General features: G+C 52.9%; 47 protein-coding genes. 19 read left to right on the forward strand and 28 right to left on the reverse strand.

Annotated features, from left to right (window positions below; all coding sequences use genetic code 11):
• Positions 1 to 368 precede the first annotated feature (368 nt).
• From RUE5091_RS18385 to RUE5091_RS18410, 6 genes are all read right to left on the reverse strand, one after another.
• Positions 369 to 1,382, reverse strand: coding sequence for a DUF2652 domain-containing protein (locus RUE5091_RS18385; protein ID WP_165590796.1), 1,014 nt, complete (start codon positions 1,380 to 1,382; stop codon positions 369 to 371).
• 418 nt (positions 1,383 to 1,800) lie between these two features.
• Complete coding sequence (locus RUE5091_RS18390) at positions 1,801 to 3,312, reverse strand: class I adenylate-forming enzyme family protein (protein WP_058283419.1); 1,512 nt, start codon at positions 3,310 to 3,312, stop codon at positions 1,801 to 1,803.
• Positions 3,309 to 4,730, reverse strand: coding sequence for an acylating sulfoacetaldehyde dehydrogenase (sauS, locus tag RUE5091_RS18395; RefSeq protein WP_058283420.1), 1,422 nt, complete (start codon positions 4,728 to 4,730; stop codon positions 3,309 to 3,311). The genes RUE5091_RS18390 and sauS overlap by 4 nt, the downstream gene beginning before the upstream one ends.
• Before the next feature lie 59 nt (positions 4,731 to 4,789).
• Positions 4,790 to 5,749 carry a Bug family tripartite tricarboxylate transporter substrate binding protein gene (locus RUE5091_RS18400; protein ID WP_058283421.1) on the reverse strand — a complete coding sequence of 320 codons (960 nt, stop codon included), beginning with the start codon at positions 5,747 to 5,749 and terminating at the stop codon, positions 4,790 to 4,792.
• Positions 5,750 to 5,791: 42 nt separating this feature from the next.
• A complete protein-coding gene (locus RUE5091_RS18405) occupies positions 5,792 to 6,247 on the reverse strand; it encodes a tripartite tricarboxylate transporter TctB family protein (RefSeq protein WP_058283422.1) in 456 nt (151 codons plus the stop codon).
• Complete coding sequence (locus RUE5091_RS18410; RefSeq protein ID WP_058283423.1) at positions 6,244 to 7,755, reverse strand: tripartite tricarboxylate transporter permease; 1,512 nt, start codon at positions 7,753 to 7,755, stop codon at positions 6,244 to 6,246. Before RUE5091_RS18410 ends, RUE5091_RS18405 begins: the two co-directional genes overlap by 4 nt.
• Before the next feature lie 113 nt (positions 7,756 to 7,868).
• Here RUE5091_RS18410 and RUE5091_RS18415 point away from each other — a divergent pair, with 113 nt between their 5' ends.
• Positions 7,869 to 8,900 (forward strand): LacI family DNA-binding transcriptional regulator, encoded by a 1,032-nt coding sequence (locus tag RUE5091_RS18415; RefSeq protein WP_058283424.1) that lies wholly within the window; start codon positions 7,869 to 7,871, stop codon positions 8,898 to 8,900.
• A gap of 392 nt (positions 8,901 to 9,292) precedes the next feature.
• On the forward strand, positions 9,293 to 11,515 hold the full coding sequence (locus RUE5091_RS18420) for a tetratricopeptide repeat protein (protein ID WP_131726335.1): 2,223 nt from the start codon (positions 9,293 to 9,295) through the stop codon (positions 11,513 to 11,515).
• A gap of 843 nt (positions 11,516 to 12,358) precedes the next feature.
• Here the strand turns inward: RUE5091_RS18420 and RUE5091_RS18430 are convergent.
• Positions 12,359 to 13,891, reverse strand: coding sequence for a phospholipase D family protein (locus tag RUE5091_RS18430; protein WP_058283427.1), 1,533 nt, complete (start codon positions 13,889 to 13,891; stop codon positions 12,359 to 12,361).
• A 594-nt stretch (positions 13,892 to 14,485) separates the two neighbouring features.
• Between RUE5091_RS18430 and RUE5091_RS18435 the strand changes: the two genes are divergently transcribed.
• Entirely contained in the window at positions 14,486 to 16,261 is a 1,776-nt protein-coding gene (locus tag RUE5091_RS18435) for an amidohydrolase (RefSeq protein WP_131726336.1), read from the forward strand.
• A 534-nt stretch (positions 16,262 to 16,795) separates the two neighbouring features.
• Here RUE5091_RS18435 and gntH (RUE5091_RS18445) read toward each other — a convergent pair.
• Both gntH (RUE5091_RS18445) and RUE5091_RS18450 read right to left on the reverse strand, forming a co-directional pair.
• Complete coding sequence (gene gntH, locus RUE5091_RS18445) at positions 16,796 to 17,923, reverse strand: guanitoxin biosynthesis MBL fold metallo-hydrolase GntH (protein WP_131726337.1); 1,128 nt, start codon at positions 17,921 to 17,923, stop codon at positions 16,796 to 16,798.
• 217 nt (positions 17,924 to 18,140) lie between these two features.
• Positions 18,141 to 18,710: a TetR/AcrR family transcriptional regulator gene (locus RUE5091_RS18450; protein ID WP_165590797.1), complete on the reverse strand. Its 570-nt coding sequence runs from the start codon at positions 18,708 to 18,710 to the stop codon at positions 18,141 to 18,143.
• Positions 18,711 to 18,824: 114 nt separating this feature from the next.
• Here RUE5091_RS18450 and gntH (RUE5091_RS18455) point away from each other — a divergent pair, with 114 nt between their 5' ends.
• The 3 genes from gntH (RUE5091_RS18455) (at position 18,825) to RUE5091_RS18465 (ending at position 23,176) form a co-directional block, all read left to right on the forward strand.
• Positions 18,825 to 20,021 carry a guanitoxin biosynthesis MBL fold metallo-hydrolase GntH gene (gene gntH, locus RUE5091_RS18455; protein ID WP_058283432.1) on the forward strand — a complete coding sequence of 399 codons (1,197 nt, stop codon included), beginning with the start codon at positions 18,825 to 18,827 and terminating at the stop codon, positions 20,019 to 20,021.
• 223 nt (positions 20,022 to 20,244) lie between these two features.
• On the forward strand, positions 20,245 to 21,900 hold the full coding sequence (locus RUE5091_RS18460) for a hypothetical protein (protein WP_058283433.1): 1,656 nt from the start codon (positions 20,245 to 20,247) through the stop codon (positions 21,898 to 21,900).
• On the forward strand, positions 21,893 to 23,176 hold the full coding sequence (locus RUE5091_RS18465; protein ID WP_058283434.1) for a HupE/UreJ family protein: 1,284 nt from the start codon (positions 21,893 to 21,895) through the stop codon (positions 23,174 to 23,176). Before RUE5091_RS18460 ends, RUE5091_RS18465 begins: the two co-directional genes overlap by 8 nt.
• A gap of 358 nt (positions 23,177 to 23,534) precedes the next feature.
• Here RUE5091_RS18465 and RUE5091_RS18470 read toward each other — a convergent pair whose 3' ends face one another.
• From RUE5091_RS18470 to RUE5091_RS18485, 5 genes are all read right to left on the reverse strand, one after another.
• Positions 23,535 to 24,806, reverse strand: coding sequence for an adenylate/guanylate cyclase domain-containing protein (locus RUE5091_RS18470; RefSeq protein ID WP_058283435.1), 1,272 nt, complete (start codon positions 24,804 to 24,806; stop codon positions 23,535 to 23,537).
• Positions 24,807 to 25,215: 409 nt separating this feature from the next.
• Positions 25,216 to 25,584 (reverse strand): hypothetical protein, encoded by a 369-nt coding sequence (locus tag RUE5091_RS18475; protein WP_058283436.1) that lies wholly within the window; start codon positions 25,582 to 25,584, stop codon positions 25,216 to 25,218.
• A gap of 691 nt (positions 25,585 to 26,275) precedes the next feature.
• Positions 26,276 to 26,890: an AraC family transcriptional regulator gene (locus tag RUE5091_RS18480; protein ID WP_207383747.1), complete on the reverse strand. Its 615-nt coding sequence runs from the start codon at positions 26,888 to 26,890 to the stop codon at positions 26,276 to 26,278.
• 5 nt (positions 26,891 to 26,895) lie between these two features.
• Complete coding sequence (locus RUE5091_RS23445; RefSeq protein ID WP_207383748.1) at positions 26,896 to 27,207, reverse strand: hypothetical protein; 312 nt, start codon at positions 27,205 to 27,207, stop codon at positions 26,896 to 26,898.
• Positions 27,204 to 27,917: an ATP-binding protein gene (locus tag RUE5091_RS18485; RefSeq protein WP_058283438.1), complete on the reverse strand. Its 714-nt coding sequence runs from the start codon at positions 27,915 to 27,917 to the stop codon at positions 27,204 to 27,206. The genes RUE5091_RS23445 and RUE5091_RS18485 overlap by 4 nt, the downstream gene beginning before the upstream one ends.
• A gap of 784 nt (positions 27,918 to 28,701) precedes the next feature.
• Between RUE5091_RS18485 and RUE5091_RS18490 the strand changes: the two genes are divergently transcribed.
• On the forward strand, positions 28,702 to 28,896 hold the full coding sequence (locus RUE5091_RS18490; protein ID WP_207383749.1) for a TlpA family protein disulfide reductase: 195 nt from the start codon (positions 28,702 to 28,704) through the stop codon (positions 28,894 to 28,896).
• A gap of 271 nt (positions 28,897 to 29,167) precedes the next feature.
• On the opposite strand, the gene RUE5091_RS18495 is transcribed toward RUE5091_RS18490, so the two are convergent.
• From RUE5091_RS18495 to RUE5091_RS18505, 3 genes are all read right to left on the reverse strand, one after another.
• Positions 29,168 to 29,575 carry a universal stress protein gene (locus tag RUE5091_RS18495; protein WP_058283439.1) on the reverse strand — a complete coding sequence of 136 codons (408 nt, stop codon included), beginning with the start codon at positions 29,573 to 29,575 and terminating at the stop codon, positions 29,168 to 29,170.
• A gap of 60 nt (positions 29,576 to 29,635) precedes the next feature.
• Positions 29,636 to 30,085: a phasin family protein gene (locus RUE5091_RS18500; RefSeq protein WP_058283440.1), complete on the reverse strand. Its 450-nt coding sequence runs from the start codon at positions 30,083 to 30,085 to the stop codon at positions 29,636 to 29,638.
• Between the two features lie 131 nt (positions 30,086 to 30,216).
• Positions 30,217 to 30,687 (reverse strand): c-type cytochrome, encoded by a 471-nt coding sequence (locus RUE5091_RS18505; protein ID WP_082643718.1) that lies wholly within the window; start codon positions 30,685 to 30,687, stop codon positions 30,217 to 30,219.
• Positions 30,688 to 30,950: 263 nt separating this feature from the next.
• On the opposite strand from RUE5091_RS18505, the gene RUE5091_RS18510 reads away from it, so the two are divergent.
• Both RUE5091_RS18510 and RUE5091_RS18515 read left to right on the forward strand, forming a co-directional pair.
• Positions 30,951 to 32,171 (forward strand): APC family permease, encoded by a 1,221-nt coding sequence (locus tag RUE5091_RS18510; RefSeq protein WP_082643719.1) that lies wholly within the window; start codon positions 30,951 to 30,953, stop codon positions 32,169 to 32,171.
• Between the two features lie 48 nt (positions 32,172 to 32,219).
• A complete protein-coding gene (locus RUE5091_RS18515; RefSeq protein ID WP_058283442.1) occupies positions 32,220 to 33,836 on the forward strand; it encodes an MFS transporter in 1,617 nt (538 codons plus the stop codon).
• A 9-nt stretch (positions 33,837 to 33,845) separates the two neighbouring features.
• Here RUE5091_RS18515 and RUE5091_RS18520 read toward each other — a convergent pair whose 3' ends face one another.
• The 8 genes from RUE5091_RS18520 to RUE5091_RS18560 form a co-directional block, all read right to left on the reverse strand.
• Positions 33,846 to 35,420 carry a trypsin-like peptidase domain-containing protein gene (locus tag RUE5091_RS18520; protein ID WP_058283443.1) on the reverse strand — a complete coding sequence of 525 codons (1,575 nt, stop codon included), beginning with the start codon at positions 35,418 to 35,420 and terminating at the stop codon, positions 33,846 to 33,848.
• A 150-nt stretch (positions 35,421 to 35,570) separates the two neighbouring features.
• A complete protein-coding gene (locus tag RUE5091_RS18525) occupies positions 35,571 to 36,071 on the reverse strand; it encodes an Hsp20/alpha crystallin family protein (RefSeq protein ID WP_082643720.1) in 501 nt (166 codons plus the stop codon).
• A 196-nt stretch (positions 36,072 to 36,267) separates the two neighbouring features.
• Positions 36,268 to 37,386: an ABC transporter permease gene (locus RUE5091_RS18535; RefSeq protein ID WP_058283446.1), complete on the reverse strand. Its 1,119-nt coding sequence runs from the start codon at positions 37,384 to 37,386 to the stop codon at positions 36,268 to 36,270.
• Positions 37,387 to 40,083: a ribosome-associated ATPase/putative transporter RbbA gene (gene rbbA, locus RUE5091_RS18540; protein ID WP_058283447.1), complete on the reverse strand. Its 2,697-nt coding sequence runs from the start codon at positions 40,081 to 40,083 to the stop codon at positions 37,387 to 37,389.
• Positions 40,080 to 41,075, reverse strand: a complete 996-nt coding sequence (locus RUE5091_RS18545; protein ID WP_058283448.1) for an HlyD family secretion protein — start codon at positions 41,073 to 41,075, stop codon at positions 40,080 to 40,082. Before RUE5091_RS18545 ends, rbbA begins: the two co-directional genes overlap by 4 nt.
• 347 nt (positions 41,076 to 41,422) lie before the next feature.
• Positions 41,423 to 41,962, reverse strand: coding sequence for a nuclear transport factor 2 family protein (locus RUE5091_RS18550; protein WP_165590798.1), 540 nt, complete (start codon positions 41,960 to 41,962; stop codon positions 41,423 to 41,425).
• 296 nt (positions 41,963 to 42,258) lie between these two features.
• Positions 42,259 to 43,044, reverse strand: coding sequence for a formate/nitrite transporter family protein (locus RUE5091_RS18555; RefSeq protein WP_058283450.1), 786 nt, complete (start codon positions 43,042 to 43,044; stop codon positions 42,259 to 42,261).
• Between the two features lie 349 nt (positions 43,045 to 43,393).
• The gene (locus RUE5091_RS18560; protein ID WP_058283451.1) at positions 43,394 to 43,840 is read right to left on the reverse strand and encodes a universal stress protein; all 447 of its coding nucleotides are present in this window, start codon (positions 43,838 to 43,840) and stop codon (positions 43,394 to 43,396) included.
• Positions 43,841 to 44,109: 269 nt separating this feature from the next.
• Between RUE5091_RS18560 and RUE5091_RS18565 the strand changes: the two genes are divergently transcribed.
• Positions 44,110 to 44,595, forward strand: a complete 486-nt coding sequence (locus tag RUE5091_RS18565) for a hypothetical protein (protein ID WP_082643722.1) — start codon at positions 44,110 to 44,112, stop codon at positions 44,593 to 44,595.
• Between the two features lie 133 nt (positions 44,596 to 44,728).
• The gene (locus tag RUE5091_RS18570) at positions 44,729 to 45,253 is read left to right on the forward strand and encodes a flavodoxin domain-containing protein (RefSeq protein WP_058283452.1); all 525 of its coding nucleotides are present in this window, start codon (positions 44,729 to 44,731) and stop codon (positions 45,251 to 45,253) included.
• A 597-nt stretch (positions 45,254 to 45,850) separates the two neighbouring features.
• Here RUE5091_RS18570 and RUE5091_RS18580 read toward each other — a convergent pair.
• Positions 45,851 to 46,207, reverse strand: coding sequence for a hypothetical protein (locus tag RUE5091_RS18580; protein ID WP_058283454.1), 357 nt, complete (start codon positions 46,205 to 46,207; stop codon positions 45,851 to 45,853).
• 314 nt (positions 46,208 to 46,521) lie between these two features.
• Between RUE5091_RS18580 and RUE5091_RS18585 the strand changes: the two genes are divergently transcribed.
• Both RUE5091_RS18585 and RUE5091_RS18590 read left to right on the forward strand, forming a co-directional pair.
• Positions 46,522 to 46,761 (forward strand): hypothetical protein, encoded by a 240-nt coding sequence (locus tag RUE5091_RS18585; protein WP_058283455.1) that lies wholly within the window; start codon positions 46,522 to 46,524, stop codon positions 46,759 to 46,761.
• Positions 46,762 to 46,778: 17 nt separating this feature from the next.
• On the forward strand, positions 46,779 to 47,273 hold the full coding sequence (locus RUE5091_RS18590; RefSeq protein ID WP_243470814.1) for a GNAT family N-acetyltransferase: 495 nt from the start codon (positions 46,779 to 46,781) through the stop codon (positions 47,271 to 47,273).
• Between the two features lie 219 nt (positions 47,274 to 47,492).
• Here RUE5091_RS18590 and RUE5091_RS18595 read toward each other — a convergent pair whose 3' ends face one another.
• Both RUE5091_RS18595 and RUE5091_RS18605 read right to left on the reverse strand, forming a co-directional pair.
• On the reverse strand, positions 47,493 to 49,118 hold the full coding sequence (locus RUE5091_RS18595; protein ID WP_165590799.1) for an adenylate/guanylate cyclase domain-containing protein: 1,626 nt from the start codon (positions 49,116 to 49,118) through the stop codon (positions 47,493 to 47,495).
• 900 nt (positions 49,119 to 50,018) lie between these two features.
• Positions 50,019 to 51,059 (reverse strand): GlxA family transcriptional regulator, encoded by a 1,041-nt coding sequence (locus RUE5091_RS18605; RefSeq protein ID WP_058283458.1) that lies wholly within the window; start codon positions 51,057 to 51,059, stop codon positions 50,019 to 50,021.
• Between the two features lie 144 nt (positions 51,060 to 51,203).
• Here RUE5091_RS18605 and RUE5091_RS18610 point away from each other — a divergent pair, with 144 nt between their 5' ends.
• The 6 genes from RUE5091_RS18610 to RUE5091_RS18630 all read left to right on the forward strand — a co-directional run bounded on the left by RUE5091_RS18610 (position 51,204) and on the right by RUE5091_RS18630 (position 57,484).
• Positions 51,204 to 52,598, forward strand: coding sequence for an FAD-binding oxidoreductase (locus tag RUE5091_RS18610; RefSeq protein ID WP_058283459.1), 1,395 nt, complete (start codon positions 51,204 to 51,206; stop codon positions 52,596 to 52,598).
• A 31-nt stretch (positions 52,599 to 52,629) separates the two neighbouring features.
• Positions 52,630 to 52,854 carry a hypothetical protein gene (locus RUE5091_RS23625; RefSeq protein WP_243470815.1) on the forward strand — a complete coding sequence of 75 codons (225 nt, stop codon included), beginning with the start codon at positions 52,630 to 52,632 and terminating at the stop codon, positions 52,852 to 52,854.
• A 53-nt stretch (positions 52,855 to 52,907) separates the two neighbouring features.
• Complete coding sequence (locus tag RUE5091_RS18615) at positions 52,908 to 53,573, forward strand: homocysteine S-methyltransferase family protein (protein WP_370732480.1); 666 nt, start codon at positions 52,908 to 52,910, stop codon at positions 53,571 to 53,573.
• A 331-nt stretch (positions 53,574 to 53,904) separates the two neighbouring features.
• Positions 53,905 to 54,528: a TetR/AcrR family transcriptional regulator gene (locus RUE5091_RS18620; protein WP_165590800.1), complete on the forward strand. Its 624-nt coding sequence runs from the start codon at positions 53,905 to 53,907 to the stop codon at positions 54,526 to 54,528.
• On the forward strand, positions 54,518 to 56,617 hold the full coding sequence (locus tag RUE5091_RS18625) for an alpha/beta fold hydrolase (protein ID WP_058283461.1): 2,100 nt from the start codon (positions 54,518 to 54,520) through the stop codon (positions 56,615 to 56,617). Before RUE5091_RS18620 ends, RUE5091_RS18625 begins: the two co-directional genes overlap by 11 nt.
• 12 nt (positions 56,618 to 56,629) lie before the next feature.
• Positions 56,630 to 57,484 (forward strand): class I SAM-dependent methyltransferase, encoded by an 855-nt coding sequence (locus tag RUE5091_RS18630; RefSeq protein ID WP_058283462.1) that lies wholly within the window; start codon positions 56,630 to 56,632, stop codon positions 57,482 to 57,484.
• Positions 57,485 to 57,671 lie beyond the last annotated feature (187 nt).

A 57,671-nucleotide genomic window follows, 5' to 3' on the forward strand; every position in this document is an offset into this window, starting at 1 on the left:
AGACCGCGAATATCACCAGAAAACACTTGCAATGCAGGAGCCACCCACAGAGGTCGTTCGACCTTGATCACCGTCGCTGCGGTGCGGCCTATCAAAGGAGACATTCGCTGCGCGAGCGATACTGGAAAACGGACGGAAGTCCGAAGAGAGCAACGATGCCACCGTTCAACATGATTGCGTCAGCGACCGCTTTGGCTAACGTTGGCGGTGATAAAACCTCGCTTATTCCGTAGCCAATTGTCGAAAATTATGACAGCAACACGCCCCTGATCGTCGAGCGGCTGACAACCCTGAGCGAGGGATTTTCACAACGACCGGCTGCCTCACAATGGTGGTTCCGACTAATAGTCGCCCAAGTATCATTCTCATTACTTTTGTTTCTCTTGTTGGAGCTCCGACGCCATTTCGTCCAGAATACCGAAAGCCACCGGATAAAAATTCTCGAACAGATCGATTACCGCAGATTCCTCTGCGGGATGATGTTTGCCGTTAGCGTCAGTCAATTGCCCCATCCGAAACACGACCTCGGTGCCTTTTTCAATTGGGACCAACTCATAGGTTTCCAGGTTTGTAAGGCCCTCGATAGAAGAATTGTGGAGGATATCGGTCACGTATTCGAATGGATGCCAGTCGACGATCAGCATCTGAAAGTGAGCCGCTTCATGAATGCAGTGCAGGCGCACGCCTGCAGACGTTCGCGACGCGTCCCCTTCCCGATAGGCGTCCCTCAACATCATCCAGCGCATCTTGAGCCGGGGATCCGTAAGCATTTCCCAGGCAATGACCGGCGGTGCTTTCAGTATATGCCGGGTTGTGAACACGGCATCCTCATCGGCAACGCGGACGGGCCCGGCGATCTCTCGGTATCTTTGCCAGGCGGCTGCAAGATCATAGACCCGCATGGGTACGTCACCAAAGTGCTCGAACTGAGCGCTATATTGCATGAGATCAGACTCGATGCCCATTTCCTGGAACGCGTCTTCCGAGAAAAGGGCGTAGCTGCGGATACCAGTATCTTCCTTCACATCGGTCTTCGCCATGCGATGCACCAATATGACGTCAGCACCGGAAATATCTTTCATCGGGCCAATCGAAAGTTCTTCGAATTTCCCGTGATGCGCAAGGATCTTCAGATCGAGATCGGCAACGTTGCGACATGCATTGCAGGGGCAAGTCGTATTCTGCACAATATTACGACGGCGTTCAGCAAATCCACGATAAAGGCTTTCGCATATGTTGAGGAAAGTTTCACCTGAAGGGAACGGTCCACTCGAATAAGCGAGAACGGCGTCACCTTCGAGACCCCGCAACTTCATTGGGTCCTTCAGTTCTATTACAATTGCTTCAAGCAAAGACCGGATGATTGGGTTGGCGTGTTCCAACTCTGACCGGGTTAGGTATCCCGTATAACCCGTAATATCCGCGATTAGCAGGTAACCTGTCTGAATAGACATCCGAGCATCCCCATTTGCATTTCGTCCCTTCACTGTAGCTTCCGCCACGATACCGGACAAGCGGGCCCGCCCCCGTCCGACATATCAGATAGACACTGCTGAGGCTGCAACGCCTGCTGTTTGGTATCGGACGCAGTCCAGAGAGCACCACAAGCGCATTTCCATCGCTCCCTTCCGCATGGAATACCTGACATCAAAGCAAACTTAGCCTTGGGAAGCTGACAGACTACAAAGTTATTCCGATTGCCGGAACCTGTTGAATGCGGCCTAAAGCGGACGGTGGACTTCCCAGCCGATCCCGCAGTGCGCGGACATTGTGCTGTCAAACAAACAGTGAAACGAACACTTACATCTTCGTTTCGCTGGCCTTCGCGTTAACGATCTCGAGTATTCTGTTTCTTTGAATTTTCCCCGATGGCCCTTTTGGAAGGTCAGGCAAGATATGAACTTCATCGGGTGATTTGAAACGACCCAATTGAGTTTCGCAAAGTTTCGACAGGCCCAGCGACGTCACCTTAGAACCTTCACGAATTTTGACCGCTGCCTCAACGGTTTCGCCGTAGCTTTTGCAAGGACGTGCAAACGCTGCGGCTTCAACAACATCGGGATGAGAGTATAGCGCTTCGTCGATCTCGCGCGGCGCAATGTTTTCGCCACCCTTGATGATCAGTTCCTTAAGCCGGCCGGTGACAAAAACGTAACCATCCTTGTCCATTCGGGCGAGATCACCAGTTCGTAACCATCCATCAGAGCTAAAGGTGCCTTTGGTTGCGTCGGGGTCGTTGAGGTATTCCAACATCACATTTGGTCCGCGAATGACCAATTCACCTTCCATTCCGTGTGGAACAGGTCGCAGGTCAGCATCAACGATTGCCGCCTCGTTTCCGTATGGGATGCCGGGAGAGCCGATCTTGCGAACGGCTGGAGGCAATGGGTTGGACAGAATTTGCGCAGCTGTTTCCGTGAGACCCATAGTTTCCACGATGGGGATTTCGAAACGGTCTTCAAAGGCCCGCTGCACGTCCGGCGCCAACGCTGAAGATGCAGAACGACCGAAACGCACTCGTTGGCGAGTAAGTGTATCTGGCTTAGTATCCGAATGCAGCAAGTGAGAAATGATGGTTGGTACAACCGAAAACCAGGTCGCCTCGACCTTACCAAAATTGTCCCAAAACCGGCTGGCCGAAAATCGTTCGCACATAGCCAATGACCCGCCTGAGACAAGTGTTCCCATGACTGTCACGCACAGCCCGTTGATATGGTAGATCGGCAAAACGCAAAACCCGCGATCGGTCTCGGACAAATCATGAGCGACCATAGTTGTCCAGCCGCCTGCCAGCAGGCTGGAATGTGTGTGAACCACGCCCTTTGGACGCCCAGTCGTTCCCGAGGTATACATCAACAGCGCATGGCTATCGGACGAGATGCTGTGCAGGTTACAGCCAGTATCGACAGCATCAGCAACTTGTAACGGGGTGATCCTGGCAGGATCGGCTGTCCGCTCGAACAATTCTGTTTGATCTGGATGCACAAAACCATAGCGCGCACCGCTGTGCTCCAAGGCGTAGGCTACGGCGCTATCGCCAGCGACAAGGTTAATCATAGTCGCCCGGAACCCGCCGTAGAGAACGCCGAAAAGAACCTCCAATGCTTCACGGCAATTGGGATATAGGATCGCAACACTCTCGCCTTTTTCCAAACCCAATTCGGTTAACATGACCGCAATACGGCGGGCTGTTACGCGCAATTCGCCCCAGCTCAGATCCGGTGCCCCATCCGGGAAAACAAAACCGGTTCCTCCCTGGCTTGCCCTGTAGTCTAACCAGTCGCGAACAGTTCCCTTGGGCGGTTCCATCATTGTCCGACCTCCGACCAGTAGACCCCGAAGATCTCTTCCAGTTCGGGTTCGCGCGGCGGTGTTTCACGTACGATTTTAGTGGTCTGGACGAAATGTCGCCAATGCAGATTGGTATCGATGGAATTCCTCCCCCAACTGCCGCAACCCATAGAAAGCGAAAAGGGCATTCCATTATTAAAGCTGCCGCCAGTGGCAAAGGTGTGCGCCTGGTTTACGATAACCCGGCAAGTGGGCAGATCACGCCCTAACCCAACCGCGCGCGTGTCATCATCAGTATGGATACCAACCGAATGTCCAGCACCTTGATATGCCAAAATGCGAGCGGCAAGTGCCTTGGCCGCCTCGAAATCTTCGGCACGGTAAAGCGCCAATACCCGGCTGAGTTTTTCCCCAGATAAAGGATAATCCGGACCTATCTCATCAGTTTCGACCGCCAGAAACTTGGTCCCTTCGGGAACTTTACCCGCCATCCCTAAGGCTTCGAGCATTTTGTCGGCGTCCTGGGCTATGACTGAACGGTTGAGATGCCCATCAGGCCAAAGTCGCGCCACGATGACACTTGCCTCAGAGGACGGCACCAAGGCGCCGCCCTCGGCTGCCATCGCGGTGACAAACGCGTCATAGACCGCGTCCACAACGACCAGCGCGTTTTCAGAAGAACATGACGTCGCGTTGTCAAAACATTTTGAAGCCGTGATTTTGGCTGCCGCTGCCTGCAAATCAGCAGTCTCGTCCACAATCACTGTCACATTGCCAGCGCCAACCGCCACGGCCGGCGTACCACAGGATTGCGCGCGGTGAACATTGTTCTGGCTGCCAGTACAGATCACCCGATCAACAGTTTCCATCAACCGTTGCGTTTTGGCCTTGGATCCGGGCGCGGGGATCATCTGAACCAAGTTGCGGTCCAGCCCCAGCTTGTCGAATTCTGAGTGGATGTAGTCGATCAACATTTCGCAGGAGGCCACGCCTTTGGGTGAGGGTGCCACCACGATAGAGTTGCCGCCTTTGAGCGCGTTGATGATATTGTTCGCGGGTGTCGCGGCAGGGTTGGTCGACGGCACAACCGCACCGATCACGCCGATAGGACGCGCAATTTCGGTAATGCCTGCTGTCGGATCGTCATTGATGACCCCGTGGGTTTTCACGTCAGCGATATCGCGCAGCAGGCCGAGTGTCTTCCGGTGGTTCTTAGTGATCTTGTCCGGCACGTTGCCCAGACCAGTGGTTTCAACCGCTGTTTCTGCCAGAGCCTTATTGCGCGCGGGCTCCATGATGGCCCATCCCGCTGCCAGTGCCGCTTTGTCGTATAGCGCCTGACTTCCACCAGCTTCGAAAGCTCGCTGCGCCTTGCGCGCCTGCGCTACGATACGATCTACTTCAGCTATTTCGGGTGAAATCCCGTCCTGAGCATTCATCTTGGTCCTCAATATGTTGTTCGGGGCGGACCCACTCCGCCCCGCTGTGTCCGTCCGGTTTAGAGACCGGCCAGCAACTCGTTCAGTGTCTGCTGGCGCTGAGCCCACATCTCGATCACTTCGTCCCGTGTCATGATGTGCATGGGGGAACCGCCGGCCTCCATTTTCTTGGCGACGCGGGAATTGGCGAACATCTCGGGCACCGTTGCGGAGAGTTTTTCGATAATCTCAGGCGATGTGCCTTTGGGCACCATCACGCCCCGAAAATTGACCGATGAATTATCGACATCCAGCCCCTGTTCCATCATCGTCGGCACGTCGGGCAGGAATGCGTTACGCTCTAGATCGGCGACGCCCAGTATTTTGACGTTGCCCGCTTCTTGGGCTCGGAACGCATCGGACAGGTTGTTGATACCGCCTAAAACTTCACCGGCGATCACGGCTTTCATGGCTGCAGCCCCACCGCCTTTGGTCGGGATGTACGCCATCTTGGTTCCGGCGGCTTTGTCGATCTGCAATGCTGCAATGTGATGGCCGACAAAAAGACCCGCGCCGGAAACGGTCAGCTTGCCTGGGTTTTCCTTGGCAAAGGCGACAACGTCCTCCATCGAGTTAAATTCGCTGTCCGCTCCAACAACAAATACAGCCGGGTCGGCACCCCAATTCGCTATGGGCTCAAAGCTGTCGGTCGAATACTCCACCCCACCTTTGATCGACTGAGCAATGAAATGCGGTACATTATAAGCTGCCAGCGTGTAGCCATCCGGGTCAGCCTGGGTCGCAAACCAGTTCCAGCCCACACGACCTCCTGCTCCGGGTTTGTTGATAATGGCGATGGGCATTCCCAGCGCGTCCTCGTTTCCAGAGGTCATGGTGACGATCCGTGCCTGAAAGTCGGTCGCGCCGCCTGCGCCGTAACTGACCATCATCATGATTGGCCGTTCGGGGTATTCCTCGGCCGCTGCTGCGCCTGCTAAACTCATCAGGCCCAACGCAGCCCCTGCAATCATTCGTCTCATTTGCATTTCCTCCCTAATTTGGTTCACCCGCAGTCTTTGCGGTCAGAACAGAATTTCTCTTGGTGTGTAGACATTCAGAAGCATGGCGAAGAGCCCGTACATCACTGCCAAAAAGACCGCTGTGATGACGCCGCGCTTGACCCAGGTTTTGGCTTCGGTATGCGGGTCTGGATCGTAGATCGACAGCAGAACGAAAAATGCGATGGCCGTCGCGGTGTAAAATCCCAGCGACTTGGCCGCCCAGAACACGTAGATCAGTGTAATGATCAGCCCAGGCAGCATGTTCAGGAACATCGCACGTGTCACGCCGTTACCGACCTTGGACAAGCCCATTACCGCTTTGCCAAACGTCCACCCAGCCAAACCCACGAACACAGTTGCAATAAGTCGCGGGAACAGGAATGCCTCGGCCGGTTGCTGGGTATAGCTGACCCAGGCCACCCAAAGACCTACTGCAAAAACCAGGCCCGACCCGAATATGTGTTGCGAGCGGTTCATGCCTGCGCCTCCTCTTTGGTGGTGTAGCGGCGACTGCGCAATTCCATCCAGACCGAGTATGCGATTGAGGCCAGCACCACTGCGATCAGGAAAAGGTTCAACCCGCCGGTCAGGAAATACGACGCCTTGCCTACGCTAGCATCAGCGATCATACCGCCTTGAATAAAATTAGCCTCGGCGATTGGACCAAGTATCAGACCCAACACCAGCGGTGCAGCTGAAAACCCAAAACGTTCGAGAAAGAACATGCCGATGCCGAGGCAAGCCATGACGTAGACGTCGCCCATCGAACCCTGCACCGAATAGGCGCCGAAGACCGACAACGACAGAACAATGGCTGCCATAACCGATTGCGGCACCTGTGCTACACGGGCGGCAAGACCGGCCACATAGAGGCCGAAGATGCACATCAAAACCTGCCCGATCAGCATCGAGTTAATGAAAGTCCAAGCCACGTCGGGATGGTTGTCGAACAGATCCGAGCCCGGGAATATCCCGTGGATCAGCAACCCGCCAAGCAATACGGCGGCTGTTGGGCTGCCGGGGATCGACAGGGTCAGCAGCGGTACCAGAGACGGGCCAACCATCGCATTATTGGCAGATTCCGCAGCGATCACGCCTTCGGAATGGCCTGTGCCGAACTTGTCTTTCTCGGACGAGAATTTCTTGGTTTGGTCATAAGCGACGAGCCCCGCGATTTGCCCTCCGACACCGGGGATCAGGCCGATGATCGAACCGGTCAGCGTACCGATGCTCAAAGCGCGGGTGCGGCTGAAAAGCTCGCGGAAGGCTTCTAGGATTGAGTGCCGTTGTACCTCAATGACTTCGGCACCGGTGTTGTGGCGGCCCTTGGCGAACATCGTCAGCACCTGCGGAATCGCAAACAGGCCAATTAGCGCGGCAATGATATTGATACCGCCACCCAAAGCAGGGTGGAAGATAAAGCGTTGCGCCCCCATGATGTCGTCAAATCCGATGGTAGCCAGCCACAACCCGATACAGCCCGAAAGCAGACCTTTGACCACCGAGGCGGAATCCAACGTCCCGATCACCGTCACACCTAGGATGGCCAACCAGAACAGGTGTGAAGGACCAAATGCCAACGCCCATTGGGCTAGTACAGGGGTTAGGAAGATCAACAGTAGCACGCCAAAGATGCCACCCACGGCTGAAGCCAGAAACGACAACTGCAGCGCCCGGGCACCCTGTCCCTGCTTGGCCATGGTATGCCCGTCCAATGTTGTTGCGATGTTTGCCGGCGCACCCGGGATCTTGAGCAAAATTGCACTTACGGCACCACCTGCGACAGTCGACGTATAGGCCGCACCCAGCAAGATCAGCCCCTGCGCGGCCTCAAGTTGAAAGGTGAAGGGGATCAGTAGTGCGACCGCCATCGTGGGTGACAAACCCGGCGTCGCACCCAAGATCAGGCCACCGATCGTGCCACCCAACAGCAGCATAAACGACAGCGGCGTGAATACGTCTCCGAAGTAATAAATGAATTCCATTCAGGGCCTCCCAACCCGTCGGTTCATGTTTTTACTTTTGTTGACAAATCAGGTTAGGCGATGAAAATAGTATTGCAAATGTTTTCATAAATTCGACTAAATGCAGGAATATTATGTCTAATTTTCAAAAGGGTAAGGTGGATATTGTGGCGGTTGCAAAGGCCGCAAAAGTGTCACCGTCCACAGTATCGCGCACCTTCAATCACCCAAATTTGGTCAGCCCCGCGACTCGGAAAAAGATCAATCGAGCCGTGCAGAGATTGGGATACATCCGAAACCGAGCGGCACAGACGATGCATGGAAAACGATCCGGTACCATTGGTCTGGTGGTGCCCACGATCAATCACGCGATTTTTGCCGAAGTCATTCAGGCCTTCTCGGACTCAATCGACAAAGCCGGATTCAGCCTGTTGCTGGCGTCGCATGGATATGACCTCGATCGGGAATACGCGATGGTCCGCAAGTTTCTGGAGCATCGTGTCGACGGAGTAGCGCTGGTCGGATTGGAACATTCCGACGCCACCGCACGACTGATCGAACAGCAGAAAATACCCGCGCTCGCTATCTGGAATTATTCGGAAGATTCCATCCTTCCGTGTGTCGGGGCCGATAATCGGCTGGCCGGGCGTCTTGCGACAGAACATCTACTGGCTTTGGGGCACCGTGACATTGGGCTGATCTTTCCCCAAACCAATGGTAATGACCGCGCGCAACATCGGATATCTGCCGTGCATGCTGCGCTTAACGAAATGGGTATTTCCGTTCCGAGTGAGCATGAGTCCGAAGCCCCATATAGTGTTTCGCAAGCCAAGCAAGCAGCCCTGACCCTCTTGGCGAAGCACTCTCGCCCAACGGCTCTGCTTTGCGGAAATGACGTCATTGCGCAAGGCGCATTGTTTGCGGCCCAGAGCCTGGGGTTGAAAGTTCCAGATGATCTTTCGATCATCGGCATCGGAGATTTCAAAGGATCAGCGGATGTTGAGCCGGGGCTCACAACCATTCGCATTCCGGCAGAAACCATCGGCAAACTCGCTGGCGAGCGGTTTACCGACTACATTACGTCAGACGATCCTAAGCCCTTTAGAATATGCTGCGAGGTGGAGCGAATTGTTAGAGGCACAACAAGCCCGTCGACAGTTCATTAGTCAGCTAAGCCAAGCCAATTTCCCTGCGAAAATCAAATCATTGGACGTTTGGCGAAACGCACAGATCAATGGCTTTAGTAATTAAGATTTGTTGGTTTCAAACTATTTTGAGCGTCCGCTTTTTGTAGTCGAGCGCAATCGTGTTGCTATTGCAGCGAATGACTGCTTTCCGCCCAAACCGGACGATGGCGCCTGAGTTTTGCAGTTCCTGAAATCCAGACAAGTTGACCAAAAATCAATTCAACTGAGATGTTCAATGAACTTGCCACAGCCGCACACGAAAGATGCATCAGCGTTTATTCATGTTGGACGGATTTTTGTCCTAACTTATCGGGATAGGACAGCGGACCAAAATGCCATTACACTAAGTTTGCAACGGGCTGGAGGTGTCTTTGTCAAATGAGGTTAGAAGACTTTCCGCAATAGTGGCTTTCGACATGGTTGGCTACAGCCGACTAATGGAGTTGGACGAGTCCGGAACCCGCGCGCGGCAAAGAACTGTCCTGGATAAGATCATTAACCCAAAGGTAATCGAGTTTGACGGTCGGGTAGTGAAGACCATGGGAGACGGAGCACTGATTGAGTTTGCCAGTGCCGTAAACGCGGTTTCATGGGCGGCTTCGGTACAACGCGCGATGATCATTCATGAATGTGATCAGGATGCGGATAAACGAATCTCTTATCGTATTGGGATCAATCTCGGTGACGTTCTCGTCGAGGGAGACGACATTTTTGGGGAAGGGGTGAACGTCGCTTCCCGCCTGGAAGGATTGGCTGAGCCCAAGGGGATTATGATCTCGGATACGGTATTCAAAAGCGTGAAGGGCAAACTGGATCTTGGATTTGCCGACGCCGGGCTCAACAAGGTCAAAAACCTTTCGGAGCCAATACAAGCATTCAAAGTGCTTCTTGACCCAGGTGATGCCGGCAAAATTCTTGCCGATACAAACCCGATCTCAGGCCGGATCGGAAAACCTATGGTTGCCGCAACGGTTGTTCTTTTGGTGGGTTTGAGTGTCCTCATCGGTTCAATCTGGACTCCGAGCTTCGGTGATCCCGACGATGGAATATTGATCGTCCCGTTTACGGCCGAAACAAGCTCTGACAGGATCTCAGCGGATGTCGTGACAGAATTGTTTCTTCGATCATACGGCAGGCTCAGGCAGTTACCCTCTGCTTCGTACAGTACATCGATGGGGTACAAAGGTATCGCCGTCACGTTAGCGGACCTAAAACGGGACATAGATGTCAGGTATGTTCTCGATGGGTCAGTTAGAACACTCGAAAACGAAATCGAAATCCGTGCGCGTCTCAGAGATGCAACAGAAAGCGGCGACGGCGTCATCTGGCAGCAAGTTGCAGTAGGGGAAAATGACCAGCTGTTCGACCTTGTCAGCGACCTGAAATTCAAAGCAGCTGGCGCGCTGAAGCTCAAACTCAACCCGGTCGAGCGCCGTTTTTTTGAAGAGACACCCACAACTGACCAAAACGCATTTCTTGCCTATGCAAACGCCGATAGGTTGCTGCATAGCAAGGATTTCACGGATATCGGTAAAGCCCTTCCGTTATACGAGGAAGCAATCTCGCTAGATCCAAACTTTGTTGAGGCTAAACTTGGATATGCAGAAGCTAACTTTCAAATCTGGGAAGGAAGCTACAACACAATACGTTTCACGCTGGACGCTCTGGATGAAGCAAAGACTATTGTCCGAGATGTGCTCAGCGCCGATCCCTCAAATTCAGTCGCTATTGGATTGCAAGTCAGATTGCTATTGCAACAACTCCAAAGGGACCGCGCTTTGTCTATGGCGAGAGCCGCAGTATTCAACAGCCCAAGCGAACCAGGCCTTAGGCTTGTGCACGGGCTCACTTTGAATGCGGTTGGCGATTACGAACAGGCCATTGAGGCGTTCAATCAGTACGAGGCGCTGTCTGCGCGCCTCAGTTCGGGCGACAAAGGGGATCTGGCTTGGAATCTGCTCCGGGCGGGCAACACCCAGAAGGCGCTTTCGTTGTTGCTTAGCATTCCGGAGAACGAACTGCGCGAACAGCATTTTAGATTTCTGGCGGAAGCTTTTTTCCGCGAAGGCGATAGCGAAAAGGCTCGTGAATATATCCAGCGCTTTCTGACCAATAACGTATGGCTGAATGTGATGTGGATGAAGCCATGGTTCGAAATTTATGATGATCCTAATGTATTCATTATCTATTCCGAAGCAATGTTGGCGTCTGGATTGCCTAAATGGCCTTACAATTTCGACAAGGGGCGCGAAGGGGACCGCATCGGGCACGATGAGCTACTTGAATTGTACTCCGAGCAGTTCGAAGAACAGTTCACGACAGGCCCATTTGGAGCGCCATATTCAGAAGAACGAAGAGCTGACGGAACGGTCGAAATGGAATTTGGTTGGATGAATGGTATCCCTCTCAATGGGACTTGGAGTATCAAAGACGATACTATTTGTCAGAGGCTTCCTTCGGTCCATCAGGGGAGAGAACAATGCCATTTCCTATATCGTGACGCGGAAAGGTCGACCGAGACCAATCGGCATGTGTCAGCAGTCTTGTCCTTCGGTGTGATCGAATCAGAATTCGTACGTCTCAAAGAGTATTGATTGCAACGCATTGCATACTTCTATGAATTCTGCGGATGCCAGATTGGCGTTTTAGAAGGCGACATAATCACTTCTTTTAAAGACTACCTGTGAGAACTAATCGAATTTTGCAAAGTCTGCTTCCTGTGCGTTGCTGCCAATAGTGATGCTCAGTGTTGTAAGCGCGGCGAACGGCAGCTTTGTGGCCAGACTGTTACTTTTTCAGTTCGACAGAATGATACATTCGCAAATTGCGGTGTGCTTTCTTTCCCACCACTTTCCCAATTTTTTGGGCCCGCGGCATTTGGACAAGCCAAACGCCCTGGCCGTCAGGGTGAGGGCGCGGCCCTCTCCCGCGTTCGCCACGTGGCAGATCAGCAGGAACAGGCAGCTTCGCTGTCTGATCTGCAAATCAGCCCTGATTTTCCAAAAGGGAGGCCAGGTCAAACAAAGTCATTGCGGGAGTATCAAAATGGGGATTCTGGATCAGTTTAAGACGCAAAGGTCAAATTCAACTGATGGCCAACATCGGGGGGGTGCCTTCCGATGTCGAACGTTCACCCGTTTCTGGTCCAACTGTGACGGTTGGGTAAGGTTCGTGTGACGTTCAACAGGATACCAATGGCGGACCGAGGAGCAACTCCATATTTTCTGTAACTATCTGTGAAATTTTTATAAAAATATCCGCTTCAAGATGCATACCACTAAATATACCACACTGAGTATAAGAACTGGCGTTTCAAAGCCTCAAGTTCGAGTATGACGGAACGACCGGTAAAACGTAAATAACAGACATTTTCGCCCCAAGGCTGCCGTTTTGTAGACCTGAGTTCTCTAGTAGCGCGAGCTATCTGTTAGAAAAACCTAAAGCTGGGACCCAATTGGTAAAATACTTAGAAAACCAGCAACTAAGTGATCCCAAGCCGATCCTGTCGGCTCGAATTGGTACTCAAGAACGTTGCCATCATCGCCTCTTGTCGTCCATTTAAGCTGGCCGGCTTTCTCGAGCGTCACGTTATATGTGTATGCGGGTAACGCGTCGTCCAAGGCACCCATGGTCTGTGTTGCCAAAACTGGCGAGTCAATCAGAATTCCCATCTCGGTGTTGATGTTGACAGATCGCGGGTCCCAGTTGAAGGACCCCACGAACAGGTATCGGTCATCAACTGAAAATGCCTTGGAATGTAGACCTGACCTCGACTGCGCCCAATTGATACCGCGGCGTTGGACTTTATAGGCGTCCGGTCGCAGCTCATAGAGTTCTACTCCACCGCGTAGAAGTGCACGGCGTTTCTTGGCGTAGTGCGCGTAGACGGGTGCGACGTCGTTAGATGCAAGTGAATTCGTTACAACTTTTACGTCGACGCCACGGCTTTCCAACTCGGTCAGCCATTTCACACCGTTGTTGCGCGGCACGAAATAGGCGGAGACGATGTTCACCTCACTGCTGGCATTCTCAAAGTACGGAAGCAATTGAGATGCCAGAACGGGGCTTGAGTTCTCGAGACCGGCGGCTTTCGACGGAGGATCAGCGTAAAGCTTCGCAGGCAGCCAATCCAGTGACAGGGCTCCATCTGCGAAGTTCTCTTGCGCTGACTTTCTGAGAGCCGCGCCATACTGCGTTTGCTTTGCTTCCTCGACCAGTTCGTTCAACCTGACTCGCGCGTCACCAAGGTCAAATTCCTGAGGTTCTCCAACGACTACCCGAGCTGGAACGGCGAATTCGCTGTTCCAGTATGAGTCGAAGCTTTGCGACACCTCGCGTACAACGGGGCCTGCGGCCAGGACATCCAGATCAGCGTAGTTAATTTCTTCCTGCGCGAGAAAGTACTCGTCGCCGATGTTTCTCCCGCCCACAATCGTGAACACATTGTCTGCGGTCATGGATTTGTTGTGCATTCGGCGATTGATACGCTTGAAATCTGTTAAACCTGCGATCAGAAGGCTTTGTTCCCGCCAGAACGGATTGAACAGCCGGATCTCAATATTTTTGTGATTGTCCAATGCGGCCGTCATCGCGTCATAGCTGGACGTATCCATGTCATCAAGCAACAATCGGACACGAACACCCCGATCTGCTGCCTGCAAAAGACTGGCAGCGAATAGGTGGCCCGTTGGGTCGTCGTGCAGAAGGTAGTATTGCGCGTCTATCGTTCGCTCGGCCGCAGCAGCAAGTAATAGCCTTGATACAAGAGCTTCTTCGCCGTCACTGATCAGCTTGACACCCGACCGACCGTCTTTGGGGTCCCCAAGGCGATTGGCGGCCTGACCCAGACCTGTGCCCGAATTTACCGGCAGCGCAGCTGATACAGTCTTTTCATATGTGCGAGTTTTGGGAGCGCAAGCGACAAGGGTCACCGTGCACAAAATACAGACCACTAGCTGCCATCGCGTCATCAGCTTCCTCCATCCCCGTATCCTAGATGACTACGCCGAGACGGGTGATTGCAAGTTTGTTCTGTGAAGCATTTGTGCAAGGTTCGACCGGGCTAGAAGCAACCGTCAATGTAGCCGTCTGTCAGGGTGCATCGCTTCGAAAAGTCGGAATTGCAAAGTTCGTTCTTGAATGTCTGCATTGGGCTGCGATCAGCCGAATGCAACTGTAGCATGCCTTAAACTTCACGTGGCTGGACTGGGCTTGAGCCGTCTTTCGCCGCGCTCCGCCTGATTGACCGCTATGCGGACTTTTCTGCCATTAAACACTATCTGTTTAATTTCTGCTCTCAGCTCGAAGCAGAAGCAGAAAAACGCGGTCAGATTGAGGAAAGCAGACCTTCGACGACCCAGAACCGAAGGACCTACTTGCAGACAAAGCAAGTTAAAATTCCAAAGATGATTTGAAGTTTCTTAAATTGCTAGTGGTATCAAGATACTCAACGTTGTGCATCAGATGGGCGCACGTATATTGCTTGGAAGCTTGCTTGAAGGACCCGTTCAGCCAATCCTTGAGTTGGCGAGGAACTGTGCTTGTACAATGAATGGATCGACCCCATGACCTTTTCTGTTGGCTTCCTTACAGCGTCCGTTGCATCAATCGCTCTTGCGGCGACGGCAGTACAGGCGCAAACCGCCGACACCGTATACACCGATGCGCAGGTCTATACGGTAAACCCTGATCAAGAATGGGCTGAGGCGTTTGCCATTGAGGATGGACGCTTCATTGCTGTCGGTTCAGCAGAAGAAGTTGCTGCACTGGCCGGGAACGAGACCGAAACGATCGACCTTTCGGGTGCGATGGTATTGCCCGGCCTGTATGACATCCATGTTCATTTGCGAAATTGGTATGTCGCCGCGGCATTGTCTGACGAGACGATCCAACTCCCCGGCGATGCCGGCCCGGAAGCCGCAGCGGAGTTAATTCGCGATTTTGTGGCCGCGCGACCAGATCTCGAATATCTTTTTGGAGCTGGATTGGCCAACGAGCTGTTTGATGGAGAACCGACCACTGCCTGGCTTGATGAGGCAGTCTCTAACATTCCCGTCTACATTATCACCGCAACAGGGCACGAGGCAGTGCTGAATACACCCGCGATGATCAATAGCGGTATTGATGCCGATACGCCGGACCCACGGAACGGGATCATCGTGCGGGACCCTGAAACCGGAGAGGCAACAGGCTATATGAAAGAGGCCGCGATGGGTCTTTATGCGATGCCATTTCTACGTGGTCTGGAACTCGAAACCCACGTGGACGGCGCAAGGGACGTGTTGCACTTGCTTGCCTCAATGGGGGTGACATCCGCCAGGAACATGCATAGCGAATTGATTAATGTGCAGGCACTACATCAACTTGCCACATCCGAAGGTCTTCCGATCAGGGTTAGTGTAGCTTGGACCTACGATTCCCCGACGCGGGCATATCAATCTGTGGAAGATCAACGCGCTGCAATTGATAGGTTTCAAGATTTTATCGCGCCACGGCTCGACCCAACCTTTATTAAGGTCAATATCGATGGCATCCCGACTGAGACCGGTGCGATGCTGGAACCTTTCCTGACGAACGACCCGGAAGTGGATCAGTCCCAGCCAGACGCGGGTTCACAGTATGATCCTCTTACTTCTGGTCAGGGCGACTATGGGCTGATCTTCTTCACCGAAGAGGAACTTGTGGCCGACATTATCCGGTTTGAAGAACAAGGTATGAAAGGCATGGTTTTCCACACTGTGGGTGACCGGGGTGCTCGGCTTGTTCTGGACGCAATGGAGACCGCACGGGATCAACTGGGTGAGTTGAAAGGCCGCTATCAGCTTGCCCACTCGTTTTTCATATCCGAAGAGGACATGCCTAGACTGGTGGAACTGGATCTGACACCGGAATTCTCTCCAGTACTATGGTTTTCGAACCCTCACAACGACGTCGTAAACCGCGTGGTTGGCCCGGAACGCGCGCAGAGGGTTTTCCCAATGCGCTCTGTGGCTGATGCCGGAGGACGGGTCGTTATCGCTTCTGATGGTCCGCTGTTCATGCAAACCCCATTGGCATCGATAGAGGCGGCCGTGACCCGTATCGATCCTGTGGCCGACACGAGTCCACCCGATCCTGCGGTGGGCCAAGCCATCACGCTAAAGGAGGCCATTTTGGCCCGAACAATCAACTCTGCATATCTGGATTTTGCGGACGCGGAGCTTGGATCGATCGAGAAAGGCAAGCTTGCCGATTTCATTGTGCTTGACCGTAACCTCTTTGAAATCCCGATAGCGGAGTTAAGTGAGGTGCAGATATTAAAGACGTTCGTCGAGGGTGAAGTGGTTTTTGAAGCCAAGTAAAGTTTTTGAGCAGTGTTATCGCGGCTCGCCAGCGCCAAGGCTCAATTCGGCGGAAACGAGCGCCTGCACAAATGTCCGTTTCAGAGCAGGCCTTCAACTATGCTGAGCCTGCTTTCCGCGCATTCCTGTCATTGGTACGCCTTGCAGCATTGGTAACTATGGGCTCAATGTTGCCGTTCTCTGCGACGCGCATGATTGACCGATGGCAGCCCCAAACCGGACATTCATTACTGAGCTTTGGAAGTCCTTGGAGCATACAAATCCGCCTTTTACCCACGAAGCTTTCTCTCACACAGAAAACCTTTGCGCTTGCGCTTGCGATCATTCGGCGGGCGGCAGATTTTCCCAGGCCGGTCGTTTAATCCAGCGGACTTCGGCTAAATCCAAGCCAGTCTTCCGCCGCGATCTGGCCCTACAATCCAAGAGCAGATAACGCGGACCCTTGCCGAATGATCGGCAAAAGGTTCTTCACCACAAGTATGTGGGCTTTGCCGATTTCTCAAACCCAGTTTGGCAAGAATTGCTTCTCGCAGGTTACTCCTGGCCAAGGTCGAGTCGGCCTGCGTTGAGCCAATCTGACAATTCTGTTCGTTCACTTGGGTCAGGTGGCCCGGCGGGTGTCGGGGGGGCAACTGGCAACGGATTGCCTGACCCTATAACTTCTCGAACGGTTACTGACTCCACCGAAATGTTCCAGACGAGCATATCTTGAGCCAAGGTAAGCGGCCCATCATAGGTCATTCGAATTGCCGCAATTGTATCAGGGGCGATGTCGAAATCGGCAAATGTATGATAGGCAATCGCGTGCCGAGGCTCGATAGCCGAAAATAGCTTGCCGCACGCATCCGGTGGTGTGTGAACTACCGTTGCAACCAAACGAGCACGTTCGGGATCGTAGTTCTTTATGTCGATAAATTGTTGTACCGTTAGGTAACATTCATGGATGACGAGATCAGCCTCTTTGGCGTTTTCTACGAACCACTTGTTTGGGTTGGTGTCACCCGAATAGACAAACTTAAGCCCGTTCCATTCCACGCTGTATGACACGGAACCGTCAATGCCGTGTATCGCGGGCCAGGAGCGTATGACCACACCATTGTTATCATAAACCACCTGCGTCTTCGAATAGTCGAACTCAGTTACCTTTAGATGGCCTCCCGCGGAGGGCATGTTTCCGCGACGTCCAGCCACGTCCCACGCTAGCATTTTTTGAAGCCCATCCATTGCCGCCGCGGTTCCATACTCTGGTTCCAGTCCACTTGGCCCCCAGACCTGTAATGGCACAGTCCGGTTGGAAACCCATCCGCCGACAAAAAGCGCATCCAGGTCTCCGATATGATCTACATGCAGGTGACTGATGAACACTTTGTCGAGATACGTGTACGGAATCTCCAAGGCTGCCAAATTGGCTAACGAACCAGTCCCGACATCGAATAGAAATTTATCGCCGTTCCCAAGTTCGACCAACCATGATGCAGACGCCTGGGAGTGTCGAAAATTGGGCGTTCCCGTACCCAACGAGACAACGCGCATCTCCGCTTCACCAAGTGGTTCAGTATTCGGATAATAGAACTTTCGCGCCTCCATCGCACTGTCAGAAGCCGCAGTTGAGCATATCGAAGCAAATGCCAAGCCTAGAGTTGATATCAGATTCAATCGCACACTTAATCCCCCCAAAATCCCCCCAAAAATTTTTGATTTCGATAAGGATACTACGAAATACCATCAGCCCGAAATCGATAGCCATTGGACACGGAGCGGACCCGCAGGAGACCAGCGTGTGACACCAATGTGTACAAAATCAACGCTTCAATCAGCTCGGAGGCAAAAGCTGCAAAATTGATCGAAAATGGCGCTGTTCAACCCAATCGGTGGGAAGCTATTTGTCCACCAAAACTCGCCAGTGCCGGTCAATTACACTCGGCCAGTTTTCTTGCTGTTTCAGATCGTTCGTTGTCTCACCCATCAGGGTTATGACCATCATCCGGCCTCGAATCTCAGCATCAGGGGGTGCAAAACCGAGCTCTTGGAACAGCCATGTAGAAAATTCAAATCGTCGTTTAATAGCACGCTTATAGCATTGTGCGGCATCGGCGTCGGATTTTGCCCAGACCGCGATAGCTCCATCCGGCCTGGAAGCGTCTTCGCGGATAACCTGATGCATCAATACCCTTATCCGCTCTTCCGGCGGTCCCTGGAACTGAAGTGCGTCTTCGATGATATGACCAGTTAGAGCGTCTTCCCAAAATAGCAGAACCGAGTCGAGAAGATCCTTTAAGTTCCGAAAATGCCAGTAGAAACTTCCACTGGTCAGGCCAAGCCTGCGGGCAATTGCAACAACTTTCACACCTTCGATTCCCCGCTCCCTCAGAACGTCCAGTGTCGCAAGCAGCCAATCTTCCCGTGACGCCTTTTCCCGTTTTTCAATTATCCTTGGCTCAGCTTCCATAGGCACCTCTATTGACATAGAGCAGTCTATGGACCTACCGTAGAGATGTCTACGGAGAATGGGGAGCTCACGAATTTGTGTGCTGAATGACTATTTCAGTATGGAGGGGGAACTATGATTAGCTTGCTCAATTTCGCAACGGCCTTGTTTTTTGCTATGGGGATTGCGGTAGCTGGAACCGCCACAGCGCAGAATATGTTGCCCACGGGTCGAACGGCTGCCCCCATTGAAGATAGTGTTTATCCAGCATCCTATTTCCCCAATACTGAAATACTTGGCGAAGATGAGATGCGGATAACCGCGTTAGGGACAGGTATGCCAAACCAGACAAAGGCCGCCGTTTCAATTTCGTTTTATGTGGAATTGGGCAACGGTGATGTCTTTCTGTTTGACGTCGGCACCGGATCAACAGGTAACTTGTTCTCACTGCGCCCGGATTTTTCGAAGATCGACAAAGTTTTCTTCAGTCACCTGCATGTTGATCATGTCGGGGACTTTATGGGGCTGCACGTTGGTGGATGGTTATCAGGTCGTTATACACCGCTTCACATCTATGGCCCCTCGGGATCAGAAGATGAACTTGGGACAAAAGCCTACGTTGAAGGTATGTCAAAAGCCTATGCGTGGGACCTTGCTACGCGAACGGGTGCGTTGCCGGATGAGGGCGCCAAGCTCGAAGTCACCGAGTTCGACTACATGCAGGAAAACGAGATCGTTTATCAAGACAACGGTGTCACCATTCGTTCCTGGCCTGCGATCCATAGTCTCGACGGTTCCGTCAGCTATTCCCTTGAGTGGAATGGGCTGAAATACGTTTTCGGCGGAGATACCTACCCGAACAAGTGGTATGTCGAATATGCCAAAGGAGCCGATCTTGCTTCCCACGAGGCTTTCCTGCCACCTGATGCGCTGGCACCGTATTTTGGCTGGGACATGACGCAAGCGACATATGTCGCCACGCGCGTCCATTCCGAGCCAGCGGCATTCGGAAAGGTCATGTCTGCCGTCGAACCGCGTATGGCTTTGGGGTATCATTCCGTGCTTTCACCAGAAAACTACCAGGCGATTCTGGAGGGTGTGCGGGCGACTTACGATGGGCCACTCACGCTGGCACGTGATCTTCAGGTGATCAACGTAACCAAAGACCAGATCGTCGTACGCGAGGCGAGCGTGGATGACTATGCGTTGCCGCCCGCAGTAAGCGACGAATACATCAATGCACAGCGTTCAAAGGAAAAAGAACCGTCGGACAAGGTCCAAGCAGGTAAATGGGACGGTTACACGCCACCACCTATGCCGGATCAAAACTGACGTAATGACACGTTTTTGTGCGGCTCGATAATGAGCTGCACAAGACGGAAATGACACAGTTTCTGTACTTAGTTTGACGCCGCGAAGGACGCTGGCTAATTTGTTGATCCAAATCCGATGCCTTCTGACGTTGTTCGCCGCTTTAGTGATAGGCAGCTCTGCTATAGGTGACGTCATTCCGTATAGCGGGGCGGAGGTCGCCAGAAATATCGCAGTCTTTCGGGTGGAAAACGACGGTGTTCGACTTGAGCTTGAAGTCTACCCCGAGGATTTTGAAGCTTTTGCGTCGTTTTTGCCTAACGAGGTATTGCAGGATCTCCACGCGACAGTTGCTACACATCAAGCTGCGTTTGGCAGCGAATCCGAAAGCATTTTGGTAAGCCGCACCGACAGATCACCTTTGTCGTTCAAATTTGTGACTGCCGAGAACCGTGAGAGAATTGACCGCGCATCCCCCTTGACCGGAAGAACCGATCCCATTACCGGGCGCATAATTCCTGCTCCTCCTGAAGATCCGCAAGTTATCTACATCGAAGCTTTCTTCGGTTTTGACGGCGCGCGCCCCGAGACCCTGATCTTTCGCCCTCCGACACCCAAGGAGGATAAGCCCGCCACATCAATCGGCTTCATGGTTTTTGATCGCGCCGTCCCTGTCACCAAATTCAGTTACTTCGATAGTGACGCACGACTTGAGATTGACTGGTCCGACCCCTGGTTCACCGCGTTTACCAATGTGAATCTCAATCGGTCAGCCCAAAGCGGCACAACGTCTTTTCTGTACGTCGCGCCACGCGAGGTTCGCCACGAGATTCTTATCCGGCTGCGGGAACTTGCGCCCTGGATAGACATGGACCTTGGCACGGGTTCCAAACTGAACCCATCTCAGCAGGAAACAATACTCGACGCTGCGCTGAACGCGTTTAAAAACCGTAATCCGGTCATTATCGCGGGGGAGCCGGTTCAGCCCACCTCTGTCAGGGGCGCATTTCTGACGCTGGGCGAAACAGGAGTTCAAGTCGTTAAGAGCTCTGCGACGCTTCTGACCGACACAGCATTTGCAGGTTTGATATTGTCCTACCCAATTTCGACACTGCCCGCAGAGGCGACTGTCACATGGGATATGTTCGATCAATCCATTCAGCATGTGCCTGTGACGTTGACAGATGTTGCCGGTCCTTTCCTGGATTGGGCTACCCCTGAAGATCCAGAGGTAAGCTGGATCAACCATTTGAAACGCTACGTCGACCCTGAAGTTACGCAGGTACAGGCGACGGGAGTTTTCTTTCTGCCGATTTGGACGGTACTGGCTGTCGCTGTTGCGCTTGGTGCAGGCGTGGGCGCGCTCTTGTCGCCCCTAAAAAGCCGACGGATCGGGTTCGTCCTGCTGGCGGCTGGCAGTTTAGTTGCAGGGGTTGCCTTTCGGCACGAAATGCAAATTCCGTTTCAAAACCCAATAGCGGGCCCATCCAGAGAAAAGATGGCTTCTGAAACTTTTTCCCTACTTTTGGCGAACTCGTATGTGGCCGCGCTTGAGGTCTCACCAGAAGCACGTCGCAAAGCGCTAGAGCCAATTGTCAGGAACACGGCCCTCACAGACGTCGCTGCTGAACTCGAAACAAACCTTGCCATTCGTGTGCCTGGCGGAAGTCGCGCGCAGATCGCCGAAGTGACCGATGTCGCAATCGTGGAAGGCGACATTAAGATAACCGGTGCTTTCGAAGGGGTTGCCAAGTGGATTGTAGACGCCCGAGCAGGTCACTGGGGCCATGATCATCGTCGTCGGGTGGAGTATCGGGCAAGGGTCGAGTTCCGTCCCGAAAGAGGCGTTTGGAAGCTTACGGGTATCACTGTAATGGAGGCGCGCGCACCGGATGTCTAACCGACTGAACAAGGTGTTGTTGATTTGGATAACGACCTGTTTGATCTTGGCTGCGGTCGCCAGCCAGGCGCATTTTCTGCTGAACCTCAATGTTCGTATTTTTCACGTAGAACACACAAGCGACGGTCTACGCATCTATTTGCGAACGCCCATGCCTTATCTAGTGGCGGACAAAATCGGCAAAAAGGGTGAGGACGGCCTTCCTGAAGCGGCTCCTTTCACGACAAATGCGCTTGAGAATGGTCAGGTGGTTCATTTTGTCGACTCCTCACAAATCGCTGAAAACCCGCTTGGCCTTGGGCGCATCGCGGAAACCGGTACAATCATCGAAATCACGGGTACGCGCGTTCTGGGCGACGTTGAATCCGTGACCATTCACAAAGTAGGTGAGGAGCCGGGTTTTGCGACGCTGAGCGAAGCCCAGCAATCTGTGTCAGCGGGAACGACCATACAGGATGACCCGCCAGTTTATGTTGGTGACGTTATTGTGGATGTCACGCTCTGGTATGAATTGGGAAATGCGCCGATCTCCTATGCCATCTCCAGCTCTTTGGACCCAGGCCTGCCCGATCAGGAAATGACCGCCAATCTCATTCTGGACTATGGATCAAGCGATCCGCTAGTCTTTCGAACCCGAGGCCTGATGGAAGAACCGGTGCAGGTTTCCAGGTCCCGGTTCTCGGGGATCGTAACTTTCGTTTGGGAAGGCCTGCGACACATCCTGGAAGGCATCGACCACGTGCTATTTGTTGTCTGCCTGGTGATAGGTGCCCCCGGTTTAAGCGCACTGCTGTGGCGAGTCACCGGCTTTACGGTAGGCCATAGCGTAACTCTGTCCCTTGGGTTTTTCGGGTATGTGCCGTCAGGAGCCTGGTTTGTGCCATTTGTCGAAACCGGGATTGCCTTGTCCATCGTCTACGCGGCCCTTCTTGCCGTTAGGCGGGACAAGTTGGAAAGGAACTCTAATATAAAGGTCTTTGTCGTAACGGTATTTATAGGTCTTCTTCATGGCTTGGGCTTCAGTTTCGTTCTACATGAAATACTTCAGGTGACGTCGCCTAACATCTGGCAGAGCCTACTGGCGTTTAATGTTGGTGTTGAAGTTGGTCAGCTCGCTATTGTTCTTGTGATCTGGCCATTGCTGCACTTCTTCGAGAAACTAGGTCCGACACCTGAAATGTCGTTGAGAGTTTCGATAGCAATCGTATGTGCTGCTATCGCAAGTTGGTGGACTTTCGAACGCGGAATAGATTTTCTATCATTGATTACGATTTAGAAAGGAATACTGCTTCCAACTCTATGACAGCGTCCGGTTAGTCTCTTTGCCGATGCTGCCGCGATTTCGGGCAGGGTTGGTTTCGGAAAGCGAACGGCGCATAGGTAACGTACTGTACTATCTACCTTCGTATGACGAAGCAGAAGCTGAACCGCAGAAGGGTTAGGGCCGCACGCCGGACTTTGCAAAGTCTGCTTTCTGCGCATTGTTGTCATTCGGGCATCGCGCAGCATCGGTCAGAGTGGGCTCGATGCAGTCGTTCGCATAATTTCCCTCAAAGTCTGCTCTGCGGACAAAGCAGTCGTTCATTTTCTATTGCAGAAAACCGAGATGACAAACTTCAGATCAAATCAATCGTTCATTTGGATCGATTGATTGAGCTACTTTTATCGACCGGTGGTGCGAACTCTGGGAGTGTAAATACCTTTGTTGATTGTGACATACCTGCCAACTGGTGTCGCCCCAAGGGCTCAAGCCGCGTTGCAACATCCGCTGCGAATTCCGAAGACATTACCAAAGGTGTTTTTAGAGACTTACACAAACCTTCTAGCCGATTGACTTGGTTTACCGCCGGGCCAATAGTGGTGAAATCCAGCCGACGCTCCGTGCCGACGTTTCCATACATTACGGAACCCCGATGTAAGGCAATTCCAAATTCAATTTTGCCACCGTGCTCTTTCCAAGTGACGTTCTTTTCCCTCGCGCGAGCTAAGCATTCCAACACTGAAGACAATGCGGCCCGGCTCATGTCGACTGCCGGTCTCGACTTTTCGTCCACTGGGAAGATTGCCATAACCGCATCGCCGATAAATTTAAGGATTTCACCACCGTGATCTTCTACTGCACCAGCCGTACAATCAAAATAGTCGTTAATTAACGCCAGATATCGTTTCATTGGCATGTTTTCAGCCATTCGACTGGAATTTCTAAGGTCGCAATAAAACAATATGCAGTCGATTGCCCCCCCGTCGCCGCGCTCGATTACGCCATCCAAGACACGGTTTCCAGAGTAGCTTCCCAAGTAGGCATCCATGAGACCTTGCGCAAGAATGCGCGATTGCGCGTTTTTGATAACCAACGCAAGGGCAGGCATGAGTGCTCGGATATATGTGATTTCAGAGTCGCTAAATCCGCCGATACGTCGTGTAGTCATCGACATCATAACGCCCTCCATTCCCGGCGGAAAATCCGACCAGCGGCTGGTGTCGTCGCGATGATAACTTTCAAATTGAACCAGATAATCCGTCGCACCATCTGAACGAAGGTCATCCAGGATCGGAAAACTGGCCTCGACCGGCCCATCCTCCAATTTGTAACGCTTAAAAGAACCTCCGTTGTGCGCCAAATCAAAAAACGGTGTATTGCGGAATCTAGGTGTTGCAAGCTGATCTCTGGGCGTCAGTTCGGCCTTGGCTTGGTCGTCCCGGACCGTCCAAAGCACATTCAAGGCGCCGAAAATTGGGTGCAGGACCATGCCTCCGACGTTGATCCGAGCTACAGGGACACCGGCGGAAACCAATCGATTGCCAAAGCCTTGCACCACATCCTCGGCCTTAGTATCGTTGAGACCGCATCCCATCAGCCAAGCGGCAACACTATCTAATAGTGGGGATCTGTTGAACTCAATCATACCGAGACACTTTCTTGTCTAAAAAAGCGTATTTAAGCAGCTAGGCTCTGAGACCTTAGACCGATTGAACACAATGAGCGCAGAGAGCCTTGTGCCGAGCATTCAGTCCTTTTGTATCACAGCACTGATATTCTCTCCTAGCTTGGTGCGCTAAACAACCAGTGTCATCCTTCTACTCCAAGGTTCGCTTTGGGCTCGAAGCGGCCATCGAAAAAGTCCGGTCGAACGACTGCTTTGCCTTGTACTGGTCGATACCGGGTCAGCGGATCATCTTCTGCAGTTTCTTATCGGCGCGGATAAGTTCACTGATCGCCTTGCGCGCTTCCTCGGATTCTCTCGATCGTTCTCCGTGCTTCCATGATGGATGGCTTTTGGTTGTGTCCAAAATGGATCCTGTTCAAACAGACAGTCATATTTTGGGTTTGGATAGCCAACATCCGATTTTTTTCGCTTCTTTCACGGGCAAGCCGTACGCTACCCAGCCAAGGCCAGGGTGTCGAAGCGCTAAAAGACGAACACCATCCTGGGGATCTTTGGGAATCCGCCAGGCAGGGTCAAAAGGACCCTCTATCCGGAAGCTGGGATCAAGTGCCGGAGCGACCTGTTCTGTCATTTGAGCTCGCAAGCTAGCCAAATTTCGGATCCAGCTTTCGACCTCGGCAGCATCGAGCAGCATGAGCCCAAGCGATTGCTTGTCCTTTTTCAGTTCGATGACACACTTTCCATTTCCCTCAACGAGCCCAGCGTTAAGTTCAAATCTGCTCTGCTCTTGCGCCATTTTGCACCATGGGTGTTTTTTTAGGTGGCTGCACGCAATGCGATTGTTGGGTAATTCAGTTCCCTGATGGAGATCCTAGATTTGCCAACAACATGCCACCCCTAAAAATAAGTTGAACGAGAAGGCCTCTTCAATGAGAAGTATGCAGCTGGAAAATCGAAATCCATGGCTGTAGCCAGCAGTCGCATGTCTTCCCGTCTCATCTGTCTTGAGCCATTTCAAGAATTTGTCGGGCAACTCTTTGCACCGGGCTTAGTTCCACTGACAGCATACTCAAAAATTTTTAGGCCGGACCTTTGGAATCGCGTTTATGGGCGCGCATTTTTCGAAATGAAGATTGTTACTCGCGGCGCTACTCTTTGAAATCACGGTGCTTTGCACTCTTATCTAGAAGAAGTCACAGAGGAGAGTGGTGTAAACTGGTCCAAGCGACGCTTACCCGGCTGCCATTCTGTACTTTCAAAGATCGCGGGCAGAGTGCACTCCTCCTCAAGTCCATAGAAAACTGTTTTTGGGTTTTACCATGATCCTCATAACGCCGGGGATATCTATAATGAAAGGCGGTACGCAGACTAAAATGTTAAGCGCGTTTTGGTACGTTGGGATCAGTCTTACGTGAGCATTGATTGCGATCATCTAAGCTGCCACCCCAGTTAACGTGTGAAAGACCTGAAATTTGATCTGGCACATACTACCGACGTTGAAAAACATCAGAAGGCGCTATTCCGAATTTCTTGCGGAACGCTTTCGAGAAATGAAATGGGTCGGAGAACCCCGTTCGGTAAGCAACCTCAGATACCCGGCCAGAAGTTGGAGGTGTGGCTTCCAAAAGATCGTGGGCGGCATTAAGACGAAATTCTAACAGTTTAGCCCGCGCCCCACCGTATTCCTTCATATCTCGATACAGCGTTGCCCGTGAGATGCCCAATTGCTTTGAAAGTTCCTCAAAATCCAAATCTGGGTTGGACAAGTTTTCCTTCAACGCACGTAAAATCGTTTGCTTGCGGATCGATTTAAGATCGCCAGAATTGGCAACGTAAACGCGGTTTTGAACCAATTCTCCCAGCATAGCGACAACACAGCTGTGCAGAAACTGAGCGTCCTCTTCCTTCCCCTGTTCCTTGGATGAGTAAATTCCCCGAAACCCCTCACGTAGTAATGGGGTCAAAGGAGAGTGCCTTTCAAAATACTTTAGCTTGTTGAGCATCTGCCTGGGCACATTCAGGCTGGATTTTGGTATCATCAACAAATCTGTGTCAATCCTGCCAGCCCCATACCCGGCCTGAGACAACGCATTCACATCCACGACAGTCAGATCCCCGACATTTGTCTTATGGCTGTGGCCATCGATGTATTCCCAAACGTCTCCCGTCTTGCCCAATGCGATCCGAATGGCGAGGATGTCGTCTTCGAGCCTGCGCCCATTAGTGCCATCACCCCAGCCAGTTGTGACAGCCGCTCCAGCTGATCCGGATGGGCCGAACAGATATGGGGCCATCGCAGACCCAGATCTGAACAAAACTCTCTTGGAACACTGAGATTGCGACGTGACAGCCGGGCGACATAAGAAGCAGGGGTTTCCATGTGATGGTGAGCCAAAGTCAGAGCGAGTAGTGCTGTCATGACAATCCTCCACTCGGCGAAGGGTCATCGGAATCCAACCAGCCCATGATGGTCCGGACATCGATGCTCAGGTAGTCTTGGGCAAGGAACGGGTTGAATGCAGGGATACACCCCGACTTGCGCCGGAATGCCTCTGCAAAGTGTGCAAGACGGAGTTGGGTATCTCCGTTATAAAGCGCCTCTTCTATCCCGCTCAGACACATTTCAATGATCAATCCAAACTCATTGCCACCTGCATGGACCAGCCGCTTGAGAAACACGCCCTGTTGCAGTTCGCCGGATGGCGCCAGACCAGACTTCCCAACGAACTCGGTAAAGATTTCTGTGACCTCGGGTTCGTGGGATATCCAACTCACTGCACCCAGGTGCACAACATCTATGCCCCGTTTAAGCTGAACATCCGAATTGATCATCTCGATCAGATCGGGCGTGCCAGACAGAACAAGACCAACCGGCCAATCCTTATCGTTCATCAGAGACTTCAGGGTGTTTACCACGTCATTGCGGGTTTTGACGCCTTTGCTGATGTAGAGGTCCTGAGCCTCGTCCAGATGCACAAACAGGGTCCTTCGCATTCGGAGGAACTGACGCACCTGCGTCCAGATGATACCTACCGACTTGTCTCTGGCGAGCGGATATCCCAGACCGGACAGGATCGTCGTACCAACATTCTTTAGCGTTGCTGGTGAAGGCACCAATAGCCGGATCACCTCCGCTGTCTGACTTCAGCGCTTATGAGACCAAATAGGTCAATTTGCTTTGAAAGCGTTTCTGGCTCATCGTAACCACCGAGGAGTGGATGCTGAGAAAGACACACCGTAACTGACATTTAAGCGACGAGCAGCCTTCGTAAGTTAGGCTCGGAGCCGACATGCGGTGGCACATTGCCTGGCCCGGAATTCGTAGCGAAAGAATGTCCTTCCTCTTTAGCGGCATGATCGCCGGGCCCCCGCAGCGAACTTCCGCTTTCCGTCCTTCATTACAAAAACAACGCGTGCCGGTGCAAATAGCAATGGCGCTGCCCGCACCGCCGCACTTGTTTTGGGGCCAGCGGGATTTGGGTAAGCCAAACGCCCCTGGCCATCAGGGGTAAGGCGCCGCCTTCCCCCTCGGGCAACCCTATTAGACAAAACCGTGTCCTCGGCTACGCCTGCGGGCCGCACCACTATTGTCGAATAGCATTGCCTCGCCCCCATCCGCGTTCGCCACGTGGCAGATCAGCAGGAACAGGCGCCTTCGGCGTCTGATCTGCAAATCAGCCCTGAATTTCCCAAAAGGGAAGTCAGGATCATTGAAATCGGTCTAGGTGCTTGATGAAGGAAGTGAGGCGAAAATGGCAAGGTTCTGTCGCTGGTGGCAGAACTATGTGTCGCCTGACAAGGGTTTGTGGAACGTCACTGATATTTGACTCAATCGACGGCCAAAACCTCAATAAATCTGTAAATCGCGTCATTCAATTCTGACCCAAACGTCAAGCATTTCTGACCCAACACAATGTCTCGCTTTGGCATGCGCGGCACACCAAGCCTTGTCCTTTTAGATCAGGCAGGGCAGATCGTTGCGCATCACCTTGGTCAGGTTTCGGAACTTCAATTGGGGTCCGAGATTGGCAGTCTTCTGACACAGGAGGTCGTGTCGACCAAAGGCGGCACCGTCACTTTAAGTCAATCGCCGGATAGCAGTCATTGATCCTGTACGTGGAGAACTTCTGTTTCGAGCCCAACCCGTGAATTTGATTTTCTCGCTGCGAGCGCTCGCAGCACGGATTTTGCCGCGAAGGCATCATCTTTAGCGCGGCAATGCTGTGTTAACAGCCGCCATTCGTGTCGGGCGCAGCAAGATTTCGTCAGGCAAGGAACGAGTCGCGGGACAAAGGGTAAATTCGCCGCGTTTGCGCCAAGGTCTGCAATATCGAGTAACCGGCCGCATAATCGACGTGCGGCACTCACCAGAAACCGTTTCAGCGGATCACGTGGACAGAACAATTGGCGTGGTGAACGACCCGGTTTGCAGTTGACCCAATAAAAATGTTCTCGATCCCCGGCTTGTGTGAGGCCAGCACTATGCAATCGATGTCATTTTCATTTGCGAAGTCAACGATCGCGCGGCCAGCGCTCCCCGAGACAAGGCGCGGTTTCGCACCCGATAGCTCCGCAGCATTCAGATGTAAGCTTTCCTGAAGTTCTTTTCGCGTATTTGCCAGAACTTCCTCGGGTATCTGAGATGCCACATATGCAGGGATCGGTTCCTGCACATGAAGCACTGTGAATTCCGCATCGGCATTTGCCAGCAAACGAGCAGCTTCAAATGAGGCCTGTGTATCGTGATCTTTGTCCAGTGCGACTGCTACCAGAATGTTTTTATACATATGAGCTACCTTCCATTGCTCCAGCTGCGATCGTTTCGACCTCTGCGGTGATACGGCTCTCTATACCGGATCGGATTTCGGAGATTTACCCGCCTTCTTAGCTGTGCTTGCAACTTCGTCTATTGTCTTTTCCACAGCTTCGGCTTCGGTTTCCGCTGCATATGCTGCACATCGGGCAACTGTTTCGAACCATTCCTGAGCGTCAGCCACAAGGCGTTCGGCTGAATGCTTCTGCCACTCAGCTATGGATTGCAGTGCTTTTGCTGGATCAGTCGGGTCTGCAGCAGATGCTGAGCGCGCAGCTTCAAGCGCGGTTCGAACAGCCTCGTGACGCCTCTCAAACCAATGCTGAGCAAAGGCCTCTGCCTCTTTCAGTGACTTCTCCTGCGTGTCCCAAAATTGCTCAAGCTGAGCGCCCAGAAACGGATTGGCTGTAGTAGTCGGCTGCACCTGCTTGAAAATATCTACAAGTGCGTTGGAGTAACTTGATTTTGGCTTCTCTTCAGGCATCGGAGATTCCTCCTCATCTCTAAATGCTGAATATTAACTGAGATCGTGGAAACTTGCCTTAATGTAAATCAACCACCGCCGGCAAACGTGGTAGTGGTGTCCTGCAATCCAAGGGTGGGCTTTCTGCCAACCTATTCAGTCTGTATAGCCTCAAGATACGCAATCACATTCGCCAACGGCACACCTGCGAACATCGGTTGGCCGTCAGGCATCGTCAGCGCAACTTTTTGATCCGAATCCAAAGCTGGTCCAAAAATGGGCATTTCTCCACCATGCGCGAGCAATGGTGCGCGACCATCAATTTGACGCGCCACCGCCTCAATCGGAAAAACACCGTCGTTTTGGGCCGCGAGCCTCGTCAGATCAGGTGTCCTTATCGCCAGCATCTCCGCCATTGGACCATCTCCTGTGGCCTCAAAACCATGGCATTGCCAACAATAAGTTCTGTAGAGATCGTGCCCATTTTGAAGGTCAATATCCTGCGCCAGTGCAGCACTTGCAGCAAATATTGACAAAAGAAGTCCGCGACAAACTAGCATCTGTTCCTCCTCCGAGATCAGCATTTCGAGTTGAAAATACGCGATATCGAATGAATGCTTCATTGATCTCGCTCATATTCAACCTTTGAGTACCAGCTGGGAAAAACCATCACGAAACGACGGTCGCAGCATTCGGATCCGCCTCTCTGATCAGTCTTAGCGCCTGATGATATAGATCAACGCCAAATAAAGAATTACATATCAAAGTATGAATGTTTCAGAAGAAGCTCGGCATGAGCGGTGATGAGCCCTTGGTTTATAATCGGGGTGCTTGTTTGCGGCACAGCTTCGATAACCCGGCAATTGCCCATCAAGGAGTGAGGTGAATGCATACAGTTGATCCACCGTCCCCTAAACTCCGACGTTCTCTCACCACTCCGTTGCTTACCTTATATGGGCTCGGTGTAACCGTCGGTGCGGGAATTTATGTGCTCGTCGGCGCAACCGCCGAGGCCGCGGGCCCTTATGCTGCAGTTTCGTTTCTTGTTGCAGCGCTCGTCGTTTCGCTGACGGCTTTGTCGTACGCCGAACTCGCGACACGCTATCCCGTAAGCGCGGGTGAAGCGGCATACGTTGAAGCGGGATTTCAAAGGGGCTGGATGGCGGTTCTAATCGGTCTTGCCGTTGCTGCGTCTGGGATTATTTCAGCCTCCGCTGTTGCGATTGGGGCGGCCTCATACCTTCACACCCTGACGGGGCTTGGCACCGCATTGCTTACGATCGGCGTTGTGTCGGTCATGGGGCTGATTGCAATCTGGGGCATTACACAATCGGTATTTGTGGCAGCCGTGATCACGGTCATCGAGATCGCGGGGCTTCTTTTTGTGATTGGCTGGGGCATGTCTGTGCAGGAACCGCAAGGCCATGAAATTAGTGCGATGATTCCGGGACTCGAGCTCAGTACCTGGCGCGGTATTATGGCGGCATCTCTGCTGGCATTTTTTGCCTTTGTCGGCTTTGAAGACATGGCAAACGTCGCGGAAGAGGTAAAAGACCCAACCCACACAATTCCAAAGGCTATCCTTTTGACGCTCGTTCTGGCGACGGGTTTGTATCTAGCGACCTCGATCACGGTCCTGCTCGTTGTTCCTATCGATACCTTGTCGACCTCGGCCGCCCCACTCACGCTGGTTTTCTTCGACGCACCCGAAGTAATCAAACAAGGGTTCGCCGCAGTCGCAGTCGTTGCAACAGTCAATGGCGTCTTGATCCAGATGATTATGGCGTCGCGGGTGATCTATGGTCTTGCCGACCGGGATCATCTTCCGAAAATACTGGCGACTGTCCCGCAGGTTACCCAAACACCGGTCGTCGCAACCCTGTTGGTAGTTGCGATAATTCTTCTGCTGACGCAAACTTTGCCAATCGGCATACTAGCGGAACGCACATCCCAGATCGTTTTGGGAGTGTTTGTTCTGGTCAACATCTCGCTGATATTGCTGAAGTCCCGGCCGGGGTCAACTCGGGAACATTTCCGCGTACCTCTTGTTGTACCAATCCTTGGGGTGCTGACCAGCGCTCTGCTTTTTGGTGCCGGATTTCTCTGAGAGGAAAACCGACAGCACAGGGTCACCAGAACGGGGTCCGACTGACGCATGAACACTGACCGATCAACATTTGGAAGGCGGATTTCAGGCTGGTGGCACCGGACTTTCGTCGATCTGATCGCGCAATTGCAATGGTCTTACCTGCCACCATTGATGGTTTACTTTGCGGCCGGGGTTTCGGGGCTAACATCCGTCGTCGGTGCGTTTTTTCTTAAGGACTATCTGAATCTATCCGCCGCTTTTGTTGCGGGATTGGCATTCTGGGCCGGGTTGCCATGGATTCTAAAAATGCCGCTGGGTCATCTGGTTGACCTGTTCTGGCGCTGGAAATCCCTGCTGATTGTTGTTGGCGCATCCTTTATCACGGCGTCATTGCTCATCATGTACAGGCTTGTGGCTGCGCCTGACCAAATGGCCGGCATTATGCCACTTGAGGATTGGTACGTCGTTGCCTTGATGTTGGCTCCTTCAGGTTATGCCATTCAGGATGTCGTTGCTGATGCCATGACAGTCGAAGCAGTGCCGCAATCGGACCGAGACGGACGCGCGTTTATTCAGGACGAAGTTCGTGCCCGACACACCACCATGCAGACCCTCGGCAGGATTGCGATCATATCCGGGTTTGCAGGGGTCGCCGCGGTTAACATCTGGATTTTTTCGGGGGCGGAAAATCTGGAGAAAGCCGATCGTTTGGTTCTCTACGGTCGGGTCTATCTCATTGCCCTGGCTATCCCACTGTTGTCTGTCAGTGGAGTGGTTCTTCACGCTCTGATACAGCGTCGCCTCGTTCGTCGAGGACACCTTCTGCACAGACCAGATCAAACCACCGAAGTCAGGTGGCCGATACTGCTGGGCGGACTTGCGTTTGTTGTTCTCAGCATAGTGTTGGGAACCGCAAATTTTGCCTTCGCGCAAGAGACCGTTTTTGCGGTGTCGCTCACGGTCATTCTCTACCTCATGTCGCGTTTGCTGAGAGAGCTGGAGTCGAAACAGGCCAAAGTTCTGATCGGGACAGCAACTATCATTTTCGTTTTTCGAGCAGTTCCCTTGCCAGGACCGGGCCTGACCTGGTTCGAGATCGACGAGCTTGGGTTTGACGAACAGTTCCTGGCCATTCTAGCGCTTCTGACCTCACTACTTGCTTTGCTTGGCCTGATTATCCTCAGGCCGTTTATGGCAAGTCGTTCGATTGCGCAGGTTGTAGTGTTACTCACGATTGCCGCCGGAGTGCTGTCCCTGCCAAACCTTGCCTTGTACTACGGGGTGCATGAATGGACGGCCGCGCGCACAGGTGGGGTCGTGGATGCAAGGTTTATCGCCATTCTTGACACAGCCGTTGAGTCACCGCTGGGTCAGATCGCGATGGTCCCAATGTTGGCTTGGATCGCGCGCAACGCCCCAACACATCTGAAGGCTACCTTTTTTGCGGTCATGGCGTCTTTCACCAACATGGCATTGTCAGCAAGCAGTCTCGGTACAAAATACCTGAATCAGATCTTTACCGTTACCCGCGCGGTTACCGATCCCAGAACGGGTACTGTTGCCTCCGTCGCTGACTATAGCCACTTGGGGAACTTGCTGATTACCGTGGGCTTGATCTCTGTCATCATCCCACTGGCTGTGGTTTTTCTGGTGCAAAACTCACCTTATCAGACGCGCGATTGAATATGCGGATCAATCGCTTTCATCGAGAAGTATCTTGAGGTGTGACACCGGAACGCCAATATTCGAGCCGCCAAATTCGGGTAAGATCGCGGCATTGATAGCAACCACCTCGCCGTTTCGGTTAAGGGCAGGTCCGCCGCTTCCGCCGGTTGTGGTTTCAGCATCATAAACGACTGCACCGGGGCTGGTCTGGGCGACGATCCCCCGGCTGGCCAGAGGCCTGACTTTGTTCTGCTCTGAAAGGTGTTTAGCAATAGTCCAGAAATCGACGGCGCCGTCTCTCTCAAGCGTTTTCAGAAAATCCGGCCCAGCCTGCACAATCAAGGCCTTAAGGCCAGTCGGAAATCCAAGCAAGAAAACTTCTTCACCTGCCCGCGTCGGTTGAGGTGCCAGTGAGAGTCCAAGCCCTTGAACACGGTTCGCATCAACGGACAGAAGCGCCAGATCGGCCGTTTTGCTTGCCCTAAGCAATACCGCTTCCATTGGCTTGGATTGTTCTGGAAGATAAGCCAGCAGGCTAAGTATCTCGGCTTCAAGCCCTGCTGCCTTCAGGGCCTGCGCCCGATCCCCGGTCGTCCAGGGCAAGGCGACATGACGGTTGGTCACCAAAAGAGAGGTGTCCTGCAATAGAAACCCGGTTCCGGTGAACTGAAATTCTGCCGGCGCGCCTTCCGCATCTGGCTCAATCCATGGTTTTCCGAATGGAGTTTTTAGTTTCTCCCCGTCCGGGCCAAGCACATGCCGCAGCAATTTGCCGCTTTCGGTCTGTCGCAATCCGTAAGCACCCTGGATAAAGGCAATAGATCGCGTCGAGGCTGTGATAACTCGCCTTGACGCACCAACGCGTTCTTCCAAAGTGCCAAGGCGCTGCTCGGTGGAAATCACCTGGTTGTCAAACGCTTCTCTGAGCGCGACCAGATCATCCGCCGTCAGTGCATCTTCTCGCGTCTGCGTAAGCATGACAGCAACCGCCTCGATCTTGAGAGACTCCTGTTTAAGGCTGTCCGCCAGCTTCCGATCGTTCTGAAAAAGCAAATAGCCAAAGGCAAAGATCAGAAGAAGCACACCGATAACGGTAACCCTGAACAAAACCGTGGTTTGTGATGTCAGCCGACGCCCGCCTTCGCGCAGCGCACCGGACATTTTTCTGGCGAAGGGTCGTCGGCTGGAGCGCGCATACACATAAGCGTCACTTATTATGTCTTCGACCGTGTGATGTGCCGGGAATGAGTGGTCACACACCCTGTAGCGCGACATGGGCCCCTCTGCACCGAACTCAATCATGTCGCCATGCCCAAGAACTGCCGAAGCAGTTTTTTGACCATTGACCCAGATATCCCGGCCAGGCAAAGCGTTTAGCGCGTAACCGCCTTGCGACCACTGAATCGTTGCCACGTCTTCGTCATGCGGGGGCAAATCCTCTTTTCGCCTGAACTTCAGGATACGATCAGGACCCACCGAAGCAGCCAAAGCGTTGCCGACAAGCCAGGTAACGGTTCCGCGGGACGGCCCCGTCAAGCTCTCCAGAAATGCACGGACATCGCCCGTTTCAGTTTCCACATCGCTTTTGTCCGGCGTCCGCATTGTCCATCTCAGTACTCTAGCCCTATTGGCACATTATCATGCGCAGCAGTGAAACCGCTATGGTGGGCAATAGTGTGCTCGTTTTAAGAACACCAAGGGTCCGCGCATGCTGCCCGGACCATGAAGGTTGCGTGTGCGCCTCCATTGCGCCTATTTCGATGAGACCTTGATCTTCCGGCTGGGATCCTGAGGTTCGGTTTTCGGCATCGTGACGTGCAGGACACCTTTGTCGAACGCAGCGGAAATCTCCTCGATATCGACTGCATCAGGCAGCGTCATTGTCCGAGTGAAACTGCCATAGCTTCTCTCGCTAACGCGCAGATCGCCTGTGTCATCATGCGTAACATTCTTCTGGCCCCGCAGCGTCAATCTACGGTCTTTGATTTCGACTTCGACGTCGTCTTCTTCGAGACCCGGCAATTCAGCCGTGAGAACGATCGCTGTATCCGTTTCGTGGATGTCAATCGCCGGCGAAATCGCACCCGTCATGTCCAACGACGGGAAGCCCGTGCGTTGCGCGGCTGTTTCCAGCGGCAGGAATGGCACTGCGCCCCCGAAAAAGCGCGACATCATGGATTCCATTTCGCGTCGAAAATTATCAGAGAGCGGATGTGTTCCAGCAAACAGTTGTGGTTTTTTGTCTTCAAGCATTTTCTGATCCTCCTCCTTCGGTGCGATTGGGGGGAGGCTGCATTATGGCAAAAAACTCGTCTAATTACCTTGATCTTGCGCAAGCAAGCGTCCTCGGTAACGCGCCAAAAGGACATCCCGGCCGTATCGGCATTCCGAATGAAACAAGGCGCATTACCGGTCATACGTCCAGGCCAAGGGGTAAACTGATCTGACTCTATTGCGCCAACGAGCGTCTGAAAAGCATCAGGCTGGACGCCAGAAGGATTGCGCCGAGTAACGCCATCCATAAGAACTCTGGCCAGACCGTCTCAAACCTCGCCCCCTTGAAGATGATGGATTGGCTGGCGGACATGTAATGGCGGGACGGAAGGATCGATGTTCCGACCTGAAGCCAGTCGGGCTGCCCCTCGATCGGTGTCTCACCTCCCGACAGCATCAGCATCGGAAGGACTGTCAGCATTACCAAAAGTGCGAATTGCGCCGTTGAGCGTGCAATCGTTGCAAGAAATACCCCAAGTGCGGTTGCTGTGAAAAGAAACAGCGCGGTGCCAAAAAGAAACAACACCTTCGACCCCGCGATGTTGATCCCCAGGAAACCTTGCATAACAAAGGTCAGCGATAAGGCGGCGGCGACAAGAACCACCGCTGCGTTTGCCCAAATCTTGGCCATCGCAATGTCAAACGGGGTAAGCGGCATCGCAAGCAGATGTTCGATTGTGCCATGTTCACGCTCGCGGATCATCGCGGCACCGGTGAGGATCGTGGTCAGCCACATGATCTGGCCGATGAGCGCCACGATGCCGGCAAAACGAACAGTATCACGGTTGGGATTGAACGCACTGCGCATGATGATATCGACGGGCAATGACTCAGCCAGGTCCGCACCAATGGCAAAGCGACGGATCTCGGCGCTGAGGATATTGACGATATAGTTTGCGCCAATCCCGGCCTGTTCCATCGCCGTCGCATCAATCAGAACCTGAATTTCCGGCGTGCGCCCGGCGCGAACATCTTTCTCGAACCCTGGTGGCACCGCGACCACAAACAGGAAATGCCCGGCATCCATCTTTTCGGCTCCGGTACCCGGTGCGATCTGGACAACGGGTTGAAACTCCGGAGGGAAGAACGCCGTGGCAAGAGACCGTGAAAGGGGCGAGCCATCCTCATCGGCAAATGCAATGGAGGCATTGTTGACCGAGTTCGAAACTCCCGTCGCCTCCATCACGGGTGCCAGCGTGAATGACCAGACCAGCAGCGCCATCATCACCCAATCACGCCGAAGGCTCATCATTTCTTTCAAGCCAAGCCAGAAGATGCAGGACAACCGTTGCATTTATTTCTCCTGCGCTCGAAGTAAAAGGGCAGCGATCAACGTCAGCACCGGCCCGAAACAGGCTAGTGCGAGAAGATCGGGGGCAAGCGCATCCCAGCCCAGCCCTTTGGTGAAGGCACCGACATTCAGGTGCAGGAAATAGGATGACGGCCAGAGCGATCCGATTGTCTGCGCACCGCCTTCAAGCGTTGAAACCGGCTGCAGCAGGCCCGAGAACTGAATGGTCGGTACGACCGAGGCGATCGCGGTGGCGAAGGTAGCGGCCACCTGGCTTGAGGTCATGGTCGCAATGAGCAGCCCATAAGATGTGGTCGCCCAGACATACAGCAACGCGCCAATCGCCAGGGGAACCGGGTTGCCTTTGAGCGGTACATCAAAAACAAGGACCGTCATTCCGGCCAAGAGCAGGAAATTGGCGAACGCGATTGCGATATAAGGGATTTGCTTGCCAACCAGAAACTCAAGCCGCGTCGTTGGCGTTGCATAGAAATTGGTGATTGTTCCCAACTCTTTTTCACGTGCGACGCTAACCGCCATCAGAACTGCCGGTAACATTATCAAAAGGATCGCAGGCATGGCCGGGGCCATTGCGGCAATACTCTCGAAACTCTGATTGTACCTGAAGCGTGGCTCGATACGGGCGATCTCGACCGGATGCACACCGTTTTGGCGGGCCATTGCCGCCAAAAAGGTATTGTGGAGCCCCGCCACATAGCCTTCTACAGTCTCGCCTTTGAACGGAATTGCGCCGTCCACAATTGCAAGCACGTCCGTTGCTTCAACAGAGCGGATCTTGCGCCCAAAGTCAGGTGGGAGTTCGACAACCAGCGAGGCATCTCCTCGGGCCAGCCGTTCATGGCCCTCATCGATACTCGTCAGTGGCTGCGTTGGGTTGAAGTAGCGCGATCCTGAAATCTCTGCAATGTAGGCGCGGCTTTCTGGCCCCTGTGACAAATCCAGTACCGCGAAATCCAGTTCTTCGATGTCCAGCGTAATCCCGTAGCAAAAGACCAGCATCAGGATCACCGAGCCCAGGAACGCAAACGCCAAACGCACGCGGTCGCGCAAAATCTCGATGGTTTCACGCTTCGTGTATGCCAGTGTGCGCCTGATACCCCCGCCAGCGCTGTCATCAAGGGCATGAACCGATGCCTCAGGAGCTTTTACCGGTGCCGGAGGGTCAGCTGCCTTCAATACCGTGACAAATGCTTCTTCCAGACTGTCTACCTGTGCCCCGGCGATCAACTCATCCGGTGTTCCCTCAGCCAGAACACGGCCCGCGTGCATGAACGACACCCGATCACAGCGCTCTGCTTCGGCCATGAAATGGGTCGAGACGAAAATCGTCACTTCTTCATCTCTCGAAAGCTCAATCAGCAACGCCCAAAACGAGTCGCGCGCCTCAGGGTCCACCCCCGAGGTTGGCTCATCCAGGATCAGCACGCGAGGTCGGTGGATCACAGCGACGGCCAGGGAAAGACGTTGCTTGATGCCAAGTGGCAACGCCGTGGCCAGCATGTCCATTTGTGCAATCAGGCCAAAGCGTTCCGCCAGTTCATCGATACGCCTATCGCGGTCCGTGATTGCAAAGATGCGGGCATGTAGCTGGAGATTCTGCCGAACGGTCAACTCGCCATAAAGCGAGAATGCCTGACTCATATAGCCAATCTCGCGACGCATCCTCAGGTCGCGTGCATCAACCGGTCTTCCGAACAGTAACGCCTCACCGTCACTCGCGGGCAGAAGGCCTGTCAGCATTTTCATGGTGGTCGACTTGCCGCAGCCGTTCGACCCGAGGAAGCCGAAAATCTCACCACGGTTAATCGAGAATTCGACGTTATTGACTGCCGTGAAATCGCCAAAGCGCCGCGTCAATCCACGTGCCGTGATCACTGGGTCTGCCTCACGGTGATGTGTGGGCGCTTTCCTTGGTGCGATCAGGGGATCTCCGTGCGCCTGCAACCGCCGGTAGGACGTTTCAAGATCGCTGGCTTCCCCCTTCAATTCTGCCGGAGAACCATGGAAAAGCACGCGCCCGGCATCCATCGCGACGATAAAGTCGAATTGTTCGGCTTCTTCCATATAAGCTGTCGAAACCAGTATGGAGAGGTTGGGTGTAGCCTCTCGGACCGCGTCGATCAGCGCCCAGAACTGACGCCGCGACAGTGGGTCGATGCCGGTGGTCGGCTCATCCAGAACCAAAAGCTTAGGGTCATGGATCAGTGCACAACACAGCCCAAGCTTCTGTTTCATGCCGCCCGAGAGTTTTCCCATCAGTCGATCAGAGAAAGGCGCAAGCCCGGTTGCCGACAGCAATGCTGCGATCCGGATGTCACGCTCCTGCTGCCCCTGTCCGAACAAACGCGAAAAGAACTCAAGGTTCTCGCGCACCGACAATTCTGCATAGAGATTACGGCCCAATCCCTGCGGCATAAATGCGGTCGCAGGGCAGATATGGTGACGATGGGCGCGGTCGTCGATTGGGCCTCCGAGAACATTGATTGTGCCGGATTGAAGCTTCTTCGCGCCGGTGATCAATCCCAAAAGCGTTGATTTGCCAACCCCGTCAGGCCCGATCAGCCCAATAAGCTGACCTACCGGCAGGTTAAGCGACAGGTTATCGAGTGCTGTCCGCTGGCGATACTTATGCGTGACACCACTGACGCAGAAATCAGATGGGCCCGCCTGGGAATTCATTCGAACAATTCGGGTGGAATCCGCCTTTCCAGATATTCCGGCCATACACTGTCAGAAGAAAGCCTGATCACAGCGATACCGCGAAGGCCGGTTTTCACATGTTCGATCCGTTCTGTGATCAGATCCTCAGGAATGCGAACCCGAACGCGAAAGACCAACTGTTCACGCTCGCTCAATGTCTCTACCTGCTTCGGAGTGAACTGGGCTTCGGGGGATACAAAAGTGACGGTTGCAGGAACGGCAAAATCCGGCAAGGCATCAAGTACGATGCGCGCCTCAGCCCCGATGGGCAGCAACCCCGCTTCGCGTGCGGGCAGGTACACGTCCATATAGACGTTCTCTAAGCTGAGAAGTGTAAGGATCGGCTCCCCTGCGCCAACAACTTCACCGGGCTCAGCCAGTCTGTAAAGAATGCGCCCTGGCATAGGGGCAACAAGCGAAGCATCCTCGATCTGGGCGGCGATCCGGCGCACTTCGGCTTCGGCAGCCGCGATCTGGCTGTCCGAGGTTGCAACCCGGGCCTTGGCGGCACCCAGAACGGCGTCGGCAACCTGAAATGCGGTTTCGCGATCTTCAAAGACTGTCATCGAAATGTTTTGACCGGCCAACAGTGCCTTTGCCCGTTCCAGTTCCTGCGCCGCGCGACGCTGTTGGCTTTCTCGTTGGACAACAACAGCCTCGGCTTCGGCCTTGGCTTGACGCGCCAATGCTACTTCGGCTTTGGCGCGATCAAGCGCTGCAGACAGTTCATCGGTGTCCATCTCGACCAACAGTTCACCCACAACAACCAAGTTGCCTTCTGCCGACAAAACCTGTGCAACCCGCCCTGCGAAGGTGGGGGCAATTTCCACTTGTTCGGCCTCTATCCGCCCATTGCCCTGTACAAATCCAATTGGCAATTCACTGCTGTCTTCTGAAACGAATATGTACAACGCCGCACCTGCGAGAAGGAGCATTACGACGATCAGTATTGCGCGCACATTCTTTTTCATGATCTGGCGTACCGCGGTTAGAGCTACTAGGTGACGTTATCTCAAACCCCGCATAACGCTTTGTTTTGGATCAAACAGAGCCCTTTAGAGGGTTGTTCAGGCCAAACTCGGGCAGAAAACCGGCGCAGCAGTCTGATTGTTAACCCGCATCAATAGCTCAATGCGGATTCCACGGCGTGACTTTAGATTTCGGTTGCGCCGAACTGACGGAATTGTTGCGCATGGGCAAGCATCACGCGATCGAAACAAATGCCCAATTGTCCATCCATCGTGTCAAAGCACTTACAAGTCACACTTCCAGCGTGCGGATGAAACCAACACTGCGTCAGTATTGCGGGTTGCCGCTCCTACTTCGGCAACATGAAGAACTCTTCCAGTACAATCTTTCCGTCTGCTACTGAATAAACTGCAATCTCACTCAAGGTGATACGTTGCCCAGTTTCCTTCTGCTTTACGTCAGCCTTATATCGCACACTGAAGCGGTTTGGGGGATGAACATAGGGGCCATCGACGTCAAATTCGATGATTTCATGAGCTGCCAGCCAATCCTCTCTTTTCCCTTTGATAGCATCACTGCCTTTGGTGATGCGAAACTGTCGAACCGGAGGCACAACCGCTTCTATGGATTGAGCGTTCTCGGCATACATTTCATCAACATTTGCAAGGCCCCTGCGATCACGCATCGCCTGAACAAATGTTCTTCCAATCTCGACTAATTCTTCCATGATAGCCCTCATTTTAGGCATCAACTGTATCACATCTTGCCTTTTCCAATCTTGACGAGGATCAATGAATTTAGATGTTGGCGAAGAATCCAGTTCGGGAACGAGAGGGCAACTAGTGCAGTGGCAAAGAACGGCCCAATTCCCGGCACCGTCATCAGCCAATGCGCCATCTCCTTGCCTCAAGGTCGGTGAGTTACCTCCGCATCCAACTCTCATATCTGACTGATCAACCGGCTCGCATCCCAATCAGCGGACTTAGGCAAGCCTGTGCCGCTTCCGCTCGTGTTGCACCATCATGCGACAACCGATATCGACCACGAAGACAACCATGCTCCCGGCATTTAGACTACTAAGTGCAGAAAAAGCTTGATCTGGGCTGCACAATTAGACAACGCCTTCAAAACCATCTGAAACCGTTCGTTTTGCTCTGGCAGGCGCTGTGATCGAAGAAGTGGGTCTTACCCTTTAGTAGCACCAAGGTAAGCAAACCAGTAGGCCAAGGCGACTCCTCCCGCCCCGCCGACAATGTTGCCCAGGGTAACCCACAATAGATTGGTCGCCACTGAGAAAACCGGCACAGTTGCCCCCGCCGCCCAACCCTGCGGAAAGAAAAACATGTTCGCAATCGAATGCTCGAGCCCCAGTAACACAAAAGCAGTGACGGGCCACAAAACGGCCAGAACCTTGCCGGCGACGCTACGGGCGGCAAAGGACAGCCAAACAGCAAGGCATACCAACCCGTTGCACAGTGCGCCACGGGCGAAGGCCTCCATCGGTTCCAACCCCGCTTTGGCATCGGCTATCACCACGGCGGTATTGCCCATCGGCCCCTCGAGCAGGCCGGTCAGAGAGAAGGCAAATGCAAGCCCGAGGGCGCCCACGAAGTTTCCGGCGTAGACGATACCCCAGCTTCGAAACAGCAGTCGCAGTGGTATCTTGCGGTCGACCGCTGCGATCACCATCAAAACATTGCCGGTGAATAATTCTGCACCACCTGCGATCACCAGGATAAGGCCCAGGGAAAACACCGCGCCACCCAGAACGCGGATCGGCCCCGCAGCGCTGTCTGCGCCAGTAACCGCCATCGTATAGGCCGCTGCGCCAAACCCTATGAATGCCCCGGCCAGCATCGCAAGAACGAACATGGGTGCCATTCGCAACTTTGCCTTTGTGACCCCAGCAGTCTCAACTAATGTCGCAATTTCAGAGGGTTTATGAGCGTCGAACAGGGACGGGGTGTTCATGTCGGGCTCCAAAGTTACCACGGATCTACGTATCAGGGATTGTACAGCCTATCTTCTGACCTTGAACCAAAGCACAAATAAAAAGGGGAAGTTTATCTATTCCACCACAGTTCGGGTCGTTTCGCCTAACACAGTTTGGTCGCCGGTCATCGCCACAGGCACCCATGACCTCGGTTTCAGCATCCGTTTTCGTGTCACCGTCATGAAGCAGTGGATGTCAGACTCCGTTTTCACGGCCGGGAGTTCAGCATCACGTAGTAGCCATCGAACCTTAGTTTTGTCACGAGGCTTCAATGCTGAGCTTATTGATCGTCATCGTTTTTGTGCCGATTGGGACCAAGTTTGAAATTTAGGCAACGGTCAAAACCGCACAAGTGGCATTCCGACTGATGCCTTGAGAGGTGCTCCCTTGAATCAGGCTACCAATGCTTCCCAATCCGCGGCGGCCCGTCACAATTAGGTCAGCTTTGCATTGCTCGGCGCATGCGATGATCTCGTCGACCGGATCACCGCGTTGGGTATGTGTTTGCGAAACTGTCTGATTGTATTCTTTGGCAATCTCTTTACCCGCGGAAATGATCTTGTCTGCTGCCTGCTGAACCTCTTCGTCTGAAGGCATTGTCGTGACGGCGTGATAGCCAGCAACCGCGCCCATTGCGAAAGCCACGGTTTGCGGCTGAGGTGTATGGACAAGGTGAATTTGGGAGCCATATTTGCTTGAGATATCACAGGCAACGCGTAGAGCTGCTTCTGACGCCTCTGATCCATCCAAGCCAACCACAATTATTTTGAACATGTCGCACTCCCTCCTTTGTGAGGGGTCAGTATGGGTGAACTTGCAGCAACTAGCATTGACTCAAATCAACACTTTTCGCTGCAAATTCGAGCGTTGTCGTCCGTTCGTTTCCAGAAGATTCACGGTAACCGAACCAACTTTAAGAATCGTTGGAATTGCAAACGGTTCATCCCAAAGAGGAAACAGCACATATTTATTGCGAAATACCTCCTGCAAACGCTGCTTTTTCAATGGGTATCAATTTAGCCCAATGATAAAGATCAAGGGTAATGGCGAGAAAAATTGCTACTATGGACGTGCGTTTCAGTTCGTTTGGCGAGGACGGCGGATTGCTTACGACACGAAATTCAATCTTATTCCAGGGGAAAACAACGATGCCTTCCTCTTCGCCTTGGGTTCGCCCAGTTGCAATAGCCGCAGCACTCTTTGGTCTTCTTACTATTTTCTCCGGCGGAACGGCACTGTTCGGGGGTGCTGCTGCCAGAGATGCAGTCGGAGATGCAGTTCCATTCGTGCTTTGGTTCAATTTCCTGGCTGGATTTGTCTATTTGCTTGGTGCAATCGCGCTCTTTAAATCAACAACCTGGGCAACTCGAATTGCCTGGGTGATGGGCTTATCTACACTACTTGTGTTCGCTGTTCTGATATTAGTGGCACTGTTTGGAACGCCGTTTGAATGGCGAACCGTCGGTGCAATGACCATACGCACTGGATTTTGGCTGGCGATAGCTGTAGCGCTTTCCAGAACCGCATGAGCCGACCAAACGACGCCGCACCCGCGTCCAAAAAACTTGGCAAGACAGTCACTTTTGATTGAGATCAAGGGCTGAAGCGAACGGTTTCGGCATAGTTGGCGCGCTTTTCGGATCGATTTACGGGAGGATCGAAATGACAGTGCTGATTGCCTACGGCACCGTTGAAGGTCAGACTGCCAAGATTGCTCGTTTTATCAACGATGTCACAAGAAAAGCCGGCTACGATACAATACTGATAAACACCGGAGACCAGATACGGCACGTGTCCCTTACAGGTGTGGACAGGGTCATTCTTGCGGCTCCTGTCCATGAACGCCGGCACCCTAAGCTATTCGAAGCGTTTGTTGAAACGCACAGAGACGCGCTTGCGTCCCGGAAGTCGCTAGTGCTTTCGGTAGGCCTAAAGGCGGCTTTTGCAAGAGGCCAGGAAGACGCCTGGGACTATCTCACCGAAATGCTGATGCGTACGCATTTTGAACCTGACCTAACGGCTTTGGTTGCGGGCGCTGTGCAGCCTGACAACTATGGGTATTTTGAAGAAGAGATCGTTCAGCATGTTGTCTTAAAGGATCAAAAGATCGATCCAAGGGACGGTGCTCGGGAGTTCACCGATTGGGACGCTTTAAGGGAAACCGTGGTAACATTCTTGGACAATTGATCCATCCCGTGGCTTAACTGCTGCCTTTCTTCAGTTGTCTTACCTGTAAATGTCGCCGCCACATTCCGCCTACGCCAGTTTTAACAGGCGTTCGAATTCACTGAATTCCATTCGCATGCCGCCACCAGCCAGGCTATAGGATGCACGATATGACATTGAACAAGATGGCTATGATTGGGGCCTGAAATATTAAATTAGTGATGCGTGTCATTGGATCTAACTTCTTCGACTATCGTGTCTTGAGGTTATTCTCGAACCAGCCCTTCGAGAAACCGCAGTGCGTGCTCACCTCGTCCGCTCCTCAATGGTCGGTTCAGGTTGCAGCAAAAAAGGCAGTTTGGAATTCGGCAAAATTGTTCTTAGTGAATGACTGTTTCGGAGAGTTGTGCTGCATCGCAAGGATAGGCGTGCCGCAGGAGCGAAGACCTTCTGCACGAGCAATAGCCGCGGCTGCGAAAGGCGGGTTTGTCCCGCATAACGGCTGCCACAGAACCAAACCTCGAATGTCAGGTTTCGCAACCTCCAGGTGTTTGGTGCCGCCGTAACAAACGGCGAACATTGCCGAACGGGTGTTATGTGAAGCGATCTCTGGTTGTATCATCGCCCATTTGGGTCTTCATGACTCCAGTGTCCAAATTCATAAATACCCTGTTTTTTAATGCGGCGTACAAAAGCAAGGTAGTTAATCACCCTGTCGACCTCATCCATGTCTCCAGTGGCATAAGCCACTGCAAGCATCTTGAACTGGGCTTCAGGATCCTCCGCTACTTTTTCGTCACACCGATCCGCACTATTTTCAGTCCCAAATGAAGCGGCCCGTACTTTGTCCACTTCACCCTTCATCTCATTGAGATAGGCCTTCTTACTGAGTTCGGGGGCGTTCTCGCCCAACTTAACCACGGCCTCCCAAATTGGATTGAGCCGTTCAAAAAGATCATTTCGACCATCAGTCATGTCTCTTCACCTCGCAGTTTAACAATTGCTTGTAGTTGGCCTTTAGGGAAAACTGACAGCGACCTACGCAATAAAATACTTGTAACGATCCATTGCCTGCAGACTGCCCTGGCTAAAGGGCCTCTCTGGTTACCTGACCCGACGCACGAATCCCTATGCAAAGCCGTCCTATTCCCTTCGATTGATTTTGAAGACCCAATCCGATATCCAGTCTGGCTGCGTGTTCAGTGTCAAAGCCGAGCCCAGCCCAAGACCAAAGAAGCAACCGATGGAGGGTGCCATGTAGTTCTGAAACTGCATGAAAGGCCACAGACATGGCCCACTATAAACGCAAACGTCCCCGCACCGTGTCTGGGAATGGGTACTCGCGCCTGGGTCTGAGCCGTCGTCTCGGAAAAGACCTGGATGATGTCCGGTGGCTCGGCAATTGGCCGCGTGGCCACGACATCATCTTTCACACACGTCCAACAAGACGCAAATCCAAGGCCCTTGGGCTTGGCATCCTGAAAGGCGCTGATCCGAAACGGATGCTAGCGAACTCGCCGAATTGGTGAACTTTGCCGGAGAGGGCTTGCCTCATTACATCTGGAAAGGCCTTGCAGAAGGCGGACAAGATGCATGGGAGGTAGGCCGTGCGCGGCAGGCCAGCAAAGCGCGTGAAGGTCAAATTGTCGTCGTAGACTACGGAGCTGGCGCAGTTGCTAGCCTAACCGGTTATGCGATCGGTTCAGAGCCAGTTGAGATTGGGAAAGATTTCCCAGCGCTTTTCCGTCCGTTTCAGGAACTGGAGAACAAAGTAACTGAAAGTTGGTACGTGAATGTCTTGGCTTGCTACCCCGATCATAGGGGAAAAGGGCTTGGCTCACGCCTGCTTGGCATCGCTGAAAAGATAGCACATTCCGAAGAACTGAACCGAATGAGCGTAATAGTGGCTGACAACAACATCGGTGCCCGAAGTTTGTATGAACGCATCGGCTACCACGAAATAGCATCTGCACCTTGCGTAAAAGAAGACTGGGAAACTGAGACAGAAAACTGGATGCTGCTGTCAAAGTCGCTGCCGTGAATGATGCCGCAATAGTCTTCATAGCAATCGTTCACGCGGAGTACCGAAAATGTTTATAACGAGCCCAAAGCTGCCCTGGTAAATAATGCATCTTTGTGCTTGCGGCTTCTGTGGGTAGCAGGCTTTAGGTAAAGTTGCATCAGAATATCGAACGACGACAATGAGATGCATAGCTGCGGTTCGGTTCTAAACCTCTGCGCTCGTAACCCATTTAGGCCTCTATGCTTGGATTGGGTTGCTTGGCAACCCTATCGCCTCTCTGATGTGGTCAGGCAAATGAAGGTTCTGTGCTAAGATATCCGCTTTTTCTGGCAATGCTTCCGCATGTTCTACGGTCGTTTCCGCCTCGCAGTGCAATCCCGACTTCCTGAGTATCCACGCCTTCACCAACCAGAAGTGTCGACAATAGGGGCGCATTTCAGTCGCGTCTGAAATTGCTTCAATCGCGAGTTTTTGATCACCTGCCATCATGTGGGCAATCGAAAGGGGATAAAGCCGGTACGGCAGAAACGGATCCTCGGTGGAACGACCCACAGCCTCCACCAAACTCTTCCGAGCAGCTTCCCAGTTGCCGGCAATAACTTCGGTATAACCGCTCGCCTCCATACCCAAAACGTAACTAGGATTCAGTCGGAAAATTCTATCAATGTCCTTCCGTGCACCATGCAAATCACCCGCGAGGCGCGCGCGCACCTGTGCCCGCGTGTACCAGCAATAGTCGGAGCGAGGCGCGGACTGAACAGCCTTGTTCGAAGACTCAATGATCCGTACACGCAAATCAGGATCAGCCTCGCGATAGCATGCTTCTAAGGGGTACAGTTTGGCTTCACACCACATCGCAAGCCCGGACCCATTCTCGGGATCGAGTCGAAGCGCTCGCTCTAGCAATTTACTCGCGTGATTGTAGTCCTCGACGGTGGCACGATAAAACAGCATTGCCGCTCGGGATCTCAACTCACTTGGGCTCAATTGATCGTCTGGAATATCATTAAGCCGGTCACCGTCAAACGCATTGATCTGCAGACGTAAATCGTCTGACAACTGTTCTGCAGCCCGGTCGCTTAATTCAAACAAATCCTCTGAATCTCCGTTTAAGAAGCGCGACCAGGTCACCTGTCCATCTCCCAACCGGGTCAGGCTTGACGATATCCTTGCTTCGGTCTCCCGGCAGCGCAACCTGCACCTCAGGCTGTAAGTCGCTTTGGTCTCGGATGTTGAATCTGTTGCAATTACACGAACACCGGTGCGGCGCGAAAGACTGTGGACCAGCTGCTCCTGCAGGTCAGCGCAAACCTCAAGCGTCTCTCTCGTTTCGGGAGCACTTGTGACCGGTTCGACTGCAATGGAAGGCAATTCGGTAAGTTCAATTTCACGCTGCGAGGCGGGCCGCCATTGAAACCCATTCACCGGGTTAGCAACGTTCTTTAAATCGAACCTACCCGCATCGCTGAAACCCGCTGAGAGCTTTTCGTCCAACTGCCGCTTGAGGTCTTCGGAGATCATCACGCCACCGGGTGGCGCCTCGGTTTGCAGGCGCGCGGTGATGTTTATTCCGGCGCCATAAGTGTCGGCCTCGTCTTGAACGATCTCCCCAAGATGCGCTGCCATCCTCAGTCTGATTTTTTTATGATCAACCAATGCCAGTTGTACAGATTGAGCTGTTTCGATTGCGGCTGATACTGATGGAAAGGCAATTATCCATCCATCACCCATACGCTTAAGTATCTCGCCGCCTCTTTGTAAGGCTTCTGGTTCCAGTAATTTATCACGAAGGTCTCGGACCAGCTCGATTGCGAGCGCCTGATCCGCCTCCATTGCGGACGTATAGCCGACCAGGTCGGCCATCAAGATCACAGCAAGGCGAGCTTTCATAAAGCGAGGTTAAGACAACGTTCAAACATTGTCATCTTTTGAAAGCGGACGATACAACCTTGATACATCATCACATCGATGCAGCGAATGACGGCTTTGTCCGCATAGCGGTCGTAGCCAAGATTTCGGCGAGTGTCCGCTCTTCGCGAGAGCTGCCTTTGAAGATGGAGTGCAGTTACAGACCTATCGCTCGGTTTTAGTGAACTTAAGTTCAAAAGCTGAATTACTAAAGCTGGATGCATCTTAGAAACGAGCGCTAATGTCGCGCATTTCGCTATGTCGTTCCATGACGAAACTACAAGCCTAAAATTTCAAGCTTCATGTGTTTGAACAATTAGTGGTGGGCACTACCAAAATAAAAACATTCCAAGGTGTACCTAGGCGTTCCAACCTCCCGAGTGGGAATTATCGTGGGAACACACTGCGCAAAAGGCTAATTTATACTTTTTAATCAATATGTTAACTTATTTGTGGAACGTCACTGACCTTTGACTCAATCGACAGCCAAAACCTCAATAAATCAGTGAATCGCGTCATTCAATTCTGACCCAAACGTCAAGCATTTCTGACCCAATACGAAAAGCGGCCCTTCATCGAACTTGCGGCGAAGGTGTCGAAAGAGCCCTAACCGGAACTCTCGATTTTACGCTGCACGCGCTCGCAGCACCGAATTTTCTGCACAGGCGTAAAAATCCGTGATGCAGTGCGGCGGCGAATTCGGCCATTCGTCGATCGTGCAGAAATTTTGAAACGGCAAATTCACAGATCGCGGGACAAATTGAGCTTTCGCTGCAGTTACGTGAATGTCCGCTCCAGTGAACGAGCTTTTCATGTGCTGGTTTCAAGATGCTTTAAGATTGCCCCAGAATTTGTCTAAGCTTTCGCAGCCATAGGTTTTGCGATTTGTGAGATACGTTGGAACTTTTTCCTATAGGCGGCGGGAGACAGGCCAACGCCGCGTTTGAACACCCGTCGGAACGATGCTGGATCTTCATAGCCAACCAATACGCCAACTTCATCGACAAGCTGTTCGTCGGTCTCCAGCATCTGTTTGGCCTCTTCAATCCGAAGGGCCTGCACATATTCTATCGGCGCAAATCCTGTGGCCGCCTTGAACCGGCGGGAAAATGTTCGGGCATTCAGGCCAGAACGCGCCACCATTTGTTCAACCGGCTTGGCAACCTCGTAGTTTTCGGCAATCCATGTCTGGCAGTCGGATATTTGCGCATCGGATGTCTCCATCGGCCGGGTCATCACAGCATAGGGGGATTGTCCTTCAGAATGCCCGCTGATCAAGAACACTTTCGCGGTTTCAATCGCATGCTGGTATCCGCAAAGCTTGGTAATCAGATAAACGGTAAGATCATGCCACGCGCTTACGCCGCCTGCTGTCACAATCCCGTCAGCCTCTTCCGTTAAGCACAAGATGCTTTCGTTGCGAAAGGAAACTTGGGGATAGTGGCGCTGAAACATGTCACGATATGCCCAATGGGCGGTTGCCTCTCTGCCATCCAACATCCCACCTTCGGCAAGCAAAAGCGAACCTGAACAAACAGAAGTTACAAGCGCTCCCTTGTCATGAACTTTCCGCAGCCACGCAATTTCGCGCGGATAGCGCCCCTTTGGGACGTCATAAATCGAGGTATACATATCGCAAACCACGACAGCGTCAGGAGAAGCCTCGTCGTCGGTCGCAATATGCGGCTCAACTGGAATATTGCCCAGACAGTGAAATGGTTTCCCGTCCGCAGAGGCAATCTTGATATCCAAAACTTCATTTCCCGGCGTTCCGGCCAACATGTCTGAATAGACAGCCCCAACCGAGGCCAGCACATCGTACAACCCGTATAATACTGAGGCCGAGGTTTCTGGTGCTGCCAGCAACACAATCAGGGGGTTCTTTCCGTGGCTCATCAGGGTCTCCTGTCTATTTCAGCACGGTTTTGACACGTTTGCCGTGGTCATTTGTCCAGTATGCCTTGGCGGCGTCCATATTGCCACTTCTTGCGATATGAGGAGTTGGGTTAGCCTGAAAAGAAATCAAAAGGGGTAACTACGATGAACGACTTATCCAACATGTTAGAGACGCTCTCACTTGAGTTTAGTGGTAATCTGATTGACCCGGATGATAACCGGTTTAATGGCGCACGTGCGGTCTGGAATGCGATGATAGATCGCCGCCCTGCCGTCATTGCCCAGTGCAAATCTGCATCGGATGTCCAAGCGGCTGTGAAGCTCGCCGTTGCCCAGGACTTGCCGATTTCGATTAAGGGCGGCGGTCACAATGTTGCTGGGCACGCGGTGTGTGACGGCGGCGTGATGATCGATCTCTCTGGGATGCGCGGTGTTGAAGTCGATCCAACCGCGCGTTTGGCCAAAGTTCAGGGCGGCGCATTGTGGCGTGATGTAGATACGGCGACACAAAAACATGGGCTCGCTACGCCGGGTGGTTTGATTTCTGACACCGGTGTGGCTGGACTTACGCTGTCTGGTGGCATTGGCTGGCTGCGCGCCAAACACGGGCTTTCTATCGATAACTTGGTCGCGGCTGATGTAGTGACGGCTGACGGATCATTGGTGCGCGCCAGCACTGACGAAAACCCAGATCTATTGTGGGCGCTCCGAGGTGGTGGCGGCAATTTTGGCGTTGTAGTTAATTTTGAATTTGCTCTGCACCCCATGGGTCCAGAAGTTATGTTTACTGCTCCGATATATTTGGTTGAGGACGGCCCAGAACCTATACGCGCATGGCGAGATTTTTTTGCTCAACACGGGGACAAGGTTGGTTCACTGTGCGAGTTTTCAACGGCAGGAGGCGAAGATTTTCCTGAAGAACACTGGGGCAAGCGGGTCTTTACCCTTGCATGCATCTACAACGGAGACGCCGCCGAGGGCGAAGCGCTGACTCAGCCGCTTCGTGAACTTGGCGAACTGTCGACGGATTTTTCCGGGCGGATGAACTACTGCGATGTGCAGCAGTTGTTTGATACTCTGGTCCCCGCCGGAGATTTCCGGTGTTATTGGAAGGCGCGTTATCTCAGCGACTTGTCAGATGAAATGATCGACCTGGCGATTTCTAATGCATTGGCGGCCCCCTCAGACAATTCGATTTCATCGCTTTGGAATTTCGGCGGCGCAACAGCAAAGGTCGCCGCCGGCGCCACCGCATTTGGCGATCGTTCTTTTGGCTGGATGTATTCGCTTGATGGAATTTGGTCAGACCCGGCAGACGATGCCGCTAATATTGCCTGGTCACGGGACGGCTGGTCAAATTCCGAACGTTTTGGCCATCATGGGCGTGCCTACCTGAACTTTGCGGGCCATGGCGAGGACAACGCGGAGCTGACGCAGACAAGTTTCGGCCCGAACTATAAGCGGCTTGTCGAGATAAAAACCAAATTCGACCCGCAAAACCGGTTCCGCTTCAATCAAAACATCGCACCTGAGGCATAAGACCAGCGCAGCATATTGATAGGAGCACGATATGACCAAACCTACACCCCGATTGCCACATCAGACGGACGACATTTTCTTAACCGATGGCGGTACCGAGACTTGGCTTTTGTATAAGCGAGGCTTTGAGTTACCTGAATTTAGCGCATTTCATCTGCTGAACGACCAACAATCAGCCGCAGCGCTTCGGGAATACTACATTGCCTTCGCCAATATCGCCGTGAAACTTGGAACGCCCTTCATTTTGACAGCCTGACATATCGCGCAAGTCGCGATTGGGGAGCGTTGCTTGGATATACTGCTGATGCCTTGGCTGAGATGAACCACAAATGCTTCGAACTTTACCGTGAGTGCGCTGCTAACGCTGGTTTGACAGCGGAGAACACCGTTATCAGTGGTTGCATCGGGCCGAAGGGTGACGCTTATCAAACAAACCAAGGCCTAACTCCAAAGAGTGCACAAGCCTACCATAGTGAACAGATTGAGACGTTCAAAGCCGCCGGGGTCGATATCGTCACAGCACTGACCCTGAACACAACAGACGAGGCGATTGGTATTGCAAAGGCTTCAGCCCAGGCTGGCATCCCGTCGGTTATTTCCTTTACGATTGAGAAAAACCGTAAACTTCGCAGCGGTGAAACGCTAAAACAAGCGATTGAAATAGTCGATGCCGCAACGTCAAGCGCTCCGGCGTATTATATGATCAACTGCTCGCATCCGGTCGATTTTGGCCCCGCACTGGGCAATGAGCCCTGGGCGAACCGCATCCGTGGACTGCGGGCCAACGCATCCTCTTTGGATCACGGCACGTTGTGCCAGTTGGGGCATCTTGAAGAAGGAAACCCAGATGAATTGGCAAATCAATACGTTGATATCAGGGCCGCTCATCCAACGATGAATGTTTTTGGCGGGTGTTGCGGCACCGATTATATCCATGTCGAGAAAATCGGGAGAGCCTTGTTGGCTGCGGCGTAAGTGATCTGCGCTAACGAACTTGCGAGTTTAGGTGTCCTTCGTTGAATGCGCAGCGTTCGACAAAGTGGATTCAAACACTAATTCGCTTCATGAAATGGCGCGCGACGCGAGTGTTGCGCTGAGGCAGGAATTGTTCTGCTATAGCGCGGCTTAGTCTCTTGAAGCTCTAATTAAAGAGCCCACTTCAACGGCTGAAATCCTGGCCAAAGCAGCCAAATACGTTGAACCTGTAAAGAGTCTCTTGCCTCATGCAGATAGTGAAAACTTCTCAATATTGATTAATTCGTTCGAATGAATTAATATTAATTTGAAAGGATTCGCTATGGCCCGAGTGACAGCAGAACGCGTCGAACAGACCAAACTAGAGCTACTGGAGGCAGCCCGCCAGGTACTTACCGAAGAAGGGTTTGCAGGGCTTTCGACGCGTAGGGTATCAGAGATTGCAAATACGCAGATGAGCCAAATTCGGTACCATTTTGGGTCGAAGGAAGGAATGATCCTTGCGTTGTTTGAATATATGAACGCGGGTTTGATAGAGCGGCAAAAACAAACGTTCACAAACCCGTCGCTTCGGATTTCCGAAAAGTGGTTTCTGGCCTGCGACTTCCTCGATGAAGATATTCAGTCTGGTTATGTTCGGGTTTTGCAGGAACTTATCGCCGCAGGCTGGTCAAACCCAAAAATCGGGGACGCGGTTCGTGCAGCTCTTACTCAATGGAACGAACTGCTGATTGCATTGGCGCAGGAGGCCACTGAGGAACACGGAGATATTGGTCCGCTCTCGGTAGAGGCGATGGCGTCCTTGATCGCCTGCGCCTTTATTGGTGCCGAAGCGCTTATCCTGCTTGGCTACGAGGAACAGATTCACCCCGTCCGAAAAACATTGCGCCAGGTTGGCGAGGTTATCGCGAATTTGGAGAATCTTCAAAAGGAGGAATCCAATCATGCGCGCTAAACTTCCCCATGCCGAAGGTACTGTCGATCGTGACGGTGTAAACCTGCACTATGAAATCTACGGAGATGGGGCCGAGACGATCCTTTTCGTGCCGACCTGGGCGCTTATCCATTCCCGCGTCTGGAAGGCGCAGGTGCCATATCTGAGCGAGCGGTTTCGGGTCATTACGTTTGATCCACGCGGCAATGGGAAATCAGATCGTCCCAATAATCCAGACGCTTACACAATCGACAAGATTGTCGCCGATGTGATTGCGGTCATGGATGAAATCGGCGTTGAAAAAGCTGCGCTTGTCGGGCTTTCTTTCAGCAGTGCCATCGCCTTTGCCGTGGCGGCCTATCACCCTGATCGCGTCAGCGCTGTTATCTCAACCGGCGCGTGGAGCCCGATTGTTCCCCCCAAAAAAGAACGGGCAGATGCCTATGCCAACGATCTGGTCGACCATCCGCAGCTCTGGCAGAAATACAATCCCGACTACTGGCGCAAGGATTACCCAGATTTTGTGCGCTTCTTTCTGGATCGGGTTCATAACGAACCACATTCCACCAAACAGCACGAAGATGCCGTCGCCTGGGCGTTGGAAGGTGATGCTGAAATGCTGATCATGACGCAAGAGGCCCGAGACACACCGGAGATCGCAATTGACGAGGACATGTATCGCAAAGTGCAATGCCCAAGCCTGATTTGTGTCGGCGACAATGACGACGTCACTCCCCCGGAAACATCTTTTGCCATCGCGGAGCTGACGGGAGGTGAATTGCAGGTCTTTGAGGGCGGCGGGCATGCAATCCACGCGCGTTTCCCCGCCCGGTTCAACACCTTGATGCGCGATTTTCTCGCACGTCATCTGGGGACGTGGAAGCCCGAAAGTCGCAAGGTGACGAGTGCTCCGAAACGGGTGCTGTATCTGTCCTCTCCTATTGGCTTGGGCCACGCACGTCGAGATCTGGCGGTAACACGTGAGCTACGCAAGCTGCACCCTGATCTGCAAGTGGATTGGCTGGCGCAGGACCCGGTAATCCGGTTTCTGGATGCCAACACCGAACGCGTCCATCCGGCCAGCAAATTGCTGGCCAACGAAAGCGCGCATATTGAGGCCGAATGTGGAGAACATGATCTTCACGCCTTTCAGGCGATCCGCAACATGGACGAGATCCTGATCAAGAATTTCATGGTGTTCCAAGAGGTATTGGAAGAAGAATCCTATGATCTAGTGATCGCTGACGAAGCCTGGGATGTGGACCACTACTGGCACGAACACCCAGACCTGAAAAAAGCGCCGATGGCGTGGTTTACAGATTTCGTAGGTTGGCTGCCATTTGCGGAAAACGGCCCGCGTGAGGCGTTCCTGACTGCCGATTACAATGCTGAGATGATCAAACATGTAGAAGGACATCCAGATGTCCGGGATCGCTCAATTTTCGTGGGCACGAGCGACGACATCGTTAATCGGGACTTCGGTGACGGGTTACCGCAAATGCGCGACTGGATACCGAAACATTTCGAGTTTTCCGACTACATCATCGGGCAGCATCCGTCAGAATTTGGCAGCCGAGACGACCTACGCGTTGAATTCGGCTATGATGACGGGCGCAAGACCTGCATCGTGGCTGTCGGCGGGTCCGGTGTCGGCGCGGCGCTGATCCAACGAATTCTCAAGGCGGTACCATTGGCGCGCACCCGTATTCCGGAGTTGCGGGTCATTGTGGTTGCTGGTCCGCGGCTTGATCCGGCAGTGTTTGATCTGCCCGATGGAGTTGAGATGCGCGCATTCGTGCCAGATCTTGACCGGCACTTAGCGGCTTGTGATCTGGCTTTGGTGCAAGGCGGATTGACCACTTGCATGGAACTTGCGGCAGCAGGCACTCCCTTCCTCTACTTTCCGTTGCGCAGCCATTTCGAACAAAACTTCCACGTGGCCAGCCGTCTGGAACGCTACAACGCCGGACGCAAGATGATTTTTGCCGAAAGCGATCCCGAAAGGATTGCGACGGCCATGCTCGAGGAATTGGGCGCTCCACGCATCCCGAACACCGTCGCCGCCGACGGGGCATCGCGCGCTGCGGCCATGCTTCACGAATTGCTATAAGGATATTGACATATGACAAATTTTGATCCCGTTGCCTTTAAGAACTCCACTCGAAATCAGTGGGATAATGTCGCTGGACACTGGAATGCCTGGGGGCCGTTGCTGGATCGATGGCTCGGACCAGCGACCGAAACGCTCCTGGACATGTGCGGTGTCCAGTCAGGGTCCACAGTGTTGCATATCGCTGGTGGCTCTGGTCAGGATGCGCTGCAGAGCGCGAGGCGCGTCGGATCAGACGGCTTTGTCTTGTCCACCGATTTTTCTGAGAACCTTACCCGACTTGCCAATGATCAGTTCGAACGGGCCGGACTGACACAGGCGCGTGCCACAGTTATGGACGGCGAAAACCTTAAGACCGGGGATCAACGGTTTGATGCCGTGATTTCACGGGTCGGCCTCATTTTCTTCCCGGATCAGAAAAGCTCGATGAAAAGTCAGATCTCCGCCTTGCACAAAGGTGGATCGGTAGGCGCCCTGGTTTATGCGACGCCGCAGGAATGCCGTTTCTTTTCCGACCCAGTCGGTATCATTCGCAAACACGCTAATCTTCCCGCACCGGCTCCGGGATTGCCCGGCCCGTTCAGCCTCGGTGCACCTGGTGTAATCGAAGACCTTTTTGAAGCGGCCGGACTCGGTGATATTCAAACGCAAAAAATCGAAGCGCCCGTTGTCCTTGAAACGGCGCAGGAATGCCTGCGCTTTGAACAGGAAAGCTTTGGGGCCCTACACCAAATGCTTGGAGGGCTGGACGATGAGGCCAAACAGGCTGCGTGGGAGGAAGTAGAGATCGCGCTGGAAGCCTTTGAAACCGACACCGGTTTCATTGGCCCGTGTACTATGATTGCGGCTTCGGGGGTCAAAACATAATCTGAAAAGTGTTGGAACCGTTAGAAACCGGACATTTGCATTGTGCAAGTGAATGGTGGATTTGATCGTTCCTCGTTCCTCGTTTGCCGGTCTCGGTTACGGTGAAAAGAGAGTTTGAATTTCGTCCCTCAGGCTGGCATTTAATGCCCGGTCTGGCGGCATCGGCTGCAGCGCAGCAATGAGTGTG

This window comes from Ruegeria denitrificans (assembly GCF_001458295.1).
GTDB classification, from domain to species: domain Bacteria; phylum Pseudomonadota; class Alphaproteobacteria; order Rhodobacterales; family Rhodobacteraceae; genus Ruegeria; species Ruegeria denitrificans.

Coding starts and splice junctions, on each gene's coding strand:
- RUE5091_RS18390 (WP_058283419.1), bottom strand. CDS start 3,312: ATGATGGAACCGCCCAAGGGAACTGTTCGCGACTGGTTAGACTACAGG.
- sauS (WP_058283420.1), bottom strand. CDS start 4,730: ATGAATGCTCAGGACGGGATTTCACCCGAAATAGCTGAAGTAGATCGT.
- RUE5091_RS18400 (WP_058283421.1), bottom strand. CDS start 5,749: ATGAGACGAATGATTGCAGGGGCTGCGTTGGGCCTGATGAGTTTAGCA.
- RUE5091_RS18405 (WP_058283422.1), bottom strand. CDS start 6,247: ATGAACCGCTCGCAACACATATTCGGGTCGGGCCTGGTTTTTGCAGTA.
- RUE5091_RS18410 (WP_058283423.1), bottom strand. CDS start 7,755: ATGGAATTCATTTATTACTTCGGAGACGTATTCACGCCGCTGTCGTTT.
- RUE5091_RS18415 (WP_058283424.1), top strand. CDS start 7,869: ATGTCTAATTTTCAAAAGGGTAAGGTGGATATTGTGGCGGTTGCAAAG.
- RUE5091_RS18430 (WP_058283427.1), bottom strand. CDS start 13,891: ATGACGCGATGGCAGCTAGTGGTCTGTATTTTGTGCACGGTGACCCTT.
- RUE5091_RS18435 (WP_131726336.1), top strand. CDS start 14,486: ATGACCTTTTCTGTTGGCTTCCTTACAGCGTCCGTTGCATCAATCGCT.
- RUE5091_RS18450 (WP_165590797.1), bottom strand. CDS start 18,710: ATGGAAGCTGAGCCAAGGATAATTGAAAAACGGGAAAAGGCGTCACGG.
- gntH (WP_058283432.1), top strand. CDS start 18,825: ATGATTAGCTTGCTCAATTTCGCAACGGCCTTGTTTTTTGCTATGGGG.
- RUE5091_RS18465 (WP_058283434.1), top strand. CDS start 21,893: ATGTCTAACCGACTGAACAAGGTGTTGTTGATTTGGATAACGACCTGT.
- RUE5091_RS18470 (WP_058283435.1), bottom strand. CDS start 24,806: ATGATTGAGTTCAACAGATCCCCACTATTAGATAGTGTTGCCGCTTGG.
- RUE5091_RS18475 (WP_058283436.1), bottom strand. CDS start 25,584: ATGGCGCAAGAGCAGAGCAGATTTGAACTTAACGCTGGGCTCGTTGAG.
- RUE5091_RS23445 (WP_207383748.1), bottom strand. CDS start 27,207: ATGACAGCACTACTCGCTCTGACTTTGGCTCACCATCACATGGAAACC.
- RUE5091_RS18490 (WP_207383749.1), top strand. CDS start 28,702: ATGTCTCGCTTTGGCATGCGCGGCACACCAAGCCTTGTCCTTTTAGAT.
- RUE5091_RS18495 (WP_058283439.1), bottom strand. CDS start 29,575: ATGTATAAAAACATTCTGGTAGCAGTCGCACTGGACAAAGATCACGAT.
- RUE5091_RS18500 (WP_058283440.1), bottom strand. CDS start 30,085: ATGCCTGAAGAGAAGCCAAAATCAAGTTACTCCAACGCACTTGTAGAT.
- RUE5091_RS18505 (WP_082643718.1), bottom strand. CDS start 30,687: ATGAAGCATTCATTCGATATCGCGTATTTTCAACTCGAAATGCTGATC.
- RUE5091_RS18510 (WP_082643719.1), top strand. CDS start 30,951: ATGCATACAGTTGATCCACCGTCCCCTAAACTCCGACGTTCTCTCACC.
- RUE5091_RS18515 (WP_058283442.1), top strand. CDS start 32,220: ATGAACACTGACCGATCAACATTTGGAAGGCGGATTTCAGGCTGGTGG.
- RUE5091_RS18520 (WP_058283443.1), bottom strand. CDS start 35,420: ATGCGGACGCCGGACAAAAGCGATGTGGAAACTGAAACGGGCGATGTC.
- RUE5091_RS18525 (WP_082643720.1), bottom strand. CDS start 36,071: ATGCTTGAAGACAAAAAACCACAACTGTTTGCTGGAACACATCCGCTC.
- RUE5091_RS18535 (WP_058283446.1), bottom strand. CDS start 37,386: ATGCAACGGTTGTCCTGCATCTTCTGGCTTGGCTTGAAAGAAATGATG.
- rbbA (WP_058283447.1), bottom strand. CDS start 40,083: ATGAATTCCCAGGCGGGCCCATCTGATTTCTGCGTCAGTGGTGTCACG.
- RUE5091_RS18545 (WP_058283448.1), bottom strand. CDS start 41,075: ATGAAAAAGAATGTGCGCGCAATACTGATCGTCGTAATGCTCCTTCTC.
- RUE5091_RS18555 (WP_058283450.1), bottom strand. CDS start 43,044: ATGAACACCCCGTCCCTGTTCGACGCTCATAAACCCTCTGAAATTGCG.
- RUE5091_RS18560 (WP_058283451.1), bottom strand. CDS start 43,840: ATGTTCAAAATAATTGTGGTTGGCTTGGATGGATCAGAGGCGTCAGAA.
- RUE5091_RS18565 (WP_082643722.1), top strand. CDS start 44,110: ATGGCGAGAAAAATTGCTACTATGGACGTGCGTTTCAGTTCGTTTGGC.
- RUE5091_RS18570 (WP_058283452.1), top strand. CDS start 44,729: ATGACAGTGCTGATTGCCTACGGCACCGTTGAAGGTCAGACTGCCAAG.
- RUE5091_RS18580 (WP_058283454.1), bottom strand. CDS start 46,207: ATGACTGATGGTCGAAATGATCTTTTTGAACGGCTCAATCCAATTTGG.
- RUE5091_RS18585 (WP_058283455.1), top strand. CDS start 46,522: ATGGCCCACTATAAACGCAAACGTCCCCGCACCGTGTCTGGGAATGGG.
- RUE5091_RS18595 (WP_165590799.1), bottom strand. CDS start 49,118: ATGGCCGACCTGGTCGGCTATACGTCCGCAATGGAGGCGGATCAGGCG.
- RUE5091_RS18605 (WP_058283458.1), bottom strand. CDS start 51,059: ATGAGCCACGGAAAGAACCCCCTGATTGTGTTGCTGGCAGCACCAGAA.
- RUE5091_RS18610 (WP_058283459.1), top strand. CDS start 51,204: ATGAACGACTTATCCAACATGTTAGAGACGCTCTCACTTGAGTTTAGT.
- RUE5091_RS23625 (WP_243470815.1), top strand. CDS start 52,630: ATGACCAAACCTACACCCCGATTGCCACATCAGACGGACGACATTTTC.
- RUE5091_RS18625 (WP_058283461.1), top strand. CDS start 54,518: ATGCGCGCTAAACTTCCCCATGCCGAAGGTACTGTCGATCGTGACGGT.
- RUE5091_RS18630 (WP_058283462.1), top strand. CDS start 56,630: ATGACAAATTTTGATCCCGTTGCCTTTAAGAACTCCACTCGAAATCAG.